This window comes from Idiomarina piscisalsi, assembly GCF_003987095.1.
GTDB classification, from domain to species: Bacteria; Pseudomonadota; Gammaproteobacteria; order Enterobacterales; family Alteromonadaceae; genus Idiomarina; species Idiomarina piscisalsi.
Map to the genome: position 1 here is coordinate 861,492 of NZ_PIQA01000001.1, position 55,528 is coordinate 917,019.

64 protein-coding genes and 4 tRNA genes (2 of these 68 only partly in view) are annotated in these 55,528 nt (G+C 47.0%); 27 read left to right on the plus strand and 41 right to left on the minus strand.

Translation table 11 applies throughout. From position 1 onward, the window contains the following. Positions 1–612 carry the 3' portion of an aspartate/glutamate racemase family protein gene (locus tag CWI73_RS04330; protein WP_126751697.1) on the plus strand. It extends 78 nt beyond the left edge of the window, so only the last 612 of its 690 coding nucleotides appear in the window; its start codon lies off the left edge, out of view; its stop codon occupies positions 610–612. Between the two features lie 98 nt (positions 613–710). Continuing rightward, positions 711–932, plus strand: a complete 222-nt coding sequence (locus CWI73_RS04335) for a TM2 domain-containing protein (protein ID WP_126751698.1) — start codon at positions 711–713, stop codon at positions 930–932. Between the two features lie 44 nt (positions 933–976). On the opposite strand, the gene CWI73_RS04340 is transcribed toward CWI73_RS04335, so the two are convergent. Beyond that, the gene (locus CWI73_RS04340) at positions 977–1,870 is read right to left on the minus strand and encodes a LysR substrate-binding domain-containing protein (protein WP_126751699.1); all 894 of its coding nucleotides are present in this window, start codon (positions 1,868–1,870) and stop codon (positions 977–979) included. Between the two features lie 102 nt (positions 1,871–1,972). Here CWI73_RS04340 and CWI73_RS04345 point away from each other — a divergent pair, with 102 nt between their 5' ends. Beyond that, a complete protein-coding gene (locus CWI73_RS04345) occupies positions 1,973–2,836 on the plus strand; it encodes a DMT family transporter (protein ID WP_126751700.1) in 864 nt (287 codons plus the stop codon). Here the strand turns inward: CWI73_RS04345 and CWI73_RS04350 are convergent. The 4 genes from CWI73_RS04350 to CWI73_RS04365 all read right to left on the minus strand — a co-directional run bounded on the left by CWI73_RS04350 (position 2,833) and on the right by CWI73_RS04365 (position 7,007). Beyond that, complete coding sequence (locus tag CWI73_RS04350) at positions 2,833–3,366, minus strand: DUF2919 family protein (RefSeq protein ID WP_126751701.1); 534 nt, start codon at positions 3,364–3,366, stop codon at positions 2,833–2,835. The genes CWI73_RS04345 and CWI73_RS04350 overlap by 4 nt on opposite strands. Then, a complete protein-coding gene (locus CWI73_RS04355) occupies positions 3,296–3,514 on the minus strand; it encodes a DUF2061 domain-containing protein (RefSeq protein WP_126751702.1) in 219 nt (72 codons plus the stop codon). Before CWI73_RS04355 ends, CWI73_RS04350 begins: the two co-directional genes overlap by 71 nt. A 108-nt stretch (positions 3,515–3,622) precedes the next feature. Continuing rightward, a complete protein-coding gene (gene uvrB, locus CWI73_RS04360; protein WP_126751703.1) occupies positions 3,623–5,656 on the minus strand; it encodes an excinuclease ABC subunit UvrB in 2,034 nt (677 codons plus the stop codon). Next, positions 5,649–7,007, minus strand: a complete 1,359-nt coding sequence (locus CWI73_RS04365) for an MATE family efflux transporter (RefSeq protein WP_126751704.1) — start codon at positions 7,005–7,007, stop codon at positions 5,649–5,651. The genes uvrB and CWI73_RS04365 overlap by 8 nt, the downstream gene beginning before the upstream one ends. A gap of 134 nt (positions 7,008–7,141) precedes the next feature. Here CWI73_RS04365 and CWI73_RS04370 point away from each other — a divergent pair, with 134 nt between their 5' ends. From CWI73_RS04370 to CWI73_RS04390, 5 genes are all read left to right on the plus strand, one after another. Beyond that, positions 7,142–8,329, plus strand: coding sequence for a pyridoxal phosphate-dependent aminotransferase (locus CWI73_RS04370; protein WP_126751705.1), 1,188 nt, complete (start codon positions 7,142–7,144; stop codon positions 8,327–8,329). Positions 8,330–9,047: 718 nt separating this feature from the next. After that, a tRNA-Asn gene (locus CWI73_RS04375) sits at positions 9,048–9,124 on the plus strand. 26 nt (positions 9,125–9,150) lie between these two features. Beyond that, positions 9,151–9,227 (plus strand) — tRNA-Asn (locus tag CWI73_RS04380). Between the two features lie 26 nt (positions 9,228–9,253). Next, positions 9,254–9,330, plus strand: a tRNA-Asn gene (locus tag CWI73_RS04385). A 26-nt stretch (positions 9,331–9,356) separates the two neighbouring features. Continuing rightward, positions 9,357–9,433: transfer RNA gene (locus CWI73_RS04390), tRNA-Asn, on the plus strand. Positions 9,434–9,447: 14 nt separating this feature from the next. Here CWI73_RS04390 and CWI73_RS04395 read toward each other — a convergent pair. After that, positions 9,448–10,464, minus strand: a complete 1,017-nt coding sequence (locus CWI73_RS04395) for a glycosyltransferase family protein (RefSeq protein WP_126751706.1) — start codon at positions 10,462–10,464, stop codon at positions 9,448–9,450. Beyond that, the gene (locus tag CWI73_RS04400; protein ID WP_126751707.1) at positions 10,461–10,970 is read right to left on the minus strand and encodes a phosphatase PAP2 family protein; all 510 of its coding nucleotides are present in this window, start codon (positions 10,968–10,970) and stop codon (positions 10,461–10,463) included. The genes CWI73_RS04395 and CWI73_RS04400 overlap by 4 nt, the downstream gene beginning before the upstream one ends. A gap of 192 nt (positions 10,971–11,162) precedes the next feature. On the opposite strand from CWI73_RS04400, the gene rsxA reads away from it, so the two are divergent. Genes rsxA through nth form a run of 7 tightly spaced genes read left to right on the plus strand, consistent with a single transcriptional unit; the run spans position 11,163 to position 16,984 of the window. After that, positions 11,163–11,744: an electron transport complex subunit RsxA gene (gene rsxA / locus CWI73_RS04405; protein ID WP_053952646.1), complete on the plus strand. Its 582-nt coding sequence runs from the start codon at positions 11,163–11,165 to the stop codon at positions 11,742–11,744. Further along, positions 11,745–12,326, plus strand: coding sequence for an electron transport complex subunit RsxB (rsxB, locus tag CWI73_RS04410; protein WP_126751708.1), 582 nt, complete (start codon positions 11,745–11,747; stop codon positions 12,324–12,326). Beyond that, positions 12,323–13,963: an electron transport complex subunit RsxC gene (rsxC, locus tag CWI73_RS04415; protein ID WP_126751709.1), complete on the plus strand. Its 1,641-nt coding sequence runs from the start codon at positions 12,323–12,325 to the stop codon at positions 13,961–13,963. The genes rsxB and rsxC overlap by 4 nt, the downstream gene beginning before the upstream one ends. Further along, positions 13,960–15,018 (plus strand): electron transport complex subunit RsxD, encoded by a 1,059-nt coding sequence (rsxD, locus tag CWI73_RS04420; RefSeq protein ID WP_126751710.1) that lies wholly within the window; start codon positions 13,960–13,962, stop codon positions 15,016–15,018. Before rsxC ends, rsxD begins: the two co-directional genes overlap by 4 nt. Continuing rightward, positions 15,015–15,656, plus strand: a complete 642-nt coding sequence (gene rsxG, locus CWI73_RS04425; protein ID WP_126751711.1) for an electron transport complex subunit RsxG — start codon at positions 15,015–15,017, stop codon at positions 15,654–15,656. The genes rsxD and rsxG overlap by 4 nt, the downstream gene beginning before the upstream one ends. After that, a complete protein-coding gene (locus CWI73_RS04430; RefSeq protein WP_053952560.1) occupies positions 15,653–16,339 on the plus strand; it encodes an electron transport complex subunit E in 687 nt (228 codons plus the stop codon). The genes rsxG and CWI73_RS04430 overlap by 4 nt, the downstream gene beginning before the upstream one ends. A 9-nt stretch (positions 16,340–16,348) precedes the next feature. Further along, the gene (gene nth / locus CWI73_RS04435; protein WP_126751712.1) at positions 16,349–16,984 is read left to right on the plus strand and encodes an endonuclease III; all 636 of its coding nucleotides are present in this window, start codon (positions 16,349–16,351) and stop codon (positions 16,982–16,984) included. Between the two features lie 93 nt (positions 16,985–17,077). Here the strand turns inward: nth and CWI73_RS04440 are convergent, their stop codons facing one another. Continuing rightward, positions 17,078–17,536, minus strand: a complete 459-nt coding sequence (locus CWI73_RS04440; RefSeq protein WP_126751713.1) for a hypothetical protein — start codon at positions 17,534–17,536, stop codon at positions 17,078–17,080. 82 nt (positions 17,537–17,618) lie between these two features. Then, positions 17,619–18,515 carry an OmpA family protein gene (locus CWI73_RS04445; RefSeq protein WP_126751714.1) on the minus strand — a complete coding sequence of 299 codons (897 nt, stop codon included), beginning with the start codon at positions 18,513–18,515 and terminating at the stop codon, positions 17,619–17,621. Between the two features lie 140 nt (positions 18,516–18,655). On the opposite strand from CWI73_RS04445, the gene rnt reads away from it, so the two are divergent. Further along, positions 18,656–19,294 (plus strand): ribonuclease T, encoded by a 639-nt coding sequence (gene rnt, locus CWI73_RS04450; RefSeq protein WP_126751715.1) that lies wholly within the window; start codon positions 18,656–18,658, stop codon positions 19,292–19,294. 66 nt (positions 19,295–19,360) lie between these two features. On the opposite strand, the gene CWI73_RS04455 is transcribed toward rnt, so the two are convergent. Together CWI73_RS04455 and CWI73_RS04460 are read right to left on the minus strand one after the other, a co-directional pair. Next, the gene (locus tag CWI73_RS04455; protein ID WP_088767774.1) at positions 19,361–19,966 is read right to left on the minus strand and encodes a peroxiredoxin; all 606 of its coding nucleotides are present in this window, start codon (positions 19,964–19,966) and stop codon (positions 19,361–19,363) included. Positions 19,967–20,090: 124 nt separating this feature from the next. Next, complete coding sequence (locus CWI73_RS04460) at positions 20,091–20,429, minus strand: Grx4 family monothiol glutaredoxin (protein WP_126751716.1); 339 nt, start codon at positions 20,427–20,429, stop codon at positions 20,091–20,093. 210 nt (positions 20,430–20,639) lie between these two features. Between CWI73_RS04460 and CWI73_RS04465 the strand changes: the two genes are divergently transcribed. Then, positions 20,640–21,221 (plus strand): superoxide dismutase, encoded by a 582-nt coding sequence (locus CWI73_RS04465; RefSeq protein ID WP_053952566.1) that lies wholly within the window; start codon positions 20,640–20,642, stop codon positions 21,219–21,221. A 127-nt stretch (positions 21,222–21,348) separates the two neighbouring features. Here CWI73_RS04465 and CWI73_RS04470 read toward each other — a convergent pair whose 3' ends face one another. Together CWI73_RS04470 and fadR are read right to left on the minus strand one after the other, a co-directional pair. After that, the gene (locus tag CWI73_RS04470; protein ID WP_053952567.1) at positions 21,349–21,798 is read right to left on the minus strand and encodes a TM2 domain-containing protein; all 450 of its coding nucleotides are present in this window, start codon (positions 21,796–21,798) and stop codon (positions 21,349–21,351) included. A gap of 113 nt (positions 21,799–21,911) precedes the next feature. Then, positions 21,912–22,622, minus strand: coding sequence for a fatty acid metabolism transcriptional regulator FadR (gene fadR, locus CWI73_RS04475; RefSeq protein ID WP_126751717.1), 711 nt, complete (start codon positions 22,620–22,622; stop codon positions 21,912–21,914). Between the two features lie 143 nt (positions 22,623–22,765). Between fadR and dsbB the strand changes: the two genes are divergently transcribed. Beyond that, on the plus strand, positions 22,766–23,311 hold the full coding sequence (gene dsbB / locus CWI73_RS04480) for a disulfide bond formation protein DsbB (RefSeq protein WP_126751794.1): 546 nt from the start codon (positions 22,766–22,768) through the stop codon (positions 23,309–23,311). A gap of 3 nt (positions 23,312–23,314) precedes the next feature. Here the strand turns inward: dsbB and CWI73_RS04485 are convergent, their stop codons facing one another. From CWI73_RS04485 to CWI73_RS04535, 11 genes are all read right to left on the minus strand, one after another. Then, positions 23,315–23,758: a YcgN family cysteine cluster protein gene (locus CWI73_RS04485; protein WP_241968819.1), complete on the minus strand. Its 444-nt coding sequence runs from the start codon at positions 23,756–23,758 to the stop codon at positions 23,315–23,317. 15 nt (positions 23,759–23,773) lie between these two features. Next, complete coding sequence (locus CWI73_RS04490; RefSeq protein WP_082343077.1) at positions 23,774–24,766, minus strand: lytic murein transglycosylase; 993 nt, start codon at positions 24,764–24,766, stop codon at positions 23,774–23,776. Further along, the gene (locus CWI73_RS04495) at positions 24,760–25,008 is read right to left on the minus strand and encodes a YcgL domain-containing protein (RefSeq protein WP_053952570.1); all 249 of its coding nucleotides are present in this window, start codon (positions 25,006–25,008) and stop codon (positions 24,760–24,762) included. The genes CWI73_RS04490 and CWI73_RS04495 overlap by 7 nt, the downstream gene beginning before the upstream one ends. A 14-nt stretch (positions 25,009–25,022) precedes the next feature. Beyond that, positions 25,023–26,192 carry a ribonuclease D gene (rnd, locus tag CWI73_RS04500; protein WP_126751718.1) on the minus strand — a complete coding sequence of 390 codons (1,170 nt, stop codon included), beginning with the start codon at positions 26,190–26,192 and terminating at the stop codon, positions 25,023–25,025. Further along, positions 26,189–27,856, minus strand: coding sequence for a long-chain-fatty-acid--CoA ligase FadD (fadD, locus tag CWI73_RS04505; RefSeq protein ID WP_126751719.1), 1,668 nt, complete (start codon positions 27,854–27,856; stop codon positions 26,189–26,191). Before fadD ends, rnd begins: the two co-directional genes overlap by 4 nt. An 89-nt stretch (positions 27,857–27,945) precedes the next feature. Then, entirely contained in the window at positions 27,946–28,815 is an 870-nt protein-coding gene (locus CWI73_RS04510; RefSeq protein ID WP_126751720.1) for an alpha/beta fold hydrolase, read from the minus strand. 5 nt (positions 28,816–28,820) lie between these two features. Beyond that, entirely contained in the window at positions 28,821–29,399 is a 579-nt protein-coding gene (locus CWI73_RS04515; RefSeq protein WP_058578754.1) for a Slp family lipoprotein, read from the minus strand. A gap of 13 nt (positions 29,400–29,412) precedes the next feature. Continuing rightward, complete coding sequence (locus tag CWI73_RS04520; RefSeq protein ID WP_100691720.1) at positions 29,413–29,715, minus strand: hypothetical protein; 303 nt, start codon at positions 29,713–29,715, stop codon at positions 29,413–29,415. Between the two features lie 67 nt (positions 29,716–29,782). Further along, positions 29,783–30,466: a tRNA (adenosine(37)-N6)-threonylcarbamoyltransferase complex dimerization subunit type 1 TsaB gene (gene tsaB, locus CWI73_RS04525; protein WP_126751721.1), complete on the minus strand. Its 684-nt coding sequence runs from the start codon at positions 30,464–30,466 to the stop codon at positions 29,783–29,785. After that, positions 30,463–32,397: a DNA repair helicase YoaA gene (locus tag CWI73_RS04530; protein ID WP_126751722.1), complete on the minus strand. Its 1,935-nt coding sequence runs from the start codon at positions 32,395–32,397 to the stop codon at positions 30,463–30,465. Before CWI73_RS04530 ends, tsaB begins: the two co-directional genes overlap by 4 nt. A 51-nt stretch (positions 32,398–32,448) precedes the next feature. Next, positions 32,449–32,730, minus strand: coding sequence for a hypothetical protein (locus CWI73_RS04535; RefSeq protein WP_126751723.1), 282 nt, complete (start codon positions 32,728–32,730; stop codon positions 32,449–32,451). Positions 32,731–33,070: 340 nt separating this feature from the next. On the opposite strand from CWI73_RS04535, the gene hisG reads away from it, so the two are divergent. Genes hisG through hisIE form a run of 8 tightly spaced genes read left to right on the plus strand, consistent with a single transcriptional unit; the run spans position 33,071 to position 40,132 of the window. Beyond that, positions 33,071–33,964, plus strand: a complete 894-nt coding sequence (gene hisG, locus CWI73_RS04540; protein WP_126751724.1) for an ATP phosphoribosyltransferase — start codon at positions 33,071–33,073, stop codon at positions 33,962–33,964. A gap of 2 nt (positions 33,965–33,966) precedes the next feature. Continuing rightward, a complete protein-coding gene (gene hisD, locus CWI73_RS04545; protein ID WP_126751725.1) occupies positions 33,967–35,277 on the plus strand; it encodes a histidinol dehydrogenase in 1,311 nt (436 codons plus the stop codon). Further along, positions 35,277–36,359 (plus strand): histidinol-phosphate transaminase, encoded by a 1,083-nt coding sequence (gene hisC / locus CWI73_RS04550; RefSeq protein WP_126751726.1) that lies wholly within the window; start codon positions 35,277–35,279, stop codon positions 36,357–36,359. Before hisD ends, hisC begins: the two co-directional genes overlap by 1 nt. Further along, on the plus strand, positions 36,356–37,432 hold the full coding sequence (gene hisB / locus CWI73_RS04555) for a bifunctional histidinol-phosphatase/imidazoleglycerol-phosphate dehydratase HisB (RefSeq protein ID WP_126751727.1): 1,077 nt from the start codon (positions 36,356–36,358) through the stop codon (positions 37,430–37,432). Before hisC ends, hisB begins: the two co-directional genes overlap by 4 nt. Further along, positions 37,429–38,031 carry an imidazole glycerol phosphate synthase subunit HisH gene (gene hisH / locus CWI73_RS04560; protein WP_126751728.1) on the plus strand — a complete coding sequence of 201 codons (603 nt, stop codon included), beginning with the start codon at positions 37,429–37,431 and terminating at the stop codon, positions 38,029–38,031. The genes hisB and hisH overlap by 4 nt, the downstream gene beginning before the upstream one ends. Further along, the gene (gene hisA / locus CWI73_RS04565) at positions 38,013–38,750 is read left to right on the plus strand and encodes a 1-(5-phosphoribosyl)-5-[(5-phosphoribosylamino)methylideneamino]imidazole-4-carboxamide isomerase (RefSeq protein WP_126751729.1); all 738 of its coding nucleotides are present in this window, start codon (positions 38,013–38,015) and stop codon (positions 38,748–38,750) included. Before hisH ends, hisA begins: the two co-directional genes overlap by 19 nt. Next, the gene (gene hisF / locus CWI73_RS04570) at positions 38,732–39,514 is read left to right on the plus strand and encodes an imidazole glycerol phosphate synthase subunit HisF (protein ID WP_126751730.1); all 783 of its coding nucleotides are present in this window, start codon (positions 38,732–38,734) and stop codon (positions 39,512–39,514) included. Before hisA ends, hisF begins: the two co-directional genes overlap by 19 nt. A gap of 9 nt (positions 39,515–39,523) precedes the next feature. Beyond that, on the plus strand, positions 39,524–40,132 hold the full coding sequence (hisIE, locus tag CWI73_RS04575; protein WP_126751731.1) for a bifunctional phosphoribosyl-AMP cyclohydrolase/phosphoribosyl-ATP diphosphatase HisIE: 609 nt from the start codon (positions 39,524–39,526) through the stop codon (positions 40,130–40,132). An 11-nt stretch (positions 40,133–40,143) separates the two neighbouring features. Here hisIE and CWI73_RS04580 read toward each other — a convergent pair whose 3' ends face one another. The 17 genes from CWI73_RS04580 to CWI73_RS04655 form a co-directional block, all read right to left on the minus strand. After that, positions 40,144–41,529 (minus strand): MATE family efflux transporter, encoded by a 1,386-nt coding sequence (locus tag CWI73_RS04580; protein WP_126751732.1) that lies wholly within the window; start codon positions 41,527–41,529, stop codon positions 40,144–40,146. Between the two features lie 43 nt (positions 41,530–41,572). Further along, on the minus strand, positions 41,573–42,355 hold the full coding sequence (locus tag CWI73_RS04585; RefSeq protein WP_126751733.1) for an alpha/beta fold hydrolase: 783 nt from the start codon (positions 42,353–42,355) through the stop codon (positions 41,573–41,575). A 9-nt stretch (positions 42,356–42,364) separates the two neighbouring features. Continuing rightward, positions 42,365–42,766, minus strand: a complete 402-nt coding sequence (locus CWI73_RS04590) for an MAPEG family protein (RefSeq protein WP_126751734.1) — start codon at positions 42,764–42,766, stop codon at positions 42,365–42,367. 47 nt (positions 42,767–42,813) lie between these two features. Beyond that, positions 42,814–43,461, minus strand: a complete 648-nt coding sequence (adk, locus tag CWI73_RS04595; protein WP_126751735.1) for an adenylate kinase — start codon at positions 43,459–43,461, stop codon at positions 42,814–42,816. 112 nt (positions 43,462–43,573) lie between these two features. Continuing rightward, positions 43,574–45,487, minus strand: a complete 1,914-nt coding sequence (htpG, locus tag CWI73_RS04600; protein WP_126751736.1) for a molecular chaperone HtpG — start codon at positions 45,485–45,487, stop codon at positions 43,574–43,576. 76 nt (positions 45,488–45,563) lie between these two features. Beyond that, positions 45,564–46,169: a recombination mediator RecR gene (gene recR, locus CWI73_RS04605; protein ID WP_126751737.1), complete on the minus strand. Its 606-nt coding sequence runs from the start codon at positions 46,167–46,169 to the stop codon at positions 45,564–45,566. Between the two features lie 15 nt (positions 46,170–46,184). Further along, positions 46,185–46,511 carry a YbaB/EbfC family nucleoid-associated protein gene (locus CWI73_RS04610; protein WP_126751738.1) on the minus strand — a complete coding sequence of 109 codons (327 nt, stop codon included), beginning with the start codon at positions 46,509–46,511 and terminating at the stop codon, positions 46,185–46,187. A 29-nt stretch (positions 46,512–46,540) separates the two neighbouring features. After that, positions 46,541–48,607, minus strand: a complete 2,067-nt coding sequence (gene dnaX, locus CWI73_RS04615; RefSeq protein WP_126751739.1) for a DNA polymerase III subunit gamma/tau — start codon at positions 48,605–48,607, stop codon at positions 46,541–46,543. A 21-nt stretch (positions 48,608–48,628) separates the two neighbouring features. Then, a complete protein-coding gene (locus CWI73_RS04620) occupies positions 48,629–49,162 on the minus strand; it encodes an adenine phosphoribosyltransferase (protein WP_126751740.1) in 534 nt (177 codons plus the stop codon). 17 nt (positions 49,163–49,179) lie between these two features. Then, positions 49,180–49,557, minus strand: a complete 378-nt coding sequence (locus CWI73_RS04625; RefSeq protein WP_126751741.1) for a response regulator — start codon at positions 49,555–49,557, stop codon at positions 49,180–49,182. Positions 49,558–49,596: 39 nt separating this feature from the next. Then, the gene (locus CWI73_RS12630; protein ID WP_275046252.1) at positions 49,597–49,719 is read right to left on the minus strand and encodes a hypothetical protein; all 123 of its coding nucleotides are present in this window, start codon (positions 49,717–49,719) and stop codon (positions 49,597–49,599) included. A gap of 132 nt (positions 49,720–49,851) precedes the next feature. Beyond that, positions 49,852–51,144 carry a tetratricopeptide repeat protein gene (locus CWI73_RS04630; RefSeq protein WP_126751742.1) on the minus strand — a complete coding sequence of 431 codons (1,293 nt, stop codon included), beginning with the start codon at positions 51,142–51,144 and terminating at the stop codon, positions 49,852–49,854. 3 nt (positions 51,145–51,147) lie between these two features. Then, a complete protein-coding gene (locus CWI73_RS04635; protein WP_126751743.1) occupies positions 51,148–51,759 on the minus strand; it encodes an energy transducer TonB in 612 nt (203 codons plus the stop codon). Position 51,760: 1 nt separating this feature from the next. Then, complete coding sequence (locus CWI73_RS04640; protein ID WP_058578730.1) at positions 51,761–52,162, minus strand: ExbD/TolR family protein; 402 nt, start codon at positions 52,160–52,162, stop codon at positions 51,761–51,763. Between the two features lie 12 nt (positions 52,163–52,174). Next, entirely contained in the window at positions 52,175–52,699 is a 525-nt protein-coding gene (locus CWI73_RS04645; protein WP_058578729.1) for a MotA/TolQ/ExbB proton channel family protein, read from the minus strand. A gap of 3 nt (positions 52,700–52,702) precedes the next feature. Beyond that, positions 52,703–54,070: a MotA/TolQ/ExbB proton channel family protein gene (locus CWI73_RS04650; RefSeq protein WP_126751744.1), complete on the minus strand. Its 1,368-nt coding sequence runs from the start codon at positions 54,068–54,070 to the stop codon at positions 52,703–52,705. Next, positions 54,067–54,855, minus strand: a complete 789-nt coding sequence (locus tag CWI73_RS04655) for a DUF3450 domain-containing protein (RefSeq protein ID WP_053952649.1) — start codon at positions 54,853–54,855, stop codon at positions 54,067–54,069. Before CWI73_RS04655 ends, CWI73_RS04650 begins: the two co-directional genes overlap by 4 nt. Before the next feature lie 477 nt (positions 54,856–55,332). On the opposite strand from CWI73_RS04655, the gene priC reads away from it, so the two are divergent. After that, on the plus strand, positions 55,333–55,528 hold the 5' end (the start) of the coding sequence (gene priC, locus CWI73_RS04660) for a primosomal replication protein PriC (protein ID WP_126751745.1). 335 nt of this gene lie beyond the right edge of the window; only the first 196 of its 531 coding nucleotides appear in the window; the start codon lies at positions 55,333–55,335; its stop codon lies off the right edge, out of view.

The following is a 55,528-nucleotide window of genomic DNA, read 5'->3' on the forward strand; positions in this document are numbered from 1 at the left end:
AATGAGCGGTTAGGCGGTCTACACAGCGCGGAGCTCTTACTTGCCAGTGTCGACTTTGCGCCTATTGAAGAAATGCAGAGCAGGGGCGACTGGAATACCGCCGCAAGTGCCCTTGTGACTAAAGCCAGACAACTGGACAAGGCCGGGGCCGAATGTATTGTTATCGCAACCAATACAATGCATAAAGTCGCCCCTGAAATTGAGGCCGCCGTTTCCATTCCGCTTATCCATATTGTTGATGCTCTGGCCAACCATCTTAAAAAGAACGCGGTTGAACGTGCAGGGCTTTTAGGCACTCGTTTTACGATGCAACAGCCTTTTTATAAAGAGCGCCTTGAGCAGCAAGGTATTCAAGTCCTGATACCCAATGAAAGTGACAGCAAAGCAATAGACAGCATCATTTTTAAAGAGCTCTGCCACGGTCAATTTACCGATAATGCTCGGAAAAAATACCTGGAAATTATCAATGATCTATCTGACAAAGGCGCAGAAGGCGTTATTTTAGGCTGTACCGAAATCGGCTTGCTCGTCCAGCAGGAACACTCAGACATGCCGCTGTTTGACACCACTGAAGTTCACTGCCAAGCCATCGCTGATTGGATGCTAAATTAAAACTCTTGAATCCAAAAGACTTTATCTGCATATTATTAAGGTGTTAATTCCTCGTTAATTAACACCTTAGGATATAACAACAACAATTGGAGCTTTTTATGGATCCTGCAGAAGTCAGTCCGCATAGTCGCGTTGTTTTGGCGATTGTTTGCTTTTTCCTGGGTAGTTTAGGTATTCACCGCTTTGTCGTTGGCAAGGTAGGCACCGGCATTTTAATGCTTCTGACCCTGGGTTTCCTAGGCCTTTGGACGCTTATCGACTTTATCGTTATTCTGGTTGGCGGCTTCCGCGATAAGCAAGGTCGCTTGGTTAAACAATAAGCCATAAAGCCGACATAAAGCGTGCCCCGCGCACGCTTCTATTCTTACCGATTTCTGCACAGCGTCACTAGCCAGTCGCCCAATGCCTCTAAACCCGGGCTTTTTGCGGTTGATGACGGATAGACAAAATAGAAGCTGTCATCTGTACGAATACTGTGAAAAGGCAATTCAAAGAGACTATTCTTCCGTTCTTCTTCGGTGGTCATAAACTCATTTAAAAGCGCAATGCCCTGCCCGTATTTAGCCGCCTCCGCCGCTAACAACAAATGACTGAAATGATGCACTTTTGCGGTTTTAGGGAGTCGTAATGACACCTTTTCGAACCAGCGCTGCCAGTCGGTGCCAGGCTTACCGTTCGCAAAAGCTGAAATTGCCGATAACAAAGGGAAACGAGCCAATTCAACAGGCTCGGTAATGCGATGCGCTTCGGTCCAAACCGACTTAGAACAATAGGGTTTCAGTGTCTCATCGTACAAATGATAGCGTTGGTAGCCCGTACCTGGCGGTTGCGTTGTGATAAAACAATCTGCCCACTGACTGTCGAACTGACCGTCCTGAGTCAGCATTTGCAAGGTTAAATCAATATTTGGGTACCGCTCTCTAAAATCATCAAGTGCCGGGATTAACCATTTAACAGCCAATGATCCATGAATGGCCAAGCGTACTTGCCGCGTGTCATTTTCTCTCACATTGCGTGTTGCACTTTCGACTAACTCCAGCGCACCAACCACTTCTTGGAAATAGCTCTGTCCAACCGCGGTAAGCATAACGGTGCGCCCTTTGCGGACAAACAAGGGTTTATCCAAATAGGACTCTAATAATTTTACCTGATGACTGACTGCACTTTGAGAGACATGCAACTGCTCAGCAGCCCTGGAAAAGCTCTGCAAGCGGGCCACTTCCACAAAATAATGTATCGCTCGAAACGGAACACTCACTATCTAAATATCTCATATATTGATTATTTAATATCATTATATTTTATAACTTTACTCTCGTAAAATAGCCACACTTTCAAGCAGTTTAACGGAGGTGTTGGTATGGATCGTTCCCTAATATTAGCGGTATTGCTGTTGGTTCTTGGCAATAACGTGGTCATTCTGTCTGACTCTCTGATTAAGCTGCTTGACGGTTTTGAAGCGCCATTTCAATTTGTGCTGTTCCGTCAACTCAGCGCAACGCTTCTGTTATTGCCGGTCATTCTTTACTTCCGCAGACCCCTATTGCCTAAAAACCTACGTTGGCACGCAACCCGCGCGCACATATTTTTAATTGGTACAGTCTTTATGGTGGTCTCTTTAACGACGCTACCGCTGGCGACCGCTAACGCGATTTTTTACGCAGCACCATTAATTACGGTCGTTTTTGCACGCCTGCTATTTAAAGAAAGAGTAACCATTATCTCATTAGTCACAGCGGCGTTAGGCATGGTGGGTGTTATGGTTATCTTGAACCCGACCGGCGCCAATATCTTTGCGTTAGCGGCGCTGGTGGTAGCGACGACGCTGGCTCTTAACAACCTACTTATTAAGAAGCTACCGACGCAACACGGCATTATTGACACCTTATATCTGACAAACTTGCTGGGTATTCCAACCGCCCTCATACTGGCGCTGATTGAGTTTGCCCCGTTCGACTGGAATGTTCTGCTCATTGCGGTGGGCTCGAGTTTATTCTCAATGATTTATGCGGCAACCTGCGTTTATGCCTACCGCGCAGCGGACAGTAACAAGGTAACCAGTGCGGAATATACAGGGCTACTCGGGGCAGTATTTTTCGGCGTTGTTTTCTTTGCCGAGCAACCCGATATGCGTTTTTACATCGGCTCTATGTTAATTGTGGTGCCATTAACAGTACTAACCACAATGAACTCTCGTTCGAAAACACCGGGTAAAGAAGTCTAACGCTTTTCTGCTGTTGGGTCAGCAGGCTCTCTGCTGGCCAAATGCGTTCGGTAAAAGCGCCAGCGGCGAGAGTTTAATAAATACCAAATACAAATAAACCAACCGAAGACAATAGCGGCACGTCCAAACGAGAACGCGCCATAGCTCTCTACAAAAAGCCAGCCAATGAGCACTGCATCAACCAGTAAAGACAGCATCAATAACGGCTGGGCAAATCGCATGACAGCATTTGCCCAGTTGCGGTCGTCTTCAGCCGCAAAAGCGGTTGCTAAAAGCACAACTAAAGCGGGTAAGCCCACCAATAACATGACACCAAACTGCTCGGTGTTGGTATAGAAGAGTTTGAGAAGTCGAGTACGGTCTTCCGCGAAAGTGATGGAAATAATGCCAGCCACATAACCGCGCATTTGAAACAGAATGACAAGCAGGAGCGAGAGCGGGAAGCTCGCTCTGCCCTCTTTATCCAAGTAACGTGCTTTCTCGTACAGTTGTTGTCCGGCGCTTGTCTGTGCGCTGCCAGATTTTCTCATGAAAATAATAACCTACTGTATTTACTAACGGCTCTATCAGAGCAACCGCGCCCCCAAGAACCACGTCGCCTGTCATCAACCACACCACACTAAATGCGATAGCGAAGTGCATAATACCAAATGAAACTGTTTTCACTGCGTCTTTCATAAGTTCCTCCCGCATGACCTTTACTCTATTCTGGTCGATTAGGAGGTTTGTATCTAACAGATAAAACCGATAAAGCTGTTCGCTACCATCAATGTGCTTACTGGCAAATTATACAGCGCGTTTTAGCTGCTCTCGCAACTGTGCAATGTCATCTCGCAACTGCCCGGCTTTTTCAAATTCAAGGTCCTGCGCTGCTTGATACATTTGCTTTTCTTTGTTCTCTATTTCTTTTAATAGCGATTTAGTGTCTTTAATTACCACCGTGCGGGCATCATAGCCTGACGCGACTTCCGCCAGAGCTTTATCCGCTTTACTCTTACGAGCAGGCGCACTGCCCTGCCCCAAATCCATGACATCGGTAATTTTCTTATTCAAACCTTTCGGCGTTATGCCATGCTCTTTGTTAAACACAATCTGCTTTTCACGGCGGCGCTCGGTTTCATCAATCGCTCGCTGCATTGAGCCGGTAATGCGATCACCGTACAAGATAGCTTTACCGTTCACGTTACGCGCTGCCCTACCTATCGTCTGGATAAGGGAGCGATCTGAACGCAAGAAACCTTCTTTATCAGCATCCAAGATTGCCACCAGCGACACTTCCGGCATATCCAAACCTTCACGCAACAAGTTAATGCCGACCAGAACATCAAATTCGCCTAATCGTAAATCGCGAATAATTTCCATGCGCTCGACAGTATCAATATCCGAGTGTAAGTAACGAACCTTGATTCCATGCTCATCCAAATAATCGGATAAATCTTCCGCCATTTTTTTGGTGAGCGTGGTTGCTAATACCCGCTCGCCCTGCTCTGTGCGCAGACGAATCTCCGACATTAAGTCATCAACCTGGGTTGCGACCGGGCGCACTTCAATGGTTGGGTCGACCAACCCTGTCGGCCTGACAACCTGTTCAACCACCTCGTTACTGCTTCGCTCGAGCTCATATTTACCGGGCGTTGCGGATACGTAGATGGTCTGAGGTGCTATGGCCTCAAATTCGTCAAATTTTAATGGGCGGTTATCCAACGCAGACGGTAACCGGAACCCGTATTCCACCAGGTTTTCTTTACGGGAACGGTCGCCTTTGTACATAGCACCAACTTGCGAGACTGTTACGTGAGACTCGTCAATAATAAGCAAGGCATCGTCCGGTAGATAATCCATCAATGTCGGGGGCGGCTCGCCCGGTGCGCGTCCGGACAAGTAACGGGAATAGTTTTCAATGCCCGAGCAGTAGCCAAGCTCTAACATCATTTCAATATCGAACTGAGTCCGCTGGTTGATGCGCTGCTCTTCTATCAACTTATTTTGCTTCAGTAATATATCGCGACGGTCTTTCAGCTCGTCTTTAATTTTATCAATGGCTTTGACCAGTACTTCCCGAGGCGTCACATAGTGCGTCTTAGGGTAAATCGTTGCGCGGGCAACGTCTTTTTCTGTGACCTGGCCTGTCAGTGGTTCGAAGAAACTGATTCTGTCGACTTCGTTGTCAAACAACTCAACACGTACCGCCATTTCCTCCGACTCTGCCGGAAAAATATCAATGACCTCACCACGAACGCGATACGTACCACGCTCAAAAGCGGCGTCGTTACGTTTGTATTGCAGCTGGGCTAAACGACGCAAAATATCACGTTGGTCAATAATGTCGCCGCGACGCAAATGCAGCATCATTTTCATGTATGACTCAGGGTCACCCAAACCATAAATGGCCGACACTGACGCCACCAGGACAACATCCCGACGTTCCATCAACGCTTTAGTCGCCGACAAGCGCATTTGTTCTATATGATCATTAATGGAGGCATCTTTTTCAATAAAGGTATCGGTTGTTGGGACGTAAGCTTCTGGTTGATAGTAATCATAGTAAGAAACGAAGTACTCCACTGCGTTGTTCGGGAAGTACTCTTTCATTTCCCCATAAAGCTGCGCAGCGAGTGTTTTGTTATGCGCCAATATTAATGTTGGGCGCTGCGAACGCTCAATGACATTCGCCATAGTGAAGGTTTTGCCTGAGCCAGTAACCCCCAGTAAGACTTGATGAGCTAAGCCTGCATCCAGGTTGTCGAGCAAACTATCAATGGCTTTCGGCTGGTCGCCGGCTGGTTTATATTTAGAAACCAACTGAAATGACTTAGCCATGCTCCCTCCTGAGTTCTTTTGAAAACCACACGTAGGCAATGGTCGCCGTTAGCAGGTTTGCCACAACACCGCCAATAAAGAGACCAGTTAAATCCGCCAGTAAGCTGCCTAAGTACGACAAGGGCACAAACAAGATAAATAAACGGACAATGCTAAGCCATAATGCGTTCATCGGTTTATGCACCGCATTAAAACTAGAGTTTGTCAGAATAATTACGCCCTGTAGTCCATAACCCAACGGCATAATATAAATAAAGAGTTTAACAATGTCGGCCACCGCCTTTTCTTCGGCAAAAGCCATCGCTATCCAATGCGCTGTAACCAACATCAGCAAGTAAATAACAGCCTGAATAATCAGCACTGATTTTAATGCAGTACGATACGCCTGCTGCACACGATCAATTCTGTCGGCACCATAGTTTTGACTGATTAACGGCGGCAGTGACATCGATAAAGCCAATATAATAACGCTTGCCAATGACTCTAAACGCGACCCAACTCCAAACGCAGCAACGGCAGGGGCGCCATAAGCCGCAACTATGGCGGTCATCACTGACATTGCCAAGGGCGTTAACATATTCGCACCGGCTGCGGGCATACCTATTTTTAAAACCTCTCTTGCGGATTTCACCCAAGCCGCCAAGAAGTTCAGACCGTTGGCTGGCTTAAAAGACACCAGCTTATTTCGACTGAGTAACCAAAACACCAGTAACACACCGCTAAACCATGATATAACGCTAGCTAATGCTGCACCTTCAACCCCCATAGCGGGTATAGGCCCCCAGCCGAAGATTAAAATAGGATCAAAAATAGCATTCGCAAGGCCGCCGGAAGCCATTATTAATGACGGTGTCCGGGTATCTCCTGCCGCTCGTAAAACCGCGTTTCCCACCATGGGTGTCACCAACATGACACAGCCAAAGAACCACAGGCTCATATATTCACGAATTAATGGCATTAATCTGGTTTGAGCCTGAAGCAAGCTAAAGATAGGCTCCATGAGTACATAACCAATAACCGCCAGTGCAGCAACTAATAAAGCCGATACAGAGAGTGCCGAGAAACCATCAAAGTGGGCTTCTTCAGGTTTATCCGAGCCATACTTTCTGGCAATAACAGCGGAAGTGCCAATCCCCAGGCCAATGGCCAGGCTGACGACTGTAAAGGTAACGGGAAAGGTAAAACTAACGGCAGCTAAAGGATCTGTGCCCAATAAACTGATAAAGAAGGTGTCGACAACATTGAAGCTGATAAGGGTGGCCACACCGAAAATAACAGGCCAGGTCATTTCCCAAAGCTTCTGTCCTACCGGCGCGCTGATAAGACTTCGTGATGCGTCGGCAGCTGCCATTCTATTCCTCCTCAGTTAAGTAGCCCAATAGTGTAACTCAGACCGTTGTTTGTGGCTACGGAGAATAGACTTTAACCGCCCTAATCCGTATAGTATTGGGCAATTCTCCTCTATCTGAAAAACAGGATCTGAACGTGGATTATCAACTCTCCGACCGTATCAATTCGATTCAACCATCACCTACATTAGCGGTAACTCAAAAGGCAAATGAACTTCGCCAGCAAGGCAAAGACGTCATTGGTTTGGGTGTGGGTGAACCTGATTTTGATACGCCAGAATTTGTTAAAGACGCCGCCATTCAAGCCATTAAAGATGGTAAGACAAAATATACCGCGGTCGATGGTATTGTTGAGCTAAAAGATGCCGTCATTAGAAAGTTAGAGCGAGACAATCAGTTAAGCTACCAGCGTAACGAAATTATTGTTTCATCGGGTGGTAAGCACAGCATCTATAATTTGCTTAGTGCCTGGCTGAACCCCGGCGACGAAGTCGTTATTCCTGCGCCTTACTGGGTATCGTATCCGGATATGACAAAACTGGTTGGGGCCACTCCGGTTATCCTACAAGCAGGCATTGATCAACGTTTTAAAATTACCGCAGAACAGCTGCGGGGTGCATTAACCGATAAAACTCGTTTAATGTTCATTAATAGTCCGTCAAACCCGGCTGGTACTGCCTACACTGCGGAAGAATTGAAAGCGTTAGCGGACGTGTTAAGAGACTATCCGAATGTGTTAATTGCTACAGACGATATGTACGAGCACATTTTATGGTCCGATTCGCCATTTGCTAACCTGCCTATGGTTGCTCCCGATCTAAAAGATCGCACCGTTATTCTTACCGGCGTTTCCAAAGCTTATGCAATGACAGGCTGGCGAATTGGCTACGCTGCAGGCCCTGCACCTATTATTGCCGCCATGAAAAAAATGCAGTCGCAAAGCACATCTAACCCGGCCAGTATCAGTCAATATGCTGCCGCTGCCGCTCTCGATGGCGATCAAAGCTGTATAAAAACAATGGTAACGGCATTTAAAGAGCGTCACGATTACTTAGTCGACGCCTTAAATGCAATTGATGGCATAAACTGTGTCCCCGGCGATGGTACTTTCTATGCGTTTGCACACATTGAAAAACTGATGGAAAAAGCAGGAACAAAGGACGACGTCTCGTTTTGTGAGAAATTACTCTCTGATGCCAATGTTGCGTTAGTGCCAGGCTCGGCCTTTGGTGCTGAAGGCTATTGTCGTCTATCTTTTGCAACTGACCTCAACACGCTAAAAGAAGCGGTCAAACGCATTAAATCTTTTGTAGAAAACTTATAAAAAATGGGGTTTTGGTGCTAAACAGCAAGGTAAGCGCCAAAACCCTTTTACTTTCTTCGCCCAGTAATACGTATCTCTTCAATTTACTACTTCTTTTCGTTTGACGCTTTTATTACAAATTAACAAAATTTACTGCGATCCTTTGCGTGCCTTTTAGTTAAATGACTTACAAGAAGTCAAGAGAAAAAACACAGGAATTTGATGTTAAACGGGACCAAATTTCAATCAATTTAACTAAGAAATACACAAGTTGCTGATTCTGCAAGCATTGCCTGATGAACAAACCACCAAAATGAACAAATGTTCACCGAACTTTTATAAGCAATTGATTTTAAAAGATATATATTTATCTAGGTAATTTTTAACCATCACGAAAATTGCGCTCAACACCGCATAAACCGTATTATTTAACAGAGTTAAGCACAGGGTTATCCACAGATTCCGTGGATAAGATCCTGTAGCCGTTATCTACTGGGCAACTCAGTGATCTGTGGATAATCGCTTCAGCGATCAACTTATCACTTATGTTATAGATGAAATTATTACCAAAGCTTGACATTGTTTTCCGTGAGGTATAGATAATATTTTCACAAAAAGTATCGTGTTTTCCTAAATTGTTGAGTTTTTCAGCAGACAGTCATGTTTCCCTAAAAAACCTTAATGGAACAGTTGACAGTCTCAGGCAGTAGCTTTAATATTCGCAGCCGTTGAACGTTGTTCCCCAGTAGCTCAGTTGGTTAGAGCGGTGGACTGTTAATCCATGTGTCGTTGGTTCGAATCCAACCTGGGGAGCCAATACAACGTTAACGAAACTTATCTATTCCCCAGTAGCTCAGTTGGTTAGAGCGGTGGACTGTTAATCCATGTGTCGTTGGTTCGAATCCAACCTGGGGAGCCAATACAACGTTAACGAAACTTATCTATTCCCCAGTAGCTCAGTTGGTTAGAGCGGTGGACTGTTAATCCATGTGTCGTTGGTTCGAATCCAACCTGGGGAGCCAATACAACGTTAACGAAACTTATCTATTCCCCAGTAGCTCAGTTGGTTAGAGCGGTGGACTGTTAATCCATGTGTCGTTGGTTCGAATCCAACCTGGGGAGCCAAGTTCCAAGCCCCTTTAAAGCCCCCAAAGCCTTTTACTCAAATCCCGGACTGACTCTTTTGCGCCATCAGCAATCCAGTTCGCTAAGTGTTTTGCAACATTAGGCCATTGTATGTGAGCGCTTTGCCGGTCCTGCAGAGCCCGTTCAATAGAGGCACAACTCACATTTTTCATTACTGTTGCAAGCCCCTTACGCTCTAGTATTTCCGCATTTTTCTGTTGTTCAAACTGGCCTGTCAAAGGCTTTATGATCAGTGACTTCCCTTCTCTCAATGCCTCACAACTGGTTTCAAAACCTGCATTAGAAATTACCGCTGACGCTCGACTAAACTGCTCTGAAAACTGCTGCCTTGACGGTGCGAAGCATTCAATGTGCCCATAGCTGCACCGCGTTAATTTGGGATGAAAAACCGAGAATTCATAATCATCGAGAGGGTAAAGTGCGTTAATAATAACTTTAGGATCCTCAAACGGCAGATAAACGATCACTCGCTGCGCTAAGCCCCCCTTACAACCATTGTCAAGTTCTCGAACAACCGGAGGTATGGCATTACCACACTCTAACCAATGCATGCCAACAGGCGTTGAACAGGGAGCAAACTGCTTAATCATTTGACGCTGCCAGAGACTCAGCGTTTTATAAAGCTCAGGCTCCCAGAATGCGTATTGCCGCCCCAAACCAATAGAACGCACTCCAGCTCGTTTAGCTGCCCAGGCACTCAATGGCTCGTAGTCCGTAATGACCAGATCATATTGCGTTACATCTAACGCTTTTACGTCGTTGTAAAACTGTTTCCAGTTATTTGAGGTGAGCGTTTTTCGGCGTTTCAAGGCACCATTTTCAGTGACAAAAGACAGTCCCTCGCGGCTTTGATAAGCACCAAAAACGTCCATATCAAACAAGCCAGAGTTCCTGCGTCCGGAAATCAGATAGTCAACGTGAATCGGCTGCTGACTTAAGTAAGTAGCCAAAGTATGGCTTCTGGAAAGGTGACCATTTCCAGTCCCCTGAATACCATATAGAACTCTCATAGCATAAGCTCCCAAATGAGTACTGCTAACAATACACCGGCTAATATGTCTGACGGGAAGTGCACGCCAACAATAACCCGAGAAGCACCAATGGCAGACGCCCACAAGTAGCAAACAAAACCAAGTTCGGGAAAGTGGACGTGGGTTATCCCTGCAAATATAAAAGCAGCTGCCGTGTGTCCGGAGGGAAAACTGAATTTGTCAGACGCGACAATCAGCGCTGCCAGCGACAACCCTAAGTCACTGGGGCGTCGGCGTTTGAAGCTGCTTTTTAAGAGCCAGTAAATGGGCAGTTCAATTAGGAAGGCGAGTAATAAATGCTGGAAATAAGCGATACCAGAATTATTTAACAAGACACTCGCTAGTGCAATCGCAAAGTAAGCGTAGCCGTCCCCTGATCGCGAAATCCAAACCGCTAACCGCCCTGCAACCGGACGCGCTCGTATCCCTGAGCACAGGCAGTAACAGTAGGTATCAAAACGCTGTAAATAACTGAGCAGTACCATGGCTTTTATACCGTTTTAGCGCCAGTTGCAGCCACTTTGCCTACCACTTATGACAGTTTTAATGCTCTAGCATGACAATAAAGTGACAATTTGCCGGATTTCGCCGAGAAACCCTACCCAAAGGCGGTTGTTTATAAGCCTCAAAACACCGATAATATGCGCTCTTTATTTTTCACTGTTGCGGAATGCTCAATGACCGACTATTTGCTGCTATTAATTGGCACAGTATTGGTAAATAACTTTGTGCTCGTTAAGTTTCTTGGCTTGTGCCCATTTATGGGGGTATCCAATAAACTCGACACGGCTATTGGTATGTCCGCAGCAACGACCTTCGTACTGACATTAGCGTCTGTTTGCAGCTATTTAGTGAATGAATACTTACTCGAGCCGTTAGGACTTATGTCGCTGCAAACGCTAAGCTTTATTTTGGTTATTGCGGTGGTTGTTCAGTTCACCGAAATGGTCGTGCATAAAACCAGCCCTACCTTATATCGCTTACTGGGCATATTTTTACCGCTAATTACAACTAATTGTGCGGTACTGGGTGTGGCTTTATTGAACATTAATGAGCAGCACAACTTTGTTCAGTCTATTGTTTATGGCCTTGGTGCTGCCATTGGCTTCTCGCTGGTTCTTATTCTTTTCTCAGCGTTGCGCGAACGTCTGGCTGCCGCCGATGTGCCAGTAACCTTTAAAGGTTCAGCGGTTGCAATGATAACAGCCGGTCTTATGTCTCTTGCCTTTATGGGCTTCAGCGGATTAGTGAGCAGTTAAATGAGTGTATTAGGAGCAGTTATTACACTTGGCATTTTAGCGCTGATATTTGGCGTTATTCTGGGCTTTGCCGCGGTTAAGTTTAAAGTTGAAAGCGACCCTATTGTTGACCAAATCGATGAAATTCTGCCACAAACCCAGTGTGGTCAATGCGGCTACCCAGGCTGTCGCCCTTATGCCGAAGCCATCGCAAACGGTGACGATATCAATAAGTGTCCGCCCGGCGGCGAAGCAACTATCAAGCAATTGGCCGACTTAATGGGTGTTGAGGCAAAACCTTTAGACTCTGCGCACGGTGAAGAAGATGTCAAAAAAGTTGCCGTTATTCGGGAAGACGAATGCATAGGCTGTACTAAATGTATTCAGGCCTGCCCTGTCGACGCCATATTAGGTGCAGCTAAACAAATGCACACTGTTATTGAACACGAATGCACAGGTTGCGACTTATGTGTTGAGCCTTGCCCAGTCGACTGCATCGACATGGTCGCCGTGAAGGCTAGCCCGGAAACTTGGCAATGGGATCTCGATACCGTTAAAGAAAACATCAAAAAGAACAGCATTCCGGTGAAGGTGGTTGAATGAGTCGTCCAGATAACAACACTATTTATGTGTCGAGCAATGTATCTGGCCATTTCCCTGGCGGTATACATCCGCCAGAGAGAAAAGCACCTGCGTGCAACAAACCAATACGCTCGCTACCTTTACCTGACGAATTAATTCTGCCGGTACGTCAGCATATTGGCCCATCGGGCAATATGTTAGTTGAGCCGGGTCAGAGGGTTGATAAAGGACAGCAACTCACTGAGGCCAGTTTGAGTCTGGGGCTACCACTACACGCCCCGACGTCCGGTGTTATTCACGCTATTGAAGAACGCCCAACGGCACATGCTTCAGGTTTGCCCGAACTAGCCATTGTAATAAGACCCGATGGAGAAAACCGCTGGGGCAATAAGCACGCCATTCCGGATTATCGGGAAGTTGAAGTCTCTCGCTTGCTTGAGTTGATACAACAAGCCGGTATTGCCGGTTTAGGTGGAGCGGGTTTCCCAACCGCGCAAAAACTGGCACAGCAAAAGCCTTTGCGTCATCTCATTATTAATGGCGTTGAGTGCGAACCTTATATTGCCGCAGACGATGGGTTAATGCAGGAATACGCCGAAGACATAATCGCGGGTGTGAAAATCCTTCAGTACATTACTCATTGTGATTCCGTGCTGTTCGCCATAGAAAACAATAAGCCTAAGGCTATTGAAGCTATTCGCACCGCCATTGGGGACGACTCGCAAATAGCACTAAAGGTTGTACCAACAAAGTACCCTTCCGGCGGCGAGAAGCAACTCATTGAGCTGCTGACCGGTGAGCAGGTCCCCAGCGGCAAACTGCCGATGGATATTGGTTATTTGATGCAAAATGTTGGAACTGCTTATGCCGTCAAACGCGCTATTATTCATGGTGAGCCACTACTTGAACGTGTTGTGACAGTCACTGGCGATGCCATAAAAGAAAAGCGTAACCTTTGGGCGCTGTTGGGAACACCTATTGAACATTTGCTAAAAGAATCTGGATTTACTCCTGAAAATAAACAACGCGTAATTATGGGTGGCCCTATGATGGGCTTTACTCTGCCTAGCATTGATGTTCCGGTCATAAAAACCACCAACTGTATTTTGGCTCCGACAGAAGCAGAGCTGCCGGCACCGGGGCCTGAATTAGCCTGTATACGTTGCGGTGCCTGTGCCGACGCCTGCCCAGCTACGCTACAGCCACAGCAACTGCAATTACTGGCTAAAGCCAAAGACTATGACGCGCTGGACGAGCAGAACCTATTTGATTGCATAGAGTGCGGCGCGTGCGCCTATGTTTGCCCCAGCGAAATTCCATTGGTGCATTATTACCGTAAAGCAAAAGCAGAAATACGTAATATCGTCCGGGAAAAGGCCAAGGCTGAACATGCGCGCCAGCGCTTTGAAGCTCGGCAAGAGCGTTTAGAGCGTGAGAAGCAGGAGCGCTTAGAGCGCCATAGAAAAGCAGCCGAAGCCCGCAAGAAAGCCCAGGCTGAAAAAGCGGAAACCGCAACGACAGACAACAAAGAAAAACCCGAGTCAGGCGGTAAGTCTGCTGCCGTTGCTGCTGCAATTGCCCGTGCAAAAGCCAAAAAAGCCGCCCAGGCACAAAAAGCCGATGAAGAAAATAACTCAGCGAAAGGAAATGAGTCATGAGTTTTAAAATAGCGTCGTCACCTCATGGGCACAGCCAACACAGTACCAGCAGCATGATGCGCTGGGTTTGCTACGCGCTGGTGCCCGGTGTGTTGATACAAAGCTATTTCTTCGGCTTCGGTGTTTGGTTTCAAATAATTCTGGCAGTAATTACCGCTTTAATTGCTGAGTCAGCCTGTATTATTGCTCGTGATCGCCCCGCTATGTCCGCACTGCGAGACAATACAGCCTTGGTCACTGCCATTTTGTTGGCCATTAGTATTCCGCCTTTAGCCCCCTGGTGGATCATTGTTATTGGTACGTTGTTTGCCATTGTCGTCGTTAAGCATGTTTACGGTGGCATGGGACAAAACCTGTTTAATCCGGCGATGGCGGGTTACGTTTTATTGCTAATATCTTTTCCGGTACAAATGACCAACTGGCTACCACCATCGACAATAGGCGAGCATTCACTCACGCTTTGGCAGACGCTACATACCATACTGTTTGAATATACACCGGCAGGTTATAGCGTCGAACAACTGCGAGCCGGTATTGACGGTGTCACTATGGCAACCCCTTTAGATGCCATAAAAACAGGTTTAACACAGGGTTTCACATTGACCGAAGTGTATGCCAAGCCCCAGTTTAGCTTTTTAGCGGGCGCTGGCTGGCAATGGGTTAACCTCGGCTTTCTCATTGGTGGTTTGTTACTCATACAACAGCGTATTATCAGTTGGCACATTCCTGTCGGACTCATCGCGGGATTGTGTGTTCCGGCCTTCTTTGCATATCTGTTCGCCCCCGATCTTATGACAGGGCCTGTGGTTCACGCACTGAGCGGCGCAACAATGCTTGGCGCATTTTTCATTGCGACCGACCCGGTCTCTGCGGCAACCTCGAACCGGGGGCGAGTTATTTTCGGCATATTAATCGGTGTATTGGTGTTTATTATCCGCAGTTGGGGTGGGTATCCCGACGGTGTTGCGTTCGCGGTGCTGTTAGCCAATATGTGTGTTCCTATTATTGATCGTTATACAAGACCAACCGTTTATGGTCACGGAGAACGCAAATGACCATTAATAGTATGCAGAAAAACGGCCTTATACTGGCCGCCTTTGCGGTTATTGCTACGGCTTTAGTGGTGGGCGTACAAGTGCTGACCAAAGATAAAATAGCGCAACAACAGCAAGCTCAGGTATTACGGACGCTTAACCAACTCATTCCTCCGGCAATGCACGACAATGACCTTTATCAGTCTTGTCGTTTAGTGACTCATAACGCACTGGGTAGCAACGAATCGCACCCGATGTATCGAGCCTGGGTAAACGATGAACCCACTGCTTTGGCCGCCGAAATTGTCGCTCCCGATGGCTATTCAGGTGCCATTCGCTTATTACTGGCTATAAAACCCTCAGGTGAATTACTGGGTGTCAGGACGTTACGCCACCAGGAAACACCAGGCCTGGGTGATAAAATAGAAATAGAGAAGAATGACTGGATTACCTCCTTTTCGGGCAAGCAAGTTAAATCCGACGACGATAACCGTTGGGCGGTAAAACGCGATGGTGGCATGTTTGATCAATTCACAGGCGCAACCATTACACCGCGAGCGGTGGTTGGCGCGGTCAAACGAGCGACTCTTTATTTAGAGGAAAACGCGGACACATTATTCAATGCTGAGCTTCAGCGCTGTGAGGAGGCCGCACAATGAACGAGTACAAAGAACTAACCTGGCAAGGACTCTGGGATAACAACCCAGCTTTAGTGCAGCTACTTGGCTTATGCCCTCTCTTGGCTGTCACGGCGTCTGTCACTAACGCTTTAGGGCTCGGCTTGGCGACACTGTTTGTGCTTATCGGCTCTAATGTAACCGTGTCACTCGTGCGCAGTTTTGTGCCTCAGGAAATACGCATTCCGGTCTTTGTAATGGTCATTGCCACCTTTGTTACTGTTATTCAATTGCTTATGAATGCCTATGTGTTCGAGCTGTACCAATCGCTCGGCATTTTCATTCCATTGATAGTCACAAACTGTGCCATTATCGGCCGTGCCGAAGCTTATGCGTCTAAGAACCCGTGGCAGAAAGCGGCATTTGACGGCTTGATGATGGGTGTTGGCTTTGCTCTGGTTCTTATGCTGCTGGGCGCCATACGTGAAATTATTGGTAATGGTACTTTGTTCGATGGAGCAGAGCTCTTACTTGGCGACTGGGCCGCCCAATTAAGAATTGAGTTATTCACCGTTGACTATCCGCTTCTGCTTGCCATATTGCCGCCAGGCGCCTTTATTGGCATGGGCTTTATCATTGCCCTGAAAAACCGAATTGATGCCATAAAAGCCGAGCGAGCAGAGAAGAAAACCGTCACCCGCGCCCGTGTAACCGCACAACAGTAATAATTAATTATGAATAAAACTAAGCGCTACGAAATTTTAAGCCGTCTTCGCGACAATAACCCAAACCCAACCACAGAGCTGGAATACGACACCCCGTTTCAGTTGCTTATTGCCGTGTTATTGTCGGCTCAGGCAACCGATGTCGGAGTTAATAAAGCGACACGCAAGTTATTCCCTGCGGCTCCAACCGCTGAAGAGATGCTCGCTTTAGGCGTGGATGGCATAAAAGAATATATAAAAACCATCGGCCTGTTTAATTCCAAAGCCGAAAACGCCTACAAGACCTGTAAAATTCTGGTTGAGCAATACGGTGGTGAAGTACCGGAAGACAGAGCCGCCTTGGAAGCTCTGCCAGGGGTCGGACGTAAAACGGCTAATGTCGTTTTAAATACCGCATTCGGCTGGCCGACTATTGCCGTAGACACGCACATATTCCGCGTGTCTAACCGCACCAAACTGGCACCGGGAAAAAACGTCAAAGAAGTAGAAGAAAAGCTGATAAAAGTGGTGCCGGCGGAGTTTAAAGTCGATGTGCACCACTGGTTAATTCTGCATGGCCGTTACACCTGCATAGCCCGAAAACCACGTTGTGGTTCCTGCGTTATTGAAGACTTGTGCGAATACAAACTAAAACAAGACTTGTAGAATATTTAAAAAGTAGACTATAACCGATATCCCATAGGTCATAGTCTACTCGCATGCATTTATCTATCTAAACTAAACCTTATTCGCTAAGAATTATTTGGGATCCTGGGTACCATCATCTTTTTTTGGCGCATCCCTAAGGTAAGTTCGAGAATAGTGAACTTGAATCCAACGACCTGAGCCACCAGACACAAAATATCGTTCCGTTTCTACATACCCGTATATCTTGCCATTTTCTTCTCGTTCGTATCTCAACTCTTTTTCATCACCATCTTGCGGGGCACCTTGTGAGTTCTGAGCTTGAGATTTAAGTTGCTTGACTAGCACTTGTGCATTTCGGGTTATTCTTAGAGTAACTTCCGTGTTTGGTTTTAAACCTTCGGAGATAAGCTTATTGAATGTCTCAGTAGAGATCAGTTCTTTATTATACAACGAAATAAGAGCTTCTTTCTGTTCCGACAACTCTACTTTACTTTCGTCAGCAGAAACAACGCTAGAATAAGCAACCATAAAAACGGCCACCACGCTAACCAGTATAGTTTTTAATGACATATGACTTCCTTTTTTAATCAAATGTTATCTAATCTTAATACTGCAATAACACTAGTATCATATGTAACTTTAAAAAAAAATTTTATAGCTCAATCGAGGACGGTTTTGTCAGTTGTACAATAACCCGGCGGTTAATCTGACGGTTAATCTCATTGTCATTGGATTTAACCGGACGATCTTCGCCGTGAGCGACGGTTTTAATCCGCTCGGCGTCTATGCCACGATTAACAAAAAACTGCTGAATTTCTTTCGCGCGTTGTTCGGTTAATTCCTGGTTAGGCCCGCGCGCACCAAGCGAATCGGTATACGCATCTACCAGAACCAGTTCCAGTTCATTATCCACCTGGAGATAGTCGCTAATCTGTTTAAGCTTTCGTTGCGAAGCCATAGTCAGTTTCTCGCTGTCGGCTTCATGATTCAGTACCGTGTAAGCAATGTCTTCGAAGCTAAACGGCAACAGTGCATTGACACAACTTAAAAAATCATCGTACTTATTTCGGAAGTTCACCGACGACAATGACACTGCCACTTGATCACGATTGTTGTACCAGTCGTCGTAGAAAAACGTTGGATAGCGCCCTTTTTCCAATTCACTCAACAGTGTCCAGGCCAGTTGCTTTTGTAACTCGCCATTAAATTGCTTATAGAGCTGCATAGAGCCAATTTGATAACTCGCTTCCCCCGGGCGCCAGCGAGGTGGAACTGATTCAATTGCTGAGACACCGTAGCTGTCAGGCAGCTTCTTCATGTCCATTTTCATGCGTAGGTTCAGCTCTTTACTGGCCTCACTTTGAAAGCGAACTTTACCGTAGCGCGGAATTTCATGCTCTAACGCACATTCCAAACGGCTTTCCTCGCTGAGTATCCACGACGAGCTATCAAGGTCAGCACTGTAATGCCTAACTGCATTGGCGTTTGCCTGGCTCGTTGCCAGCAATACAGACGCTGCAGCCGCAGTTAACATCGGCCAGTTTTTCATAGGCACTCCGGTTTGAAATTCTAATACGCTTTTATCGGCATTTATTCGCTGCGCTTTAGAGTTTCTCTCAGCATTATCGATATATCTTTGGCATAATAGGCGCAAATTGAAATAACCATCCAAATAACTAAAGGGTCTTTATGTCTGACACTTCTGAGTCGCTAATGAAGAAACGATTTCGTGGCTATATGCCTGTCGTTGTTGATGTTGAAACCGCGGGTTTTAACGCAAAAACAGATGCCCTTTTAGAAATAGCGGCGGTACTGCTAGACTTTGACAGCGACGGCACTTTAAAACCGGTTGACTCGGTGCATTATAACGTCGAACCTTTTGAAGGCGCTAACATAGAACAAGCGGCTATCGACTTTAATGGTATTGACCCAAGTAGCCCCCTGCGCGGTGCAGTCCCAGAGTCAGAAGCACTAAGAGAAATGTTTAAACCCATTAGAAAAGCGCAAAAAGCAGCAGGTTGTCAGCGCTCCGTTCTGGTCGGTCATAATTCGAACTTTGACCATAGTTTTGTCATGGCTGCGGCTGAGCGAGCCAATTTAAAACGTAATCCGTTTCACCCCTTTGTGAGCTTTGACACCACGTCTTTGGCTGCTCTGACACTAGGGCAAACGGTGCTTATAAAAGCTTGTCAGGCTGCCGGAATTGAGTTTGATGGGAAACAGGCGCATTCCGCTCTTTATGACACTGAGCGCACAGCTGAATTATTCTGTTGGATGGTCAATCGCTGGAAAGATTTAGGTGGCTGGCCACTAGACTCTAATGACTAGCTCAAAAACACAAAGGGAAAATAAAAAAGTCGCTCCGAAGAGCGACTTTTTAATATCATTAAACGCTTATAGTTTATCAGCGTTTTTAGACAAGTAAGAAGCAACACCTTCAGGGTTGTCTTTCATGCCCTCTTTACCTTCTTCCCAACCTGCTGGGCAAACTTCACCGTGCTTCTGGTGGAAGTTCAATGCGTCAACCATACGCAGCATTTCGTCGATGTTACGACCTAATGGTAAGTCGTTAACAACTTGGTGACGAACCATACCGTCTTCGTCGATCAGGAATGAACCACGGAACGCAACGCCTGCTTCTGGGTGCTCAACGTCATACGCTTTACAGATGCTGTGACGTACGTCAGCAACCAATGGGTATTTCACCTGACCGATACCACCGTCGTCAGTTGAGGTGTTACGCCATGCGTTATGCGTGAACTGAGAATCGATAGAAACACCGATAACTTCTACGCCACGCTTGTTGAATTCTTCTAAACGCTTGTCAAAAGCGATTAGTTCAGAAGGACATACGAAAGTGAAGTCCAGTGGGTAGAAGAAAATAACTGCTTTTTTGCCTTTGATATGGTCAGACAGTTTGAAATCTTCAACAATTTCACCTGAGCCAAGTACCGCTGCTGCAGTAAAATCAGGTGCTTTACGACCTACTAATACAGACATTGATTCTCTCCATTTCAGTTAAAGTAAATGAAACCTTCACAATCGGTAATGGGGATACCCCAAGTCAAAAACAAGGGGCTCCGTCAAAACTTTTGACCGATTGCTTAATATTCGCTCAGCTATTTTACTCTGCTGAAGGTTCCGGATGACGTTCTGCAACTTCTGTGATCAGTTGCTGCAACTCACCGTTTTGGAACATCTCAATGATAATATCACAACCACCGACTAATTCACCTTCAACCCAAAGCTGTGGGAAGGTTGGCCAGTTTGCGTACTTTGGCAGTTCCGCACGAATGTCTGGGTTCTGCAAAATATCAACATAAGCAAATGGCTGGCCACAGCCCATAAGTGCCTGTGCTGCCTGTGACGAAAAGCCACAGCTTGGCAGTTTCGGCGAGCCTTTCATGTATAACAAAATTGGATTTTCTTCGATTTGCTGCTTAATTCTGTCAACCGTTTCCATAACACCTCTGCTCTAAATAATGGTTGATTAAAACACTCAAGTATTCTAGCACAGCAGAAAAGATTTGCCTAAATTGAAAGATTTCCTTGAAAAGCAATCTAACCAACCCTATATAACGTAGATACAAAGACAACAATTCATCATCTGGTGGCTGAATTTGGCAGCGCCAGATATTAATTCGCCCTAAAAGAAAAACTACGGAGAGAGACTATGGCATTTGAACTACCCGCTCTTCCTTATGAGAAAAACGCTTTAGCGCCTCATATCTCAGAAGAGACTTTAGAGTATCACTACGGCAAACACCACGCGACTTACGTCAACAAACTGAACGACGCGGTAAAAGGTACTGACCTTGAAAACAAATCGTTAGAAGACATCATTAAGTCTGAGAAAGGTGGTTTGTTTAACAACGCAGCTCAGGTCTGGAACCATACGTTTTACTGGAACTGCTTAAGCCCTAACGGTGGCGGCGCTCCAACAGGTGCAGTTGCTGACGCTATCAACGACAAATGGGGTTCTTTCGAGAAGTTCCAGGAAGAGTTCAACGCAAGCGCTGCGGGCAACTTCGGCTCAGGCTGGACTTGGTTAGTGAAAAAATCTGACGGCTCTGTTGATATCCTGAATACGGATGACGCAGACACTCCAGTTGCACACGACGGTGTTGAAGCACTGTTAACTGTCGACGTATGGGAACACGCCTACTATATCGACTATCGCAACTCTCGTCCTAACTACTTAGAAGCGTTCTGGAAGTTAGTGAACTGGGACTTTGTGAACAAAAACTTAGGCTAATAGCACCGAGTTTTAACCACAAAAAGGCGCCAATGGCGCCTTTTTTATTGCCTGGCTCTTAGAACCAAGGACGATGCCCCTTTAGAACCAGGGACGATGCCCTTTTAGAACCAAGGACGATGCCCTTTTAGAACCAAGGACGATGTCCCTGAACATAGGTTTCCTCGAATTCATCGTCAGGCTTAACGATATAAATAATGAATTCAATAAACGCGATAATACCGATAATGAATGATGGAATTCCCAGTAGGATGAAACCAAACAAGAACACCAACAGCATAATAACGCCTTCTTTGGTGTATCCCAGATAGAATTTATGGGCACCAAAAGCGCCTAAGAAAAAGGCCAAGACAGCGGCGGCAATTTTCTTCGACGATGTGCTGGTATTTGAAGCCGCAGAGTCAGGGTAAACCCCTTCCGCTTTATCACCAGTGACTGCAAAATCAACTTTTGCACCCGCTTTCGGCAGCTGGTTTCCTTTCCATTCTGAAATATCGAGAGTATAACGATTACCGTCTTCACCAGAGATAATGCCGCTACGGTTGCCCTCGTCAAAATCTAGTACTGATCCCTTCATTTTTTTATTTTCCTTTTGGCTATTAGGTAGGTATCAACTACTAGGTTATAGAATTGTAAATAGCTAAGCAACGCAAAATTTTTAGCCATAAAAAAAAGCGCCTTTCCGACGCTTTATTCGACTAGGTTATTGGGCATATCACCGCGCAAACTGTGCCATATTTCCGCAGACTCATAACCATAGCGGCGCACCAGATTTACCGACTCGTTATAGTCGCCTTCTTTGGCGCAGTTCACTAAGTTTTCATAATAGTCCCGAGCCAGCTGACGAGCCTCGGGCGAAGAGAAGTAGTACTGACCAATACGTGAATAAAGACCTTTAAATCCGTTTAAGACAAGTACATAAATAGGATTTCCGGACGCCATCGCTAAATCATGGTTTAACTGATAGTCAAACTCAGCAAAACTTTTTTCGTCATCCTCAAGCTCTTTGGCCGCTTCTATCAGCTCAATAACTCGGGTCGGATTATGGCGGATGGCAGCTCGAATATAAATTGCGCTAATATTTGTACGCGCAGACAACAATTGGTCCACCAGCTCAGGCATGCCATCCTCGTCAAGGCGAGCTAAGGTTTCCAGTATGTTTAACCCAGAGGTTTCCCAGAAGTTATTCACCTTGGTCGGTTTGCCATGTTGAATGGTCAACCAACCATCACGAGCTAAGCGTTGCAGAACTTCGCGTAACGTCGTTCTAGTAACGCCAATTAGCTCCGATAATTCACGTTCTGCGGGTAAAATGGTTCCTGGCGCAAAATGCCCGTTCCAAATAGACTTAACGATATACTCTTCGGCAAATCCCGCCGGACTTTTGGCTTTTATAATCATTTTCCCGCCCAAATGCTGAATGATAGAGTGATTCTAGCAGCCTTATACGAGGTCGGACAAGATAACTTCAGCCTTTATATCGACATTCCCAAAGCATTTGGGTATGGTTTCATCGTTTTTACACTTTCTTAAGGAATAGAGTGATGCTGTCTATAGGTCAATGGCCGACCAAACCGTTTGCCTGGCTGCTTCTTTTTCTGGGTTGCGCTGCACTGTTAGGGGCTGCCTTGTACTTTCAGGCTGTATTAGGGCTTGAGCCTTGTGTTAAATGTGTCTATCAACGCATGGCTGTTGTCGGCATTGCGCTATCCGCCATTATAGGCCTCATCGGCTCAAGCTTCGCATTACTGCGTTGGATTGGCTTGCTGGGTTGGCTTTACAGCAGCTTTGAAGGCCTCCGTATTGCCTATGACCACTGGGACTTACAAACTTCTAAAAACGCTTTTTTCGCCGTCTGCGAAAGCGCTCCTGACTTTCCGGAGTGGGCACCTCTCCACGAGTGGCTTCCGGGTCTTTTCGCCGCACCGGGGTTATGCGGCGATATCGACTGGCAATGGCTTGGAATGGGCATGCCTGGCTGGATGACCTTTATATTCGGGGGGGTACTCGTTATCGCGGTTATTGTCACTATCGCCCACTTTATTAGCTTATTTAAAAAACGTGACGGTTTAGTTCTGTACCATAAATAACCCTTAACTCAGCGGCCAGGTCACTATCCTGTCCTCTAATTCCCCGTGGTACTCTGACTCGCTTATACAATGGCCGGCAACGCAATAGCCGGCCTTTTTCATTGCTTCTTTACTTCCGTCATGCCTTACCGGATGCCATTTGGGTAGTGGCTGTCCCTGTGCCCTTAGCCGATACGCACAGGTCGCCGGCATGAAGTAAACATCTTCAATGTTGTTCGGTGTTAACGTCACACACGCAGGAACTCGGCGGCTGCGGTTTGCATAGTCGCTGCAACGAGCGGTCTCGGTATCGAGTAATTTACAGGCTACATCGGTCGAGTATAGGTTATCTTCTTCGTCGAGCAGCTGGTTGACACAACACTGCCCGCAGCCGTCACAAAGAGCCTCCCACTCGGTAGTGGTCAGCTCTTGCAAAGGCTTTTCATACCAGGACATCAAACTCCCCATACCCGGCTCCGGCGATTACCGGGGGAAGCGAATACGGTCAGACAAATAACCAACAGCTGCCACAAAGTAATGTGAGCGATTCCAGTGCATCAGTGCGTCGTAGTTCGCGTAAGCCAGATAAACACGACCTTCTTTATCATCTGGAATAACAACTGACGCTTCAATGTCGTCTCGTTGAGGCAGTTCCGAGCCATCATATCGAGTAACACCTAAGTCGCCCCACTCACTAAGCTTTTTCTTCGTGTCCAGCCCAGACAAAGAGGTATCAAACCCTTCTGGTAGCTGCACCTGACGTCCCCAGGTGACGTCGTCACGCCAGCCGACCGAGCTCAAATAGTTAGCGGCAGAAGCAAACACGTCCGGGTAGCTGCCCCAAATATCTTTACGTCCATCGCCGTCATAATCCACCGCGTAATTCATAAAGGAGCTGGGCATAAACTGAGTTTGCCCCATAGCGCCTGCCCAGGAACCTTGCATTTTTTCTGGCGCAATATGCCCGTCCTGAATGATGGTTAATGCGTGCCATAACTGCTTCTTAAAAAAGGCTTCACGACGACCATCAAAGGCTAATGTGGTCAATGCGGAAATCACGTCAAAGCCGCCCGTATAAGAGCCAAAATTTGTTTCGATTCCCCATAAAGCGACGATAAAGCGCGGCTGAACACCGAACTCTTTACCCACTTTTTCGAGCAACTCTTTATGCTCTTCGTATTTCTCTAATGCCTTTTCTGCTTTCCATTCAGGCACAGCACGAGGCAAATAAGTATCCAGCGTCAGTTTAAATTCCGGCTGGTTCTTATCAAGTTCAACGGCTCGCTCGTAATACTTTACTTTCGCAAAGGCCTTTTCCAGTGTTTCCTCGCTGTAATCATTGCCTCTGGCTTCGTCTTTTAACGCTTCCACATAGTCAGAAAACTTTTCTTCAACACTCTTCTCTTGTGCAGAGGCACTCACACTGACAAGTGCCAACGCCCCAATTAACGCACTACTCACGAATTTGATTAACATGAAATGTCCTCTTGCTTAGGTGGAAGCTGTAAATAAAAACCGTCACTGGCCAAGTGCTCAGTTAATTCTTTGACGCTCAAACGAGCCAGTTGTTCACGGGTTGTTAAATTTATGGTCAGTATTTTCTCTGCTTTACCGAAACTTTGCACAAGGGCATCCGGTAATTCACTGAAGTCTTCACCATGAGGAAGGTAAACATAGGTATCCGCTTTGCGGGAACTGCGATACACATCGCACAACATAAGTGTCTCCGACGCTATGACGTTACAATAGCTCTTAATTCTGCCCCAATTGCTGCATTTCGCCAACCCGTCAGTAAGTCTGGTTGCGGCAAACGTTCCTGTTGCTGCGGCGAGTACTGCCAGAAGAAATTAATCAGCTCGTTTATTTGCTTGCGTGATGCCACTAATGACACAGGCACATCAAGTGACTCAGCGAGCTCGGTCACTTTTTGCTTTACCGCTTTAAACGTTTCCTTGTAGCCAGGCATATCGTCTAATCGGCTTAAGGGCTTCAGCGATTTAGAAACTGCTTGCTCTTCAGCTTTTTTAATGACAGTAATCATTTCATTGCCGGAATACTTTTTTGATAACGGCGGTAAGTCACGAATGTGATTTAAATCGCTTTGTGATTTGGGTTTGTGTCTGGCCAGTTCTAATAATGCACCGTCTTTAGCGATAAATCCTAGAGGAATGTTTTTCTTTCTAGCCTTGTTCAACCGCCAACTCGCCAGCTCTTGTAAAATCGCCAACTGTTCATCATTGAGTTGCCAGGCATTACCAACTTGTAAATATAAAAGGTCGTCAGGAATACGAGTTGTTCGCTTATGAACCTGAAGTACAGACTCTTCGTAGACGATATCTAAACAGCCCTTTTCTTCGCAAAGTGCTTTCAAATAAGGATACATAACAGCCAGATAGCTGGCATCAGCGGCAGCGTAATCCAGTTGTTCAGGGCTTAAAGGCCGTTTCAACCAGTTGGTCCGGGACAGGCTTTTGTCGAGCTCCACATTATCAAAGAGTTCACTGACTAAGCGTGCGTAGCCCATGGACTCGCCAATGCCACAAAACCCGGCAGCTATTTGGCTATCAAACACACGGCTTGGTTGAGCACCGCCACTTTCATGGAAAAACAGTTCAATGTCTTCGCCGCCGGCGTGCAGAACGGTTTCAATGCTATCCGAAGAAATAAGCAACCATACTGGATCTAAATTAATATCAGCCAGCGGATCCACGATAACCGTATCACCGCCCGCATGCATCTGTAACAGTCCAAGGTTCGCGTAAAAAGTCCGCTCTCGCACGAACTCAGAGTCAATTGCAAACCAACCCGTCTGACGAGCTTTAGAGCAGAAATCGGCTAATTCATCGGTAGAAGAGATGAGTCGGTACTGACGCACCGACTCCGGAAGTTCAAGCTGCGTCAAGAGTTTTCCTCGTCACGTAGCTCTTTACGTAGAATTTTGCCGACATTCGATTTAGGCAGTTCATCCCGGAACTCGACCAGTTTTGGCACTTTATAAGCGGTCATGTTCTCGCGCGAAAAGTCGATAATTTCTCTTTCTGTCAACGACTTATCTTTTGCCACAATAAACACTTTGACCACTTCGCCGGATGACTCATGGGGGACCCCAATCGCTGCTGACTCAAGCACCTTCGGATGATCAGCCAATACGTCTTCAATTTCATTAGGGTACACATTAAAGCCAGACACCAGAATCATGTTTTTCTTACGGTCTACAATTTTAAAGTAGCCGCGGTCGTCAACCGTCGCCATATCGCCAGTTGCAAACCAGCCATCTTTAATCGCATTAGCTGTATCATCAGGGCGGTTCAAATAACCCACCATAACCTGAGGACCTTTTACTTCCAGCTCACCTGGCTCGCCCATCGGCACTTCTTCACGCGTTTCCGGGTCAACAATACGAACGTCGGTACTAGGCACAGGTAAGCCGATACTGCCCGTGTAGTGCTCAATATCATAAGGGTTAACCGTGACAACCGGCGCACATTCTGTAAGACCATAACCTTCCAGAAGGCGTGATTTAGTCACCCGTTCCCATTCTTCCGCAACGGCTTTTTGTACCGCCATACCGCCGCCAAGCGCCACTTTCAGATTAGAGAAGTTAACATCTTTAAAGCCTTTCGTGTTTAGCAGACCATTAAATAATGTGTTAACCCCTGAGATCATTGAAAACGGATACTTATTCAACTCTTTCACAAAATTTGGCATGTCGCGCGGGTTAGTAATTAGCACGTTTTTACCGCCGTGCTTAATGAAGGTCAGGCAGTTCGCCGTTAATGCGAAAATATGGTACAGCGGTAGCGCAGTAATAATCACTTCCTCACCATCGCTCATAATTGGCGTGACGCATGCGGAAACCTGCTCTAAGTTCGCAACCATATTGCGATGAGACAACATAGCACCTTTGGCTACGCCAGTGGTTCCGCCGGTGTATTGTAAAAATGCAATGTCGTCACCGGTGACTTCAGGACGCTTATATTCTGCCTGAGCCCCCTTCGCCATTGCCTGGTTCAGACTTATGGTGTTTTTAACACCATGAGACGGCACCATTCGCTTAATGTATTTAACAACAAAGTTCACAATAAAGCGCTTAGGCACTGGCAGCTGATCACCTATTTGTGTAGTAACCACTACATCCAGCGGCGCATCATCTTTGATTTTGTCATAGGTATGCGCAAAGTTTTCTAAAATAACCAACGCTTTTGCCTGAGAGTCAGTCAGCTGATGCTTTAACTCGCGTGGTGTGTATAACGGATTTACGTTCACCACCGACATTCCTGCTCGCAAAATACCAAATAAAGCAATAGGGTACTGCAACAGGTTTGGCATCATCACCGCAACCGCATCGCCTTTTTTCAACCCCTGACTATGCAGGTAAGCGGCGAACTCGCGAGATTTTAGCCCCAACTCTTTAAAACTCATCTCTGAGTCCATATTCACGAATGCGGTCTTCTCTCCGTATTTCTCAATGGACTGCTCGAGAATATCTACCAGCGACGAGAAATGATCCGGATCGATAGTTTCAGGAACACCAGCCGGGTAGTTTTTTAGCCAAATCTTTTCCATAAAAGGCTCTGCCTCTCACTCTTAAATTTTATTTTGTTAACACTTTATCTTCGCATATCCGACCAGTTAATCCTAGTCATACAGCGCTGCTAACCGCTCGATTTTAACAACTCAGCTATTTTTTCTGGTTGCTCCATATGAACATGATGTCCACCATTCAGTGTTATTAAGTTTAGATCAGTGACCTGATGCTGCCATTTTTCAATGGCGCGTGATAGGTTTTCATGGCCTTTGTCTCCCCTGACGACTTTCACAGGCATAGTCAGTCCCTGGAGCAGTTCATCGACAGCGGTTGAATGCAAGCGATAAGGCGATACCGACTTAACTCTTGGGTCGGCGCGCCAGGAAAATGAATGGTCGGACGCTTTATGCAAGCCTCGATCAACCAGCAGCGCGACTAAGTCTCTGGAAAAGTCAGCCTGAGCAGCGCGCGCATCAATCGCTGTGTCAAGCGTTGAGTAGCCGCGCCAGCGACCGCTTCGTTTTTTATAACGACTCGAAAAGCCCTTTGCTAACTGCTCTCTGGCATTCATTTCATCAGAAACCAGTAACCCGAAGGCTTCGACCAAAATAAGTTTGTCGACTTTTTCAGGGCAAATGGAAGCAACCACGTTACTGACAAAACCACCCATAGAGTGACCCAGTAAGGTCACCGGAGAATCAATATGATGCGTGAGGATTTGCCAGAGGTCGTAGGCGTAATCAATAAAGTGGTAGTGAGTTCCTGGCGGGCGGTGGTCACTGTGTCCGTGCCCTGCCCAATCGAGAGCGATTAAACCACCATGGTCAGAGTTCCAGCGCTCTGCTAACGGAAGGAAGCTATGGCAGTTGTCTAACCAGCCATGGGTTGCAATAACCGTGACGTTGTTGGGATCGCCCCAGCACAGTCCCCGAACAACGCCCCACTCTAATTCATAGCTGACTGGTGTCGCTTGCGCAGCCGTTGTCCGGAAACTCATTAAAATCAGTTACGTTCTTTTGCCGGTGTACCTGAATTGTCCTCTACTCGCACACGCACGGGTACCGGATAGCGGTAGGGATAGTACGGTGAATAGAAGTTATGGCGGAACCACAGCGGTGAGTAGTCAATTTCTACGTGGTTCTTTTGTGCTTTCGGCTTCCACAAATAGTGGTTATCCGCTTCGAGAACCGGATAAATGTATGTGTACTCATCAATTTTGCCCTGCTGAGTTTCACCAATCGTACCAACGAAGCTTATCGCACGACCTTTTTTATAGACTTCAGGGTCAATAAAACCATCAATAACCGCTAAGAAACGGCCATCACTGTCGTCACTCACTTCGGGCCGTCCCCAACGTTGCAGCGGGAAGCTCACTACTTCAAATACCGTTTTATCTTCTGTATTGCGAACGTCAGCAATAACTCCACCCCAGCGGGCCGGTTGACCAACCACTTTATCCTGCTGAGCTTTTGCCTGCTTGTAAGCGACCAGCGCATCTTCATTGCTGGTTTCCAACTCTGTCGGAACAGACGCACAGCCAGCTAAACCTATAGCGAACAATAAACATGTCAGTAATCTCATAACAGACCTCTCTTTAGGCATAAACGTCGACACCAAACATTGACGCAACTTCTTCACGTTTTTCATTCAAAGCTACCGTTTGATAAGCACTTAACGCCTTTTGTGAGCGTTGAGGTGGTTCGTCATACATGGTGTTTAATGACTGCCAACGCTCTGCCTGACGGCGGCTTTGCTTCGCATCAGGAACGACCTGCGGTAACTCCACAGCATTAGACACGGCGGCATTTTTCTGCTGCTCGTTGTCACGCTGCACCGTCTGTTGCGATGCCTGCTGCTGGTTACTTAACGGCTGTACCGTTTGCGGGTTTATCTGCACGTCAATATTGGCTCATCTGTTATGTAAGACAGGATCTATTATGGCGAGTTCCTGAGCGTTCAGCAAGTTAACGCCCCGGTAACTTTTTCCAGGTCACTTCATTACGCACATAGAGTGGCTCAAGCAGTTCGGCCTGAACCGGGTCAACACCAGCACCATTCACTACTGTCAGCATATCCTCCGCCAGCGGTAGCCGGCTATTATTGCTATGTTTTAGCTCATGATTTTCATCAAGAATATCTGCATAGACGTCCCAGCCTGTACCAGCAGTACCCCAGCCCTTCAAGCGCTCTGTATCAATAAGGTTCGTGTCTGGTTTTGCTACAGCCGGCTCTGACTGAGCCACAGCAACTCCGTTCTCATTCGTATACAAAGCGTAATAAACCTCGCCCATGCGTGCATCAATACAAGCCACCACACCAGCAACATCGTTTTTGCGGATGGCTTGCTGTGCCAACGCCTGTAAACTGCACACGGGATAAACGGGTAAATCAGCGCTAAATGAAAGTCCCTGCGCCATAGACACGCCAATGCGCACGCCTGTAAAACTACCTGGGCCAGCGCCAACCACAAGCCCGTCCAGCTCGGCTAAAGACACGCCAGCACTGTCGAGAACCTCTTCCACAAAAGGCAGCATTTTTTGTGAGTGCTCCCGGGGGCTTTCAATGTCACGGGTTGTCAGCTTGCCATCATGAACAAGCGCGACAGAACAATTTTCAGTTGATGTATCTATAGCTAATAACGACTTCATACATTTTGCTCTTCTGTAGAACTTTTATGCGCCAGAAATTCAAGCGCGGTATCTAAGCTACGGGTGCGACTCATAGCCGGTAAACTTGCCAAAAACTGCTTACCATACTGACGTGTTACCAGTCGGTTATCGCAAACCACCAGAATCCCTGAGTCGTACTTATCCCGGATAAGCCGCCCTGCGCCCTGCTTTAGCGCAATAACGGCTTGCGGAAGCTGAATGGTGCCAAAGGCATCTACTCCTCGCAGGCGTGCGTCTTCCACCCGGGCATTCAATAACGGATCATCCGGCGACGCAAACGGTAGTTTATCAATAATCACACAACGCAGCGCATTACCTCTGACATCCACACCTTCCCAGAACGACGAGGTGCCTAACAGTACGGCGTTGCCGGCTTTGGTAAAGCGCTCTAACAACTCACCTTTATTCGACTCGCCCTGCACCAAAATTTCATTGTCGACGTGCTCTCTCAGAATTCCTGCCATTTGTTGCAGCATTCGATGGCTGGTAAACAATAAAAACGTTCCGCCGTCATTATGCGTGATGCATTGCTTGGCAATGTCTGTCAGCATTTCATGGCGATTGCGATCATTGGCGTCCGGTAAATAACGTGGCAGGCACAAGGTGGCCTGTTTTTTAAAGTCAAAGGGGCTTTCCAGAACCAGAGTGTCCGCTTCTTCAATACCTAGCCGGCGTGTGAAAAACTCAAAGTTGCCATTAACCGCTAATGTCGCCGAAGTGAATATCCAGCTCATGTTATTGCGCTTAATATAGCCACCAAAGGTCTTCGCCACACTTAGTGGCGTTTGATGCAAGCTGATTTGTCTTGGCGTGGTTTCAAACCAAAAGCTGTAACCAGTGCGTTCAACGTCCATTAACTGACGCCAAATGACCCTATAATCCTCTGCCCGTTCTAATAAATTGTCGAGATCTTTGTTCCGGCCCTGCGCAGTTCTCAATACATCAATAAGCAGGGTTAAGCGCTCATCGAGACGATCCGTCACTTCGACAATGTCTTCTTTATTGCGCCATTCGCGCCAATTGCCGCGCATTGGATCATGAGGAAACAGTAACCGAAAATCGCGCAGCGATTGTAATAACGTTCGCGCCATCGCACTGGCCTGTGACAAGTCTTTTAACTCCGTCAGACACAAGCGCTGAATTTCTTCACACATTTCGCTTAATTGACGCGTCGACACCGTTTCACCAAAGTACTGACTGGCAATATCAGGGATTTGGTGGGCCTCATCAAATACCACGGTATCAACAGCAGGAATGAGCTCGCCAAAACCCGTATCTTTTAATGCCATGTCCGCGAAAAACAAGTGATGATTAACCACCACAACATCGGCTTCTAAAGCTTGCTTCCGCGCTTGTACTAAATGACAGTCATCATAAACCGGGCAGTCACGCCCCAGGCAGTTATCCTGAGTGCTGGTCACCTGAGGTAAAACCGCCGCTCCTTCCGGAAGCACGTTCAGCTCACCCATATCACCGCTGCGGGTTGTCGTTGACCAACGCGTCACGGTAATAAGCTGATCCTGAATCTCTTTAGGGAGCTGCCCCGCCTGCTGCTTTGCTTGTTCAAGTCGATGCAGACAGAGGTAATTCGAGCGCCCTTTCAGCAAGGCGACCACTTTTTGCGGCGCCAGCTTTTTTCGTAATACGGGCAAGTCCCGGTGAAACAACTGCTCTTGCAGGTTTTTCGTGCCGGTAGAGACAATAGCCTTACCTTTGGAAAGCAGAATGGGCGCAAGGTAAGCAAAGGTTTTGCCGGTGCCGGTCTCAGCTTCAACCACGAGTTGGCTTTTCTTTTTCAGCGTTTTTTCAATGGCTTGTGCCATTGTCGTTTGCGACGGACGAGGCTGGAAGTTGTCTATTGTTGAGGCCAGCTCACCATCGGGCTGAAAAATGGAAGAAACAGTCGGCATAGTTCGCGCTAGTTAATGGTAATTAGCGCGCATTATGACATAGAAAAAGAGTCAGGCGTAGGTGTCTATATGACCAGAATTGCTATCCAGACTGTCCTCTGTTGACTCTTCCTCAGTTACCTCGGGTTCAGATTGCTGCTGTTCAGAAGACTGCTGTTGCCGTTGTTTCTCGCGGTTAGGATCATTATCAATAGTAGTGCTTTCCTCATCACTAATCGCTTGAAGCTCTTTGGTTTTCTCAATTTGATTGACTCTCATTTGATCCTGAGAGTGGTCAACCGGTACCCGGGTATCCTTTGGTATTAATGGCACCATTGCATCAAAGTTAGCCATGAGTTTGCTCCGCTGTATCCTTGCTTTTTGTCACCGACGTTACCGTCTTGATTATACAACCACTGGTTAAATATTAACCTACTATCGACCCATAAAGGAATAAATTTACGCTTGCATTACAAAATTAACCTGCTAAGGTATTATACAACTTTGTGAAATACAGCGTACATTATTGGAGTCAACAAAATGAAATTCGTTCATCACCATCATGCACATCATTGGATTTTATGGGCTAGCTGAGAGCGACTTTCTGGCTAGCCGCATAAGCGCTAGCCTTTCGATTGACTATACAACCTCCGAAAGGCAACTTTCGGAGGTTTTTTAATTTTTAGGAGTAATTATGACTAACCGTTTAACGATAGCGATACAAAAATCTGGCCGCCTGAGTAAAGAGTCAATGGCTTTATTAAATGCCTGCGGTGTTAAGTTTAGCATTAATGAAGCCCGCCTCATTGCCCACAGCACCAGTCATCCTATCGATTTACTCCGGGTGCGTGACGATGACATTCCCGGCTTAGTCATGGACGGTGTTGTCGACTTAGGTCTGGTCGGCGAAAACGTGCTGGAAGAAGCTCGACTTGAACGCATAGCCAGCGATACAACAGCCGTATTTCAGCCACTCAGAGCGCTGGAGTTCGGTCAGTGTCGTTTGTCCATTGCGGTACCGCGTGAGCTCTCTTATCAGTCACAAGCTGACTTAGACGGAATGCGAATTGCCACGACCTATCCGCAACTCTTAAAGCGTTACCTTAAGGACAATGGCATTAATGCCCGCGTTGTCATGCTGACAGGCTCCGTCGAAGTAGCCCCGCGAGCAGGCTTAGCCGATGCAATTTGTGACCTGGTCTCAACAGGGGCAACACTGGAAGCTAACGGCCTGGTCGAGAAAGAAGTGATATTCCGTTCTCAGGCACAGCTTATTCAAAACTCCGAAACTTTGTCTGATGAAAAACAAGCAATGATTGATCAGTTACTGCCGCGTATCGATGGCGTACAAATGGCGAAGGAAAGCAAATACATTATGCTCCACGCGCCCAAAGATAAGCTTGAAGAAGTGGTTGAATTGTTGCCGGGTGCAGAAACCCCGACCATTTTGCCGCTCAGTCACACTGACAAACAAGTAGCTGTTCACATGGTCAGTACAGAAAAGCTGTTCTGGGAAACCATGGAAGATTTAAAGGCGAAAGGTTGCAGCTCTATTCTTGTTCTGCCAATTGAAAAAATGATGGGGTAACTATGCAAGGCTTAAACATCAAGGTTGAGCGCTGGGCAGACTTGTCTGCCGACGAAAAGGAACAGCGGCTTTCGCGTCCCCGTCAGGCAACAGCGACAAACACGCAACAAACGGTTCAGAAGATTATTGCCGATATTCGTGACAACGGTGACAGTGCACTGCTGAATTACACTCGGCAGTTTGACTATTCTGAAGCGACCTCGCTGCGCGTATCGCAACAGCGTATAGAGCAAGCAGTGAATCGCCTCGACAAAAAAGTGGCAGAGGCGATTGATACAGCTTACGGCACTATTCGTCGTTTTCACCAGGCACAAGTCCCTGAAAACCTTGCTGTTAAAACCATAAAAGGTGTTCAGTGTGAACTTCGCTATGCGCCATTAGATGCCGTTGGGCTTTATATACCTGGTGGTAGCGCAACCTTGCCATCCACTGCACTCATGCTCGGCGTGCCCGCTCAGCTAGCCGAATGTCAACGCGTTGTGTTGGTCAGTCCGCCGGACAAAAGTGGTGACTTACCGGATGCGCTGTTGTACGCCGCAAACCGTTGCGGCATTACAGAAATATACACCTGCGGCGGCGCTCAAGCAGTTGCCGCCTTAGCTTATGGTACAGAGTCCATCGCCTCGGTCGATAAAGTATTTGGCCCGGGCAACAGTTTTGTCACCGAAGCAAAGCAACAAGTGAGCAATGACGACAGTGGCTGTGCTATCGACTTACCCGCGGGTCCTTCTGAATTACTGGTTATTGGTGATGACACAGCTAACCCGGCGTATATTGCGGCCGACCTGTTGTCTCAAGCCGAGCACGGCCCCGACTCACAAGTTATTCTGGTCACACCGTCAAGCACACTGGCAGACAGAGTAAGACAAGCACTCATTGAGCAGTGTCAGCAGTTACAACGGGCTGATATTGCCGCCCAGGCGTTAGCCGAAAGCCGTTTACTGGTTGTCGAGACTATTGATGAAGCAATAACCATTAGCGAGCAATATGCGCCTGAGCACTTATCCATACAAACGGATAATGCCCGCTCATTGCTACCCAAATTGACCCGTGCAGGCTCTGTTTTTGTGGGTCACTATACACCGGAATCTGGTGGTGATTACGCGACAGGCACTAACCACGTATTACCGACCTACGGTTATGCACGCAATTACAGTAGCCTGGGACTATTGGACTTTTACCGCCGTTACACCGTACAAGAAGTCTCCTACGAAGGCTTAGCGACGTTGTCAGAAGCTATTACAACCCTGGCGAATGTTGAGGGGCTCGACGCACACGCTAAAGCTGTCACCATTCGCATGGAGGACCAATAATGTCATTAGCGGAACAGTCTCAGCGCCAGCACCTAAAAACACTGACACCTTATGCGTCGGCCAGACGCAGTATGAGCGGTGGTAATGTATGGCTGAACGCCAATGAGTCACCTTTTGATAACGGTTACGGCTTTGACGATGCCGCTCTGAACCGGTATCCACAGTTTCAGTCAGAAACGCTGAATACAGCTTATGCCGACTATGCTGGTGTACAACCGAACCAGGTGTTAAGTACTCGCGGCTCTGATGAGGGTATCGAATTGTTGATTCGGGCGTTTTGCGAGCCGGGACAGGACAATATTCTCATTTGTCCACCGACTTACGGTATGTATGCGATTTCGGCTAAAACCTATGCCGTCGATACTATTGAGGTGCCGCTAATAGATTCAGAGCAGCGAAAAGGCCAACTGAACGTTGAGCAGGTGATCACGCAGGCTAAGAATTGTAAGGTCGCGTTTCTGTGCTCACCGTCCAACCCCCTGGGTAACACGCTAAATGCAGCAGACATTAAGCAAGTGCTGGATGCCTGCCCCAACACCGTTATTGTGGTTGACGAAGCCTATATTGAATTCTGTTATGACGACAGCAAAGCACCTTGGCTGACGACCTACCCTAACCTGGTAGTTTTGAGGACATTATCAAAAGCCTTTGCGCTTGCCGGCATTCGTTGCGGCTTTTTGCTCGCCAATGATGACATTATTGAGCTAATGAAAAAGATACTGGCGCCCTACCCACTGCCGGAGCCTACCATTAATATAGCAACGCAGGCTCTGAGCCCGGGCAATATTAAGCGTATGCAGCAGCAGGTCGATACACTTATCGGCGAGCGCGAACGGCTTGTGGAGTTACTCAGTGACTTACCACTAACACTGGAGTTTGACAGCGTAACGAATTTTTTACTGTATCGTTCTGATACCACCCAAACCAATGCGGCCGACATTGTCAGTGCACTGCAACAACAAGGTGTATTGATTCGGGACCAATCTAAACAACTCGGGTTAGACGGTTGTATTAGAATAACGGTAGGTAGCCGAGAAGAAAATGACGAGCTGGCACAACGATTAAAAGGGTATTTTTCATGACACAGCAATCCATACTTTTTATTGATCGCGACGGCACGCTGGTTGAAGAGCCACCCGTCGATAAGCAGCTCGACAGTGTCGACAAGCTCGTTTTTGAGCCAAATGCCATACCGGCACTGTTAAAGCTTCAAAATGCCGGGTACCGACTGGTCATGGTGTCTAACCAAGATGGGCTGGGTACCGATAGCTTCCCGACGGACACCTTTGAGGCTCCTCACAATTTAATGATGTCGGTATTTGAGTCACAAGGGGTTCGCTTTGATGACGTATTAATTTGCCCACATTTTGACACAGACAACTGCGCCTGTCGTAAGCCTAAGCTGGGGCTTGTGCAACCCTATCTAACGGAAGGCAAAGTCGACTTTGCTAACTCTTTCGTTGTTGGCGACAGAGAAACTGACTTACAACTGGCACAAGGCATGGGCATTCGCGGCATTCGCTACAACCGGGAAGAATACAGCTGGGATGACATTGTCCACGAAATTGTTGACCGGCCCCGTACCGCCAAAGTGTCTCGAAAAACTCATGAAACTGACATTAATATCGCCATTGATCTGGACAGCTCTGCACGCGGCACATTCAGCACCGGCATTGGCTTTTTTGACCACATGCTGGAGCAAATTGCCACACATGCGGGCATTTACATGAGTGTTGTGGTAGAGGGCGATTTGCACATTGATGATCACCACACCATTGAGGATACAGCTTTAGCACTGGGTCAGGCCTTGCGTTCGGCGCTTGGCGACAAACGCGGTATTGGTCGCTTTGGCTTCGCGCTGCCGATGGACGAATGTAAAGCAGAGTGCCTGATTGACTTATCCGGCCGCCCATACTTGAAGTGGCAAGCGGACTTTAGTCGCGACAAAGTCGGTGAATTGTCGACAGAAATGGTTGAACATTTCTTTCGCTCGCTGACCGATGCTATGGCCATTAGCCTGCACCTCTCAACAACCGAGGGCAACAGTCATCACCAGGTAGAAAGCCTGTTTAAAGTCTTTGGTCGCGCGTTACGTCAGGCGGTTGCTAAAACCGGAGACCAACAACTGCCATCGAGTAAAGGAATGCTGGCATGAAGGTAGCGATAGTCGATACCGAGTGCGCAAATCTGACATCGGTTCGCTTTGCGATTGAACAATTGGGGTATTCATGCACAGTGACAGACGACGCAGACGCGATTCGCGCTGCTGATCGTGTCATTTTGCCCGGCGTTGGCACTGCTGCTGCAGCGATGCGTAACCTACAGAGAAAACAGTTGGTTGACGTGCTGAAGTCGCTCGAACAGCCAGTGCTCGGCATTTGTTTGGGAATGCAACTCATGACATCACATTCGGAAGAAGGTGATGTCGAGTGTCTGGGATTAATTCCGTCATTAACTAAACGGCTTGAGGTTGGCGAACTGCCGCTGCCACACATGGGCTGGAACACCTCTATGCCGACCAATAGTAATCCGCTGCTGAAGACTGCCGAACAATACTGTTACTTTGTTCACAGCTACGCGGTTGTCGTTGACGAATATACCATTGCCGAAGCGGAATACGGTCAACGCTTTGCATCAATGATTCGCCATAACAATTATTTCGGCGCGCAATTTCACCCTGAGCGCTCAGGCAAAGTAGGTGAATCAATTTTACGTGAGTTTCTGGAGGCTAAGCTGTGCTACTACCTGCGTTAGACTTAATTAATGGCGCCGTTGTACGACTGTACCAAGGCGACTTTTCTCAGAAAACCGAATATCAGTTTTCACCGGTTGAACAAGCTCAAAGCTACGCTAAAGCTGGCGCAAAATGGCTTCATTTAGTCGACTTAGACGGTGCCAAGGACCCTAAGCAGCGTCAAACAAAGCTGCTGGAAAAGCTGATTAAAGAGTCAGGTGTGAGTTGTCAGGTGGGTGGTGGTATTCGCACGACTGAAGATATCGACGCTCTTCTGGCTGTTGGTGTTAAGCGAGTAGTGATAGGCTCAACCGCTGTCAGCTCACCGGAAAAAGTACTCGAATGGTTTAAAACCTACGGCCCTGAAAAAATCGTACTGGCGCTGGATGTCAACATTCAACCCAACGGTCAGGCGTTAGTTGCAACGCACGGCTGGCAAGAGTCTTCAGGCAAGGCTTTGGAAGATGTTTTAGACCAATACCTTGAAGTAGGCTGCCAGCACGTATTATGCACCGACATTAGCAAAGACGGCACACTCAGCGGAAGCAACGTCGAGCTGTACCAAAAATACAAAAATAAATACCCCAGCGTACAGTGGCAAGCATCAGGTGGCGTGAGCAGCCTAGACGATATAAAGGCGCTGAAAGCTATTAACTGCGATTCTGTGATTCTGGGTAAATCGCTGCTAACCAACCAATTCACTCTGGAGGATGCACTGGCATGTTGGCAAAGCGAGTAATTCCCTGCCTGGACGTTCGTGACGGACAGGTCGTTAAAGGCGTTAAGTTTCGTAACCACGAAGTCATTGGTGACATTATTCCGTTGGCTCGCCATTACGCCGAAAGCGGTGCCGACGAGCTGGTTTTCTATGACATTACCGCTTCGTCCGATGGCCGTACGGTGGATAAGTCGTGGGTAGAGCGGGTTGCCAAAGAAATTAATATCCCCTTCACGGTCGCTGGTGGCATTCGTTCAGTGGCGCAAGCGCAAGAGCTACTGTCAAAAGGCGCAGATAAGCTGTCGATTAACTCCCCTGCATTACTGGACCCGTCACTTATCGACACGCTGGTGGCAGAGTTCGGTCAACAGTGCATTGTTATCGGTATTGACAGTTTCTTCAATGAAGAGACCGGTACTTATGAGGTGCACCAGTTTACCGGCGATGAAAAGAAGTCACGCAAATCGGCATGGCAAACTAAAGACTGGTTGCAGGAAGTGATTAAACGAGGCGCCGGCGAAATTGTCTTGAACTGCATGAATCAGGACGGCGTACGCAAAGGATACGATATTGAGCAACTGGCGGCTTTACGCGACTACTGTTCAGTACCCATAATAGCCTCTGGTGGCGCTGGCGAAATACAGCACTTTGTCGATGTCTTTAATGACGCTAAAGTTGATGGTGCCCTGGCGGCTTCAGTCTTTCATAAAAACGTATTTTCAATTGCCGATGTGAAAAGCGCAATGTACAACAATGACATTGCCGTGCGTCCCATTGAACCCTAAGGAGTGACAGTGAGAGTCGACAAACAAAATTTAAACAGCCTTGACTGGGTAAAAATGGATAACCTGATTCCCTGTGTTGTCCAGCACGTTCTGACCGGCGAGGTCCTGATGCTGGGTTACATGAACGACAAGGCACTTGAGAAGACATTAGAGTCAGGCCAGGTCACTTTTTACAGCCGTAGCAAAGAGCGTTTATGGACTAAGGGTGAAAGTTCTGGTCATGTCCTTGAATTGGAAGAGGTCCATACCGACTGCGACAGTGATGCACTGTTAATTAAAGCAACCCCGAATGGGCCAACCTGTCACTTAGGCACCCAAAGCTGCTTTGCTGACACGTCAGGCTCTTTTTTACACCACTTAGAAGGGGTTATTAATTCAAGAAAAGGCGCCGATGCCGGTGAAAGTTACACTGCCAGCCTCTTTCAGAAAGGCATTAAACGATGCGCTCAGAAAGTCGGTGAAGAAGGTGTCGAAGTGGCACTTGCAGCGGCAACCAACGACAAAGACGAACTGCTCAATGAAAGTGCTGATCTGCTGTACCACTTATTGGTGGTGCTGAGCGCCAGTGACTTATCGATGAGTGATGTCCTGAAGGTACTGAAACAGCGTCATAATTAGTGTAATGCTCATTAAGCGCTATTCAGCTGCTCTTGAAAGTGGCGGCGTTTGTAGGCTTTTGATACTTTCTTCAGTCTGACAGACAGCAGTACGGCCGCCACACTAAGGCCACTAATAAAGCCTATCCAAAAACCTGCGGCGCCCATGGCTGGCACCACTAAGCTAGTTCGTCCGAGTACATACCCGACAGTTAAGCCGAAAGGCCAATAGGATATAAAAGCCAGTACCATAGGGTAAGTCGTATCTTTGTAGCCTCTCAGTGTTCCCATTGCCACTACCTGGAAGGTGTCGGACAAGGTGAAAATAGCTGCTAAGCCCATCAAGGTCGCCGCTAAATTAATAACTTCGGTATTCGGTGTGTATAAACTAGCCAGGAAACTGCCACCCAGGTACATAATAAGCCCGTTTACAGCAGCAAAAACACCACCAAACCAAAGTGCAATTCTGAAGCTACGCATTGCGTTGTCAGGGTTTCCGGCACCAAGTGCAAAGCCCACGCGCAACGTCACCGCCATAGAAATACTGAGCGGAACCATATAAACCAACGAACTTATGTTCAGGGCGATTTGGTGAGCAGAAACCACCGTCGCTCCTAACGGCGCTATTAACAGGGCAACCGCTGCGAATAAGCTCACCTCAAAAAATAGCGACATTGAGATAGGAAAACCCAGACGAATGACATAAGTAACGTCATCCCAGCTAGGTTTGTACCAACGGCGCAGTAAACGTAAACTTTTATAACGCTTAGCGCCAAAGGTATAAATAGCCATTGAAATAGCCATCCCCCAAAGCACGAGAGCTGTTGCTACACCACAGCCAGCGCCGCCAAGTGCCGGCATTCCAAACTCACCATACACGAAAATATAGTTCGCCGGGATATTGATGATAAGCCCGATAAAACCAATAATCAGCGATGGCATTGTGTTAGACATGCCCTCACAGAAGTTTCTCAGGACGGCGTAAACGACAAAGCCGGGAATGCCCCAGGCAATGTAAAACAGATAGTCGAGCGTAACCTGCCGGAACTTGTCTTCTACTTCCATTAAGTCCAGCAACCAAGGGGCGGAAGACATACCTACTAAGGTTATCGCGCCAACAATGGCACAGGCATAGAAGCCCTGTTGCAGCATATTCGCCATTTTACGATGGCCACCAGAGCCATCGAAATGGGAGATAATAGGCGCAAGCGCCAACGCCAAACCAAATACCAGCAAGGTTGCCGGCACAAAAATACTGCCACCGACAGATACGGCCGCAAGGTCAATCGCACTTTTTCGACCCGCCATTACCGTATCGACAACACTCATGAGCATTTGTGTCAGCTGTGCGATAAGTATAGGGCCCGTCAGTCGAGCAAGCTTTATCACTTCGATTTTATTGTCTTGCCAGGATTTCACGTTGGAGTGTCTCGCTCGTTTTGACCTATCTTGGATAGTCGATTTATGCGTTTATAAACTGAACCAGTTTATCATTGACTTCTGACGGATGAGTTAACGGTCCCATGTGCCCCGCTGCTATCGACTCTCGTTTTAAGTCACTAATAACCGTCGATAAAGCATCTGCCACAGCCTTAGCGCTACGACGCGTATGCTCCCCCTGAACAAGCAATACCGGTTGCTCAACTGCCGCATAATCATTCAGCCGTTTGGGTTCGTTGAGCAAGGCATCAAAGTCGAGCGCGACCTTAGCAGCCTGCTTCACCATCAACGCCTGTATTTTGGACGGCAAAGCGTCGAAATAGCCCGGACTGTTCCAGTAATCGACAAAGGTGCGGGTGCACTCTTCAGCGTCTTTACCATGCATTGCCTGGCTAATTTCTTGTATTTCAATCATCCCGGGGGAGTCGTCAGCTAACACATGGAAAGCCACAGGCTCATAAACCGCCAGTTTTGAGATGGCAAAAGGCTGCTCTAAGGCGAGTTTAAGCGCCAAAGCACCTCCATAAGAATGACCGATAACATCAATTGCTGTATCAACTTTTAACGCTGAAATAGCCTCCACCACTCGCGGGACTTCGTCGGCTAAGCGAAAGTTTGCCACCGCTTCAGGCTCTGGTGCTTTGCCATAACCAAGCAGATCGACAGCAACGACAAAGCGAGAGTGGCTTAAGCGTTGAATTAAATCTCGCCACTGAGAACTTGCACTTTGTGAGCTATGCAACAACAACACTGGTGGGTTGTGCTTCTCACCAAAAACGTAAACTCCGGAACCTAATTCTGACATGTCACTTCTCTACAAAAGACTAAAACCGACAAACTGACCCACGCAGATTCCGGCACTGAATAGCAGAACAGCGAAGGTGCCCAACACGCCTATGGTGCGGAAAATGCTTGGACCAATCGTTTTGGTTAAGCCGATAGCATGGCTTATACGAGCAATTAATGTAGCAATTCCAATGCCGTGAACAAGCTCAGTTGAGGTCCCATTAGCTTCAACCATACCAAGCAAAATAAGAATAAACGGAACATACTCAATAAAGTTACCGTGGACCCGTACCGCCACTTTCAGCTCGTCTTCTCCACCGGTACCAATACCAACACGATACTTCCAGCGTAAGCGAACAATTCGCACAGCCAAAATTAAATAAAGTACTGCAAGTAAGCCAGCGTAAAAACCGGTGATGCGAATATCCATTGTGCCGCCCTTTTATTCAAAAAAGGCCCACCAAGTGAGCCTTGTGTTTATTTTTTCAGTAGCTCACCAAGCTGGTCACTAACTTTTTCAACCGGCTGTGTGCCATCGATTTTGTAATACTCAGTTTTGCCTTCTTCCGACAATTTCTGGTAATACTCAACCAGTGGTTCAGTTTGTTCATGATATACCGACAGACGTTTACGGACCGTTTGCTCTTGGTCATCCGGTCGAATAACCAGCTCTTCGCCAGTTTCATCGTCCTTGCCTTCTTCTTTTGGCGGGTTATGCTCAATGTGATAAACACGGCCGGAACCGGGGTGCACACGACGGCCACTCATACGCTCAACAATGACTTCATCAGGAACATCAAATTCCAGTACGTAGTCAATTTCTATACCGTTTTCACGCATAGCATCGGCTTGCGGAATTGTGCGAGGAAAGCCATCTAACAAAAAGCCGTTTTGGCAGTCTGGCTCAGCGATACGCTCTTTCACCAATTCAATAATGATGTCGTCCGAAACAAGTTGCCCGGCATCCATTACCTGCTTGGCTTTTTTCCCTAATTCCGAACCCGACTTAATTGCTGAACGCAGCATATCGCCTGTTGAAATTTGAGGAATGCCAAATGTATTCATCAGGAACTGGGCTTGCGTGCCCTTACCTGCTCCCGGAGCGCCCAATAAAATAATGCGCATAAGAAAACCTCTTTGCGTGATTCAAAAGTCTGCCCCGAACTTTACCCTGACAGGCAAGCTATTACAAGCTTAGAGAAGCGCTGCGGCCAATGGTATGACCGCAGCAGGAAGGTTATGCGTTAAGCATTAACTTGTTCAGTTTAGTGACAAATGACGCTGGATCTTTCAAATTTCCACGCTCTGCCAGTGTGGCTTGATCGAGCAAAACTTCGGCCCATTCTTTGAAAGTGTCGTCGTCTTTTTCCAACATACGCTGAACTAAGGCGTGCTCTGGATTTACCTCAAAGATATACTTGGTTTCAGGAACAGCCTGACCCGTAGCTTCCATTAACTTAGCCATTTGCGTACTCATGTCGTGCTCGTCGGTAATGATACACGCCGGTGAGTCTGTCAAACGGTGAGTCACGCGCACTTTCTTCACTTTATCACCCAACGCTTTTTCGAAACGCTCAAGGTTCTCTTTAAAGGCTTCTTCCGCTTTTTCCTGTTCTGCCTTATCTTCTTCGTCGTCCAGTTCACCAAGATCCAGGTCGCCACGAGTAACCGACTGTAATTGTTTCTCTTTGAACTCAGTTAAATGGCTCATGAGCCATTCATCGATTCGGTCAGACAACAACAGAACTTCAATGCCTTTCTTACGGAATATTTCTAGTGCAGGATTATTCTTCGCAGCTTCATAGCTGTCTGCCACAATATAGAAGATCTTATCCTGACCATCTTTCATGCGCTCAATGTAGTCGTCAAGACTAACGGACTGAACAGCACTGTCGTTATGAGTCGATGCAAAGCGCAGTAACTCAGCAATGCGCTCACGATTACTATGGTCTTCCGCCGGGCCTTCTTTCAAGACATTACCGAAGGTATCCCAGAACTGCTGGTACTCTTCTTTATTATCTTTCGCTAATTTCTTCAGAATTTGTAGCACTTTTTTGGTGCTGCCGTTACGCATGGAACGGGTAATTTTGTTGTCCTGAAGAATTTCACGAGAGACATTCAACGGCAAGTCGTTTGAGTCCACCAAACCGCGTACAAAGCGCAGATAAGTCGGCATTAATTGCTCTGCATCATCCATAATGAAGACACGCTTAACATACAGCTTCACGCCATGCTGCTGTTCACGGTTCCATAAGTCCCAGGGCGCTCTTTTCGGAATGTACAGCAAGTTTGTGTATTCTGTGGTGCCTTCCACCTTATTGTGCGTCCAAAGCAGTGGCTCATCAAAGTCGTGCGCAACGGTTTTATAAAATTCTTTATATTCATCGTCAGTGATTTCCGACTTGTCACGCGTCCATAATGCTTTACCTGAGTTTACTGTTTCCCACTCGCCTGGCTGCGCTTCTACCTTATTACCTTCACTGTCTTCAGACTCAGGTACCGGCTCTTTCCACATTTGTACAGGAATACTCAGGTGCTCTGAATATTTGTTAATAATTCCGCGCAGACGATACTCGTCTAGAAACTCCTCAGCGTCATCTTTTAAGTGCAGAATAATGTCCGTACCACGACGGGCTTTTTCAATGTCAGCAATTTCGAACTCACCTTCACCACGCGAACGCCACTCAACACCGGCAGTGTTATTGTCAAGTGCGGAACGAGTGCGCACAGTGACCTCATCGGCAACAATAAACGCTGAATAGAAACCAACACCAAACTGACCAATAAGCTGACTGTCTTTTGCCTGGTCACCTGACAGCTGCCCAAAGAACTCTGCAGTACCTGACTTAGCGATAGTTCCCAAGTTATTCATGACGTCATCTCGGGTCATGCCGATGCCGTTATCGCTTATGGTGATTGTTTTAGCGTCTTTATCGACCGAGATACGGACGAACAACTCATTGTCGTCACCGTATAGAGAGTTGTCACTCAGCGCTTTAAAGCGCAGCTTATCCGCCGCGTCAGACGCGTTGGAAACCAATTCGCGCAAGAAAATTTCTTTATTGGAATACAAAGAATGGATCATCAAATGAAGTAATTGTTTTACTTCTGTCTGAAACCCGTGTTTTTCCATTTGACCGGCTTCCGCCATAGTGTTTTCTCCTACTGTTTAAAACGTACAGTGATACCTATCGTTTTAAAATGGGGATGACACCGGGCTTTTCAAGTCAACGAGTGAATTGTTTTCGGCCACTAAAAGCGTGACCTAAAGTTGTTTGGTCAACGTAACCCAGTTCACCGCCTACAGGAACACCGTGAGCAATGCGAGTCGTGTTAATGTTGTGCTGATCCGCCATATCCGCAATGTAATGCGCTGTTGCATCACCTTCTACGGTGGGGTTAGTGGCAAGTATGATTTCTTCGATATTGTCCGATTGAAGCTGCTGCTCAAGTTTATCTAAACCGATGTCTGAGGGGCCAATACCATCAAGCGGCGATAAATGCCCCATTAAAACAAAATAGCGGCCTTTAAACTGGGAAGTTTGCTCGATGGCTAAAACATCGGCCGGTGTTTCCACAACGCAAAGCACACCACTGTCGCGGCGTTTATCATCGAGGCATATTGGGCACAGCTCATTTTCCGTTAATGTTCGGCAACTGCTGCAGTGCCCTACGGTTTCTACTGCATGCTTTAATGAGTCAGATAACCGTGAAGCCCCCGGCTTGTCTCGCTCCAATAAATAGAAAGCCATACGCTGAGCGCTTTTTTGGCCGACACCAGGCAAGCGCTTCAAACTTTCCACCAGTTGTTCGATAGCCGGGCTTAACTTCATTAAACTGACTCCAAATTAAAACGGCATTTTAAAGCCAGGAGGCAAACCCATACCGCCAGTAATTTCAGACATACGCTCTTTGCTGGTCTCTTCAACGCGGCGAACCGCATCGTTTGTCGCTGCCGCAACTAAGTCTTCCAGCATTTCCTGGTCGTCGTCCATCAAGCTTGGGTCAATGCTAACGCGTTTCACGTTGTGATTGCCCAGCATAGTCACTTTCACCATGCCTGCACCAGCTTCGCCGGTGACTTCCATATTTGCAATTTCTTCCTGGGCTTGCTGCATGCGCTCTTGCATTTGCTGCGCCTGCTTCATCATATTTCCCATTCCGCCTTTAAACATGTTTACTTCCTCATCATTAATTAAATACGTTAAAGCGCTTGCACCGATTCTTCATCAATTTGTGCACCGAAGCGTTTTTTCAACTCCATAACGCCATTATCTTTTTCCAAACGTTCTAAAGCACGCTTATGTCGATATTCATTGATACGCTGCTGCAGCATAAGGGGCGTAGGGTTTGCCGGTGTACCTACAGCAAATGATACCACAGCGCTGCTTCCCAAGAGTCCCTGTAAAGACTCTCTCACCGCGTGCTCTGTTGCATTATTCAGAAGGGACTGTTGATCACTGTTGACTAAAATAGTCCAGTTATCCCCTTCGTTGTCCTGTAATTCGGAGTTCAATAACACCTGTCGAGCCAAACCGGAAATATCCATGCCCGCTATCATGGCGCTCCAGCGGTCAATATCCGCGGCATCCTTTATTTCATCGGTAATTTCAGGGTAGTCGTAGCTGCTCGGGGCTGCATCGGAGGAATGTGGTTGCTCAGAAGTGTCAGCACTTCCTTGCAGGATTTCAGCAGACGCGACTGACTCAGGCTTAGACTCTTCAGGCTTAGGCGCCTGTGCCCGAGGTACTTGTGGCTTCGGCGTTTCGCGAAAGTCTTTAGAAGCTACTTCATCTGGCTTTTTTTTTTGCATTAAGTCTTGCCGCATTTGCAACAAGTCATCAAGACTCGATGCATCAGGATTCTCTTGTGGCAAGGCTTCTGGCTCAGGCGCATTGTTGCTTGATTGCTGCGTCACCTGTTTATGCGGCTCCGATTGCTCCACTACGTCAGGAGTTGGTTCGTATGAATCTACAAACTCATCGGTGTTACCAAAGCTCACTGGCTCTTCATTGATTTCCGGAGGCTGTTCCAGCGTAGGCCTGTCATTATGATACTCTGGTTTTAATTCTGGCTTTAGTTCTGGCTCTGGCGCGCCTGAATGCTCATTTGGTTTCGACAACTCAGCGGCTAAGGGTGCGTCTTCGCCACTTGTTTCTTCGCCATTTGTTTCGTCAGTTAAAGATCCTGCCTTAGGTCGAAATGCCAATAAACGAAGCAAGGTCATTTCCAGACCACTTCTGGCATCCACTGCATAAGGCTGTTCTCGCCGCCCTTCCAGCACTATACGATAAAATACCTGTATCAATTCCGCAGGCATTTGGCGCAACAGCGGCTTTAATGTTTCTGCGTCATCAAATGCCTGCTGTGCATCAGGTAGCTGCTGCATGATAGCCAGCTGGTGCAGCATATTCTGCATTTCAACAAGCACGGAACTTAAATCGGGAACAACAGCGACCATCGCATCCACACGTCGCATTAAAGATGCCGCATCGTTATTTAATACATCTTTTAACAGGCCAGCTATGTCAGCGGTAGGCACATTACCCAGCATTTGCCGAACACTGTCTAACAGCACTTCTCCATGACCCTGAGCAATTGCTTGATCAGTCAGGCTCAGTGCATCTCGCATGCTGCCTTTTGCGGCGCGAGCAAGCAACGAAAGTGAGGTGGAATCCGCAGAAATACCTTCCTGCTGCAAAACATGCTGCAGCTGACCGGCAATATCTTCTTTTGAAAGCGCTTTTAAATTAAATTGTAAGCAACGGGAAAGTACCGTCACAGGCAGCTTTTGTGGATCGGTTGTGGCCAGCAGAAATTTAACATGCTCCGGTGGCTCTTCCAGGGTTTTAAGAAGTGCATTGAAGCTATGACGCGACAGCATGTGTACCTCATCAATAAGGTACACTTTGTAACGCCCCCGAGTTGGACGGTATTGCACATTATCGAGGAGCTCTCGAGTATCTTCTACTTTTGTACGCGACGCCGCATCTATTTCTAGCAAGTCAACAAAACGTCCCTGGTCAATTTCCTGGCAGGCCGAGCATTGCCCGCACGGAGTTGAAGTTACTCCCGTATCGCAATTTAAAGCTTTCGCCAAAATTCGAGCTATCGTGGTTTTACCAACACCGCGCGTTCCGGAGAAGAGGTAAGCATGGTGAAGCCTTTGCTTCAGCAGTGCATGTTCTAACGGTTTCAATACATGCTGTTGCCCAACCACCTCAGAAAACTGGGACGGTCGCCACTTTCTTGCCAGAACTTGATAACTCATAAGAAACTCAGGTTATAGTTTTTAGAATTGACACAAGGTATAGCACGCAACACCCGCTTGCCGCAATTTATCTTCGCCACCGAGTTCCGGCAAAGAGACAACGAAAGCCGCTTCCTCAACCGTTGCCCCAGTCGAACGAATCAGCTTATCTGCGGCTAAAACTGTTCCGCCGGTAGCCAATAAGTCATCGATAATGAGAACCTTATCGTTGTTCGTTAAAGCGTTCTCGTGCATTTGTAGCTCATCAGTACCATATTCTAGTGCGTAAGTTTGACTAACGATATTACCTGGAAGCTTTCCGGGCTTTCTCAGTAAAGTAACACCACACCCCATTGCATAGGCAAGAGCAGATCCAAACAGGAAGCCGCGAGCCTCTATAGCAGCTATCTGGGTAACTCCGGCCATTTCATAACGTAGTTTGAATGCATCGATGCAGCTTTTAAAAGCATCATGGTTTTGCAGTAGTGGAGTAATATCTCGAAAAATAATTCCCGGTTTCGGGTAGTTGTGAATAGCGCCAATAGAGTCTTTCACTTCCTTTAGACGTTCTTCCATAAATCCTTGCTCTTTAGTTAAGCAATCGCTTTAGCTGACCAATTCTGAACAGAGTCAACTAAATACTCTGCGTCCAACGGCTTAGATAAACATTGCGTCGCACCGGCAGCCAGAGCTTTAGGTTCTACCTCAACTAGTGAGTCAGTCGACATAAAGAGTAACGGTGCATTTCTATAGCTCTCGAGTTCTCTCAAGTTTTTCAACAATGAGAGGCCGTCCATGACCGGCATTTTGTGATCAATGAGAATAACATCGTAGTAATCTTTTTTGGCCTTACTAAGACCATCCAGCCCATCTTGGGCGGTTTGAATGTCGAGCTTTAACGGCTCTAACATTCTACGAATTGCCTGAAGAGTGTTGTCTTTATCTTCGACAATAAGCATTGAAATGGACATAACTGTCACTTACACCTTAAGCCTTTTACAGCTTGACTATTAGGCAGATAACACTTGTATTAAGCGCAGTACTAATGGCAAGCAGGCTGCGATAACAAACAATACAATAGCGAATAACAAATAACCGAACCCCGCAGGCTCTTTAAACGACTCTGATGACATGACATCTACCTCCTAAATAAGTCGAGGCAGATCATACTTGATCCTATGCGCTGATAAAAGCAGTTCAGCCAATAAAAAACCCGACCTGATTAGGCCGGGTTTTTCAGATAACTGATAAGCTATCAGGTTAAATTATAATTCAATACCTTTGCGTTTCGCAGTTGATTGAATATAACCTTTCCAGCTGCGTGCACTGCGACGTTGTCCGTCGAATTTAGCCGCTTCATTAACATATCTCATCGCCTGGCGGTAATCACCGCCGTAGAAATACGCTTCCGCTAACGACATATAAACTCGACCTTCGTCACGACCTTCTAAATAATCCAATGCTTTTTTCAAAGGTTCTGCTGCTGCAATGTACTGTTCGTTTAGCAACATAATATTGCCGCGCTTACGATAGTACTCACCTTTGTCATCCGCATCTTCTGCAGCTTCTGCTGCACGAAGGTACCACTCAACCGCTTTATCCAGAGTTTTCGCACGGTGATAGCTGTTCGCTATGGTAGCGAAATTCTTAGCCGTTTGCTCGATATCGCCTGCTTCCACATGCTTCTCCATGGTGGTAGCTGCTTTATACGGAATACCTTCGTTGTCATAAAGTTGAACCAACATTTTATACTGGTTCTCTTTATCCAGGTATCCCGCTAAATAAGCTATCTCAATGGTCTGAAGAGCTTTTGATAAGTTCTCTTCCAGCATGTAGAATTGAGCTAACTGCGGCCACCACTGAGTCACCTCAGGAAGCTTATTTAAGCCTTCCTCAAGTACCCCAATTGCATCTGAGTACATTTTACGCTCGTAGTAAGAAGCCATCATTAACGTGTACACGTTTTTGTCAGGCTCACCATACTCTAACGCAGCTTCTGCAAACGGGATAATTTTAGCGAACTCTTTCATCTGGTAATAGGCGTTAGCCATATACAAGAATACTTGAGGATCTTTTTCGCCAGTAAACTGGACCCAGTTGCGAAGGTACTCGATAGACTGCTCATACTTCTCTTCCTGAAGACTGATTTGGCCAACAAGTTTCATAGCTGCAGCTTGGTCGCTCCAGCCTAAAACATCTTGGTCAACCGATCTTTTCAAGACTCTCAAAGCATCAGCCATGCGCTCGTCAGCGGCATAGAGATTACCAAGGAAGCGACCTAAATACGCAGAGTCGTAACCATCACTAGGCTCCTGCTCTTCCAATACCGCTATCGCTTCTTTAATTTTCTCTTCTTCGTAAAGCTCGAACGCATTCATAATGGCGCGACCAATACTTTGCGAAGCCGCTTGGTTTTTACGAGCTTTCTTCTGCGCCTCAACGGTCTCTTTATCCGGAATGTTGAAGCCAAGGTCCTGGGCCGAAGCCTGGACCGTGGTCATCGATATAGCCGCGACAAAAGCCAGGGCACTAACAAATGTTTTTGATAAATAGTTCATTTCTTAGTTCCCATCCATTGTGAAGTCGAGCTGGACGGTCATACCTTCCTGACGAACAGGCTTGCCGTCAATGACTTTCGGCTTGTACTTCCAGCGCAACAATGCGCGACGAGCTTCACGGTCAAATACTCGACGAGGTTCAGAGTCAATGACTTCAACGTCAGTCACACCACCTTGTTCATCGATAGTGAACCGTAGTTGAACCCAACCTTCAGTGCCATTTCGAGCCGCTTGAGGTGGGTAGCGTGGTTCGATACGAACGATAGGCGTTGCATCACCATCGCTGCTCAGACCTCCGCCAGGGCCGGAAAGACCAGTGTCAGCTCCACCTACGTCCACATCAAAGCCCATATTCATGTTTAGGCTTGAGTCTGAGGTATCAGGCTCAGACTGTGGTGTTTCTGGCGGCTGCTCTGGTGGCGGCGGTGGCGGCGGCGGAGTTCGCCGACGCTCTTGAACGTCAGACTCAGGTGGCGACGTTACGATGTCAATGACCGGTGTTGGGGGCGGAGCTTCATTACTTTTCGCCCCCCCACCGATTAAGTAAGCCATGAAAGCAAACAAAGCAAACGTAACGGCCGCACCTAGTAGTAAAGATACTAAAAAGCGCACCATATTAGTTATTCTCCGCTGCTATGGATATCTTATCGATACCCGCTTCCTTAACTTGGTCCATGACTTCAACGACGCGACCATGTTCAGCTTCTTTATCCGCTTGAATAACCACTAAGTCAGTAGGCTGCTCTGCTAGCATACGCTCTAAGTTTGCTGCAACGCGCTCAACGTCGACTTGGCGTTTATCCATCCAGACTTCACCAGTATCACGAATTGCGATAAAGATGTTTGCTGAAGGCTCCTTGTTCGCCTGATTAGCTTCAGGTTTATTAACCTGAATACCAGCTTCTTTAACGAATGAAGTCGTTACGATAAAGAAGATCAACATGATGAAGACGATGTCGAGCATCGGCGTCATATCGATAGACGCATCTTCTTCTTCTCGATTACGATTACGTGCCATAGTTTTACTCTCTTAGTGATGTGGCAAACTGTCAACCAGGCCTTCTTTCGCACGACGAACCTTACTTTCAAGTCGAGTTGCGAAAAACATGCCGGATAAAGCTGCAACCATACCCGCCATCGTTGGGATAGTTGCCATCGAAATACCCGATGCCATTAGACGAGGGTTACCCGTCCCTTGCACTGCCATAATTTCGAAAACTGTAATCATACCGGTTACAGTTCCTAATAATCCGACTAGCGGACATAAGGCAACACAAGTTTTAATTAACAGAATACGAGCATTCAGTTTATCGTTCGCTTCGGAAATCCATGCTTCACGGATTCTATGGGCGTACCATGAGGTGGTGTCCTTACGGGCATCCCACTTCGCAATAATTTCGTTGCGAAGCTTAGGGAATGCGCCGGTAAGGTACCAATAACGCTCAATCATCAGTACCCACATTAGAAAGAGCACCCCCATGACGATGTACAGGACATCGCCACCGGTAGCCAGAAAATCCCTGATAGATTCCCAAAGTTCCATCAGGTAAAGCATGGGTTACTCCTTCTCCGAGTGCGCAGCTACGATTCCCGCTGCCTGTTCGTCCAGAATGTGAACGATAGACTTAGCGCGAGATGCCACAATACTGTGAGCCAAAATCAATGGAATAGCTGCGATAAGACCCATAGCTGTTGTTACCAACGCCATTGAGATATCGCCTGCCATGATCTTCGGATCACCGGTACCAAACAGTGTGATTGACTGGAACGTACCAATCATACCAACAACTGTACCTAATAGACCAAGCAATGGTGCGATAGCTGCGAAGATCTTGATGACGTTTACGCCACTTTCGATTTTCGGAGTTTCACGCAGGATCGCTTCGTCCAGTTTCAATTCAAGGTTTTCAGGATCTGCACTCTTGTTCTCTTGATACACTTTCAGGATACGACCTAACGCGTTGCTGTCTTTCGGGCTGTCAGGATTTTTCAGCTGCGAACGGATTTTGCCTGCAGCGCCTGTCAGCGTAATCAGCTTGAACAGAGAAATTAATAGACCGATGATTAATACAGCGGTAATAACATAACCAACTGTACCACCTTGGTGATAACGCTCAGAAAGTGTTGCTTTTTGAGTTAACAGCCCCAGAATCTGACCTTTAGATGGGTCAAGGAAAACGCCTTCATAGCCACTTTCAGTGTTGAAGAACTCCTGCGCTTGTCCTGTAGCACCACCTTCTGGCTGACGACCTAACGGCTGAACTTGTTCAGTCGTGTCGTTATAAACCAGGTATTGGTCACCAGAAATCAGGTTGAAAGTACCTAAACGAACCACTTCGCGCGTTTCAGTACCGCCATCAAGCAAAGTTACGTCAGTTTCAAACTTAACCACTTTACCTGACTGAACCATTTCAGTAAGAAGCGCTTGCCAAAGCTCTTCTAACTCTTCCAGAGTTGGAAGCTCTTTTGCTTCAGATAAGCTTTCCAGAACGTCTTCACGACCTGGGTACTGAGCACTGATAATTGATGTTGCGATACGACCAATAGTTTCGGTTGCCGCACCACGAACAACACCAAACATTTCGCCCAGTGTACCTTTCGCGTTCTCTAGCTCTTGTTCTTTATTGGCAAGCGCTACTTCGTTTTCAGAAAATTCATTCTGCAAACGCTTACCACGTGCTTTCTCGTCTTCTAACTGCTGCTTAGCACGGTTTAGCATTGCTTGCTTGTCAGCACGCGCTGCTGTGAACTCGCGCTCACGCTCAGCATTTAATTCACGAGAAGAAACACGGTTTTTCTCAACTAGCTGTAATAGCTCGTCAAGGTTCTTAGCTTCAGATGTATCCTGAGCTTGTGCAGCGAGAGTCGTACCGGCAGAAAGGGTGACTGCTGCTGCAATCATTAATGATTTTACTAATTTATTCATTCTGCACTCTCCGCTGCGAATACTGGAAGTTTCACCAGATCGTAAGCTGTTTGCTTACGTGACATACGAATCGCTTGGGTCAGAGGACGGATAAACTCGTCTTCCAAAGCAGTCCACTCATCAGTTTCGTTGTTGTAAATCCAAGCGTTTCTCAAATCGAGAGACTGCGCCAGGAATGCAACACGACCCATGTGGAAATAGTCAACGGCCACTTGCTCACCGTCTACTTCCAAGTTGCCTTGGTAAGAAATCAAGCCCGAACCGTAATCCATTTCTGTCTGGTACGCTTCAATGATTTGACGGAATTGCTCTGACGTTGAAACGTTTGCGCTGTCCATAATGTCGCGCAGACCTTCAACACGTTCCATACGCTTTTCGCGGTGAATTGGAATATCCAACTTCACAAATTGCTCTAACGCATCGATCATTTCGTACATAAGAGGAACAACGCCCTGCTTAGTACGTTCGATGCCGTCAATTTGCTTCTGCAAAGAGGCTAACGTTGCTTCCTGGTCATTAACCAAGCGCTGAACGTGGTCGTTGTATACTTTCAAGTTTTCATACTCAGCGACAACTGAGCGATACTCGATAAGAAGATCCTGGCTTTGCTCAAACAGAGAGTTGACTTTCTCCTGCGACTGAGCATCCGCTTCAAGAATCTTTTTCTCTTCGTTTTGTAGCTTAGCTACATCGACTTGCTGTGCAGCGGCAACGCCGGTGCCAGCAAACGCCATCACACCCATCAGGGTTGCAGCGAGTTTGGTTCTTTTGATTACTTTGGTCATAGTTCCCAACCAATTTGACTTAACTTCCGCTTCAACGCCTAAGGCGCGAAACACCAGTTGTTTGAATGACGAAAAGATCTCGTTCTACGGTTTATAGTATTGTCGACAAAAGCGACAATAACCAAGAATACTCCCACGATGACTATACGCTGTCAACCAAGTCAACCTGAGTCAACCGCGCTATAGCTATCGCTTCAATTCTATACTGTAGAACACGGATCTGGACTCGTACAATCTCCAGATTTTATGACAACGTCCTGTCGTCAAACCATTTCATAGCCTCAAATTCAGCAGAAACTACCTATTCTTGGCTACTACTCCTGTTTTGAATAGTATCACTTTTTGATCCACGAACAACACTAGCTTATAAATTTCAACGTTTTTTATACAAGTAATTTTTTAGGCTATATGTAATGACTTAAGATATTTTTCTGATTCTCCCGTGTCATAAGAAATAAATTCTTTTATTATGGCGCTATGAGATCGATAAATGACTTAACCTCAATTCAACATATTGAGCGCTTACTCAATGAATTTTCCGAGCAAGCCCAACATATTGATGAGCAAAATAGACGCCAATCAAAAAAAGTGACTGAACAATGGTTCAGCCTTTCACTATTTCATACCCGCTCATCCATAGCCGGGGACTATGTCGAAGAAACAAAGCGTTTAT

What these genes read in the sequence shown, in the direction of transcription:
- CWI73_RS04335 (WP_126751698.1), top strand. Translation starts at nt 711, where the DNA reads ATGGATCCTGCAGAAGTCAGTCCGCATAGTCGCGTTGTTTTGGCGATT.
- CWI73_RS04345 (WP_126751700.1), top strand. Translation starts at nt 1,973, where the DNA reads ATGGATCGTTCCCTAATATTAGCGGTATTGCTGTTGGTTCTTGGCAAT.
- CWI73_RS04350 (WP_126751701.1), bottom strand. Translation starts at nt 3,366, where the DNA reads ATGAGAAAATCTGGCAGCGCACAGACAAGCGCCGGACAACAACTGTAC.
- CWI73_RS04355 (WP_126751702.1), bottom strand. Translation starts at nt 3,514, where the DNA reads ATGAAAGACGCAGTGAAAACAGTTTCATTTGGTATTATGCACTTCGCT.
- uvrB (WP_126751703.1), bottom strand. Translation starts at nt 5,656, where the DNA reads ATGGCTAAGTCATTTCAGTTGGTTTCTAAATATAAACCAGCCGGCGAC.
- CWI73_RS04365 (WP_126751704.1), bottom strand. Translation starts at nt 7,007, where the DNA reads ATGGCAGCTGCCGACGCATCACGAAGTCTTATCAGCGCGCCGGTAGGA.
- CWI73_RS04395 (WP_126751706.1), bottom strand. Translation starts at nt 10,464, where the DNA reads ATGAGAGTTCTATATGGTATTCAGGGGACTGGAAATGGTCACCTTTCC.
- CWI73_RS04400 (WP_126751707.1), bottom strand. Translation starts at nt 10,970, where the DNA reads ATGGTACTGCTCAGTTATTTACAGCGTTTTGATACCTACTGTTACTGC.
- rsxA (WP_053952646.1), top strand. Translation starts at nt 11,163, where the DNA reads ATGACCGACTATTTGCTGCTATTAATTGGCACAGTATTGGTAAATAAC.
- rsxB (WP_126751708.1), top strand. Translation starts at nt 11,745, where the DNA reads ATGAGTGTATTAGGAGCAGTTATTACACTTGGCATTTTAGCGCTGATA.
- rsxC (WP_126751709.1), top strand. Translation starts at nt 12,323, where the DNA reads ATGAGTCGTCCAGATAACAACACTATTTATGTGTCGAGCAATGTATCT.
- rsxD (WP_126751710.1), top strand. Translation starts at nt 13,960, where the DNA reads ATGAGTTTTAAAATAGCGTCGTCACCTCATGGGCACAGCCAACACAGT.
- rsxG (WP_126751711.1), top strand. Translation starts at nt 15,015, where the DNA reads ATGACCATTAATAGTATGCAGAAAAACGGCCTTATACTGGCCGCCTTT.
- CWI73_RS04430 (WP_053952560.1), top strand. Translation starts at nt 15,653, where the DNA reads ATGAACGAGTACAAAGAACTAACCTGGCAAGGACTCTGGGATAACAAC.
- nth (WP_126751712.1), top strand. Translation starts at nt 16,349, where the DNA reads ATGAATAAAACTAAGCGCTACGAAATTTTAAGCCGTCTTCGCGACAAT.
- CWI73_RS04440 (WP_126751713.1), bottom strand. Translation starts at nt 17,536, where the DNA reads ATGTCATTAAAAACTATACTGGTTAGCGTGGTGGCCGTTTTTATGGTT.
- CWI73_RS04445 (WP_126751714.1), bottom strand. Translation starts at nt 18,515, where the DNA reads ATGAAAAACTGGCCGATGTTAACTGCGGCTGCAGCGTCTGTATTGCTG.
- rnt (WP_126751715.1), top strand. Translation starts at nt 18,656, where the DNA reads ATGTCTGACACTTCTGAGTCGCTAATGAAGAAACGATTTCGTGGCTAT.
- CWI73_RS04455 (WP_088767774.1), bottom strand. Translation starts at nt 19,966, where the DNA reads ATGTCTGTATTAGTAGGTCGTAAAGCACCTGATTTTACTGCAGCAGCG.
- CWI73_RS04460 (WP_126751716.1), bottom strand. Translation starts at nt 20,429, where the DNA reads ATGGAAACGGTTGACAGAATTAAGCAGCAAATCGAAGAAAATCCAATT.
- CWI73_RS04465 (WP_053952566.1), top strand. Translation starts at nt 20,640, where the DNA reads ATGGCATTTGAACTACCCGCTCTTCCTTATGAGAAAAACGCTTTAGCG.
- CWI73_RS04470 (WP_053952567.1), bottom strand. Translation starts at nt 21,798, where the DNA reads ATGAAGGGATCAGTACTAGATTTTGACGAGGGCAACCGTAGCGGCATT.
- fadR (WP_126751717.1), bottom strand. Translation starts at nt 22,622, where the DNA reads ATGATTATAAAAGCCAAAAGTCCGGCGGGATTTGCCGAAGAGTATATC.
- dsbB (WP_126751794.1), top strand. Translation starts at nt 22,766, where the DNA reads ATGCTGTCTATAGGTCAATGGCCGACCAAACCGTTTGCCTGGCTGCTT.
- CWI73_RS04485 (WP_241968819.1), bottom strand. Translation starts at nt 23,758, where the DNA reads ATGGGGAGTTTGATGTCCTGGTATGAAAAGCCTTTGCAAGAGCTGACC.
- CWI73_RS04490 (WP_082343077.1), bottom strand. Translation starts at nt 24,766, where the DNA reads ATGTTAATCAAATTCGTGAGTAGTGCGTTAATTGGGGCGTTGGCACTT.
- CWI73_RS04495 (WP_053952570.1), bottom strand. Translation starts at nt 25,008, where the DNA reads ATGTTGTGCGATGTGTATCGCAGTTCCCGCAAAGCGGATACCTATGTT.
- fadD (WP_126751719.1), bottom strand. Translation starts at nt 27,856, where the DNA reads ATGGAAAAGATTTGGCTAAAAAACTACCCGGCTGGTGTTCCTGAAACT.
- CWI73_RS04510 (WP_126751720.1), bottom strand. Translation starts at nt 28,815, where the DNA reads ATGAGTTTCCGGACAACGGCTGCGCAAGCGACACCAGTCAGCTATGAA.
- CWI73_RS04515 (WP_058578754.1), bottom strand. Translation starts at nt 29,399, where the DNA reads ATGAGATTACTGACATGTTTATTGTTCGCTATAGGTTTAGCTGGCTGT.
- tsaB (WP_126751721.1), bottom strand. Translation starts at nt 30,466, where the DNA reads ATGAAGTCGTTATTAGCTATAGATACATCAACTGAAAATTGTTCTGTC.
- CWI73_RS04530 (WP_126751722.1), bottom strand. Translation starts at nt 32,397, where the DNA reads ATGCCGACTGTTTCTTCCATTTTTCAGCCCGATGGTGAGCTGGCCTCA.
- CWI73_RS04535 (WP_126751723.1), bottom strand. Translation starts at nt 32,730, where the DNA reads ATGGCTAACTTTGATGCAATGGTGCCATTAATACCAAAGGATACCCGG.
- hisG (WP_126751724.1), top strand. Translation starts at nt 33,071, where the DNA reads ATGACTAACCGTTTAACGATAGCGATACAAAAATCTGGCCGCCTGAGT.
- hisD (WP_126751725.1), top strand. Translation starts at nt 33,967, where the DNA reads ATGCAAGGCTTAAACATCAAGGTTGAGCGCTGGGCAGACTTGTCTGCC.
- hisC (WP_126751726.1), top strand. Translation starts at nt 35,277, where the DNA reads ATGTCATTAGCGGAACAGTCTCAGCGCCAGCACCTAAAAACACTGACA.
- hisB (WP_126751727.1), top strand. Translation starts at nt 36,356, where the DNA reads ATGACACAGCAATCCATACTTTTTATTGATCGCGACGGCACGCTGGTT.
- hisH (WP_126751728.1), top strand. Translation starts at nt 37,429, where the DNA reads ATGAAGGTAGCGATAGTCGATACCGAGTGCGCAAATCTGACATCGGTT.
- hisF (WP_126751730.1), top strand. Translation starts at nt 38,732, where the DNA reads ATGTTGGCAAAGCGAGTAATTCCCTGCCTGGACGTTCGTGACGGACAG.
- CWI73_RS04585 (WP_126751733.1), bottom strand. Translation starts at nt 42,355, where the DNA reads ATGTCAGAATTAGGTTCCGGAGTTTACGTTTTTGGTGAGAAGCACAAC.
- CWI73_RS04590 (WP_126751734.1), bottom strand. Translation starts at nt 42,766, where the DNA reads ATGGATATTCGCATCACCGGTTTTTACGCTGGCTTACTTGCAGTACTT.
- adk (WP_126751735.1), bottom strand. Translation starts at nt 43,461, where the DNA reads ATGCGCATTATTTTATTGGGCGCTCCGGGAGCAGGTAAGGGCACGCAA.
- htpG (WP_126751736.1), bottom strand. Translation starts at nt 45,487, where the DNA reads ATGGCGGAAGCCGGTCAAATGGAAAAACACGGGTTTCAGACAGAAGTA.
- recR (WP_126751737.1), bottom strand. Translation starts at nt 46,169, where the DNA reads ATGAAGTTAAGCCCGGCTATCGAACAACTGGTGGAAAGTTTGAAGCGC.
- CWI73_RS04610 (WP_126751738.1), bottom strand. Translation starts at nt 46,511, where the DNA reads ATGTTTAAAGGCGGAATGGGAAATATGATGAAGCAGGCGCAGCAAATG.
- dnaX (WP_126751739.1), bottom strand. Translation starts at nt 48,607, where the DNA reads ATGAGTTATCAAGTTCTGGCAAGAAAGTGGCGACCGTCCCAGTTTTCT.
- CWI73_RS04620 (WP_126751740.1), bottom strand. Translation starts at nt 49,162, where the DNA reads ATGGAAGAACGTCTAAAGGAAGTGAAAGACTCTATTGGCGCTATTCAC.
- CWI73_RS04625 (WP_126751741.1), bottom strand. Translation starts at nt 49,557, where the DNA reads ATGTCCATTTCAATGCTTATTGTCGAAGATAAAGACAACACTCTTCAG.
- CWI73_RS12630 (WP_275046252.1), bottom strand. Translation starts at nt 49,719, where the DNA reads ATGTCATCAGAGTCGTTTAAAGAGCCTGCGGGGTTCGGTTATTTGTTA.
- CWI73_RS04630 (WP_126751742.1), bottom strand. Translation starts at nt 51,144, where the DNA reads ATGAACTATTTATCAAAAACATTTGTTAGTGCCCTGGCTTTTGTCGCG.
- CWI73_RS04635 (WP_126751743.1), bottom strand. Translation starts at nt 51,759, where the DNA reads ATGGTGCGCTTTTTAGTATCTTTACTACTAGGTGCGGCCGTTACGTTT.
- CWI73_RS04640 (WP_058578730.1), bottom strand. Translation starts at nt 52,162, where the DNA reads ATGGCACGTAATCGTAATCGAGAAGAAGAAGATGCGTCTATCGATATG.
- CWI73_RS04645 (WP_058578729.1), bottom strand. Translation starts at nt 52,699, where the DNA reads ATGCTTTACCTGATGGAACTTTGGGAATCTATCAGGGATTTTCTGGCT.
- CWI73_RS04650 (WP_126751744.1), bottom strand. Translation starts at nt 54,070, where the DNA reads ATGAATAAATTAGTAAAATCATTAATGATTGCAGCAGCAGTCACCCTT.
- CWI73_RS04655 (WP_053952649.1), bottom strand. Translation starts at nt 54,855, where the DNA reads ATGACCAAAGTAATCAAAAGAACCAAACTCGCTGCAACCCTGATGGGT.